Source organism: Streptomyces sp. NPDC047886 (genome assembly GCF_043204435.1).
Lineage (GTDB): Bacteria > Actinomycetota > Actinomycetes > Streptomycetales > Streptomycetaceae > Streptomyces.
In genome coordinates this window covers 33,047-74,905 of record NZ_JBIDCF010000004.1, presented here as the reverse complement: position 1 = coordinate 74,905, position 41,859 = coordinate 33,047, and the positions used below count along the sequence as shown (strand labels likewise).

The 41,859-nt window shown below is 72.7% G+C and carries 35 protein-coding genes; 17 read left to right on the top strand and 18 right to left on the bottom strand.

Annotated elements, in window-relative coordinates:
• Positions 1-253: 253 nt before the first annotated feature.
• Positions 254-1,768, bottom strand: coding sequence for an LVIVD repeat-containing protein (locus ACGF5U_RS15365; RefSeq protein WP_392714516.1), 1,515 nt, complete (start codon positions 1,766-1,768; stop codon positions 254-256).
• A gap of 176 nt (positions 1,769-1,944) precedes the next feature.
• Here ACGF5U_RS15365 and ACGF5U_RS15360 point away from each other — a divergent pair, with 176 nt between their 5' ends.
• The 6 genes from ACGF5U_RS15360 (at position 1,945) to ACGF5U_RS15335 (ending at position 8,598) form a co-directional block, all read left to right on the top strand.
• Complete coding sequence (locus ACGF5U_RS15360; RefSeq protein WP_392714708.1) at positions 1,945-2,622, top strand: DUF305 domain-containing protein; 678 nt, start codon at positions 1,945-1,947, stop codon at positions 2,620-2,622.
• Between the two features lie 449 nt (positions 2,623-3,071).
• On the top strand, positions 3,072-4,433 hold the full coding sequence (locus tag ACGF5U_RS15355; protein WP_392714515.1) for an FAD-dependent oxidoreductase: 1,362 nt from the start codon (positions 3,072-3,074) through the stop codon (positions 4,431-4,433).
• 231 nt (positions 4,434-4,664) lie between these two features.
• The gene (locus ACGF5U_RS15350) at positions 4,665-5,750 is read left to right on the top strand and encodes a WD40/YVTN/BNR-like repeat-containing protein (RefSeq protein WP_392714514.1); all 1,086 of its coding nucleotides are present in this window, start codon (positions 4,665-4,667) and stop codon (positions 5,748-5,750) included.
• A 34-nt stretch (positions 5,751-5,784) separates the two neighbouring features.
• Entirely contained in the window at positions 5,785-6,462 is a 678-nt protein-coding gene (locus ACGF5U_RS15345) for a uracil-DNA glycosylase (protein WP_392714513.1), read from the top strand.
• Positions 6,459-7,589 (top strand): N-acetylglucosamine kinase, encoded by a 1,131-nt coding sequence (locus tag ACGF5U_RS15340; protein WP_392714512.1) that lies wholly within the window; start codon positions 6,459-6,461, stop codon positions 7,587-7,589. Before ACGF5U_RS15345 ends, ACGF5U_RS15340 begins: the two co-directional genes overlap by 4 nt.
• A gap of 88 nt (positions 7,590-7,677) precedes the next feature.
• Entirely contained in the window at positions 7,678-8,598 is a 921-nt protein-coding gene (locus ACGF5U_RS15335) for a sirohydrochlorin chelatase (RefSeq protein WP_392714511.1), read from the top strand.
• Positions 8,599-8,893: 295 nt separating this feature from the next.
• On the opposite strand, the gene ACGF5U_RS15330 is transcribed toward ACGF5U_RS15335, so the two are convergent.
• Both ACGF5U_RS15330 and ACGF5U_RS15325 read right to left on the bottom strand, forming a co-directional pair.
• A complete protein-coding gene (locus ACGF5U_RS15330) occupies positions 8,894-9,907 on the bottom strand; it encodes a lactonase family protein (RefSeq protein WP_392714707.1) in 1,014 nt (337 codons plus the stop codon).
• A 155-nt stretch (positions 9,908-10,062) separates the two neighbouring features.
• On the bottom strand, positions 10,063-11,679 hold the full coding sequence (locus tag ACGF5U_RS15325; protein ID WP_392714510.1) for an FUSC family protein: 1,617 nt from the start codon (positions 11,677-11,679) through the stop codon (positions 10,063-10,065).
• Positions 11,680-12,038: 359 nt separating this feature from the next.
• Here ACGF5U_RS15325 and ACGF5U_RS15320 point away from each other — a divergent pair, with 359 nt between their 5' ends.
• The 9 genes from ACGF5U_RS15320 to ACGF5U_RS15280 all read left to right on the top strand — a co-directional run bounded on the left by ACGF5U_RS15320 (position 12,039) and on the right by ACGF5U_RS15280 (position 18,470).
• Positions 12,039-12,521: an Lrp/AsnC family transcriptional regulator gene (locus ACGF5U_RS15320; RefSeq protein ID WP_392714509.1), complete on the top strand. Its 483-nt coding sequence runs from the start codon at positions 12,039-12,041 to the stop codon at positions 12,519-12,521.
• 159 nt (positions 12,522-12,680) lie between these two features.
• On the top strand, positions 12,681-13,403 hold the full coding sequence (locus ACGF5U_RS15315; protein WP_392714508.1) for an HAD family hydrolase: 723 nt from the start codon (positions 12,681-12,683) through the stop codon (positions 13,401-13,403).
• 113 nt (positions 13,404-13,516) lie between these two features.
• A complete protein-coding gene (locus tag ACGF5U_RS15310; protein ID WP_392714507.1) occupies positions 13,517-14,443 on the top strand; it encodes a hypothetical protein in 927 nt (308 codons plus the stop codon).
• 311 nt (positions 14,444-14,754) lie between these two features.
• On the top strand, positions 14,755-15,204 hold the full coding sequence (locus ACGF5U_RS15305; protein WP_392714506.1) for a hypothetical protein: 450 nt from the start codon (positions 14,755-14,757) through the stop codon (positions 15,202-15,204).
• Between the two features lie 82 nt (positions 15,205-15,286).
• Positions 15,287-15,418 carry a hypothetical protein gene (locus ACGF5U_RS15300; RefSeq protein ID WP_392714505.1) on the top strand — a complete coding sequence of 44 codons (132 nt, stop codon included), beginning with the start codon at positions 15,287-15,289 and terminating at the stop codon, positions 15,416-15,418.
• Positions 15,415-15,909: a DUF2617 family protein gene (locus tag ACGF5U_RS15295; RefSeq protein ID WP_392714504.1), complete on the top strand. Its 495-nt coding sequence runs from the start codon at positions 15,415-15,417 to the stop codon at positions 15,907-15,909. The genes ACGF5U_RS15300 and ACGF5U_RS15295 overlap by 4 nt, the downstream gene beginning before the upstream one ends.
• Positions 15,906-16,322: a DUF4247 domain-containing protein gene (locus ACGF5U_RS15290; RefSeq protein ID WP_392714503.1), complete on the top strand. Its 417-nt coding sequence runs from the start codon at positions 15,906-15,908 to the stop codon at positions 16,320-16,322. Before ACGF5U_RS15295 ends, ACGF5U_RS15290 begins: the two co-directional genes overlap by 4 nt.
• Positions 16,323-16,423: 101 nt before the next feature.
• Complete coding sequence (locus tag ACGF5U_RS15285; protein ID WP_392714502.1) at positions 16,424-16,861, top strand: DUF350 domain-containing protein; 438 nt, start codon at positions 16,424-16,426, stop codon at positions 16,859-16,861.
• Between the two features lie 7 nt (positions 16,862-16,868).
• Entirely contained in the window at positions 16,869-18,470 is a 1,602-nt protein-coding gene (locus tag ACGF5U_RS15280; protein ID WP_392714500.1) for a polyamine aminopropyltransferase, read from the top strand.
• A 218-nt stretch (positions 18,471-18,688) separates the two neighbouring features.
• Here the strand turns inward: ACGF5U_RS15280 and ACGF5U_RS15275 are convergent, their stop codons facing one another.
• The 8 genes from ACGF5U_RS15275 to ACGF5U_RS15240 form a co-directional block, all read right to left on the bottom strand.
• Positions 18,689-18,934 carry a Trm112 family protein gene (locus ACGF5U_RS15275; RefSeq protein ID WP_392714498.1) on the bottom strand — a complete coding sequence of 82 codons (246 nt, stop codon included), beginning with the start codon at positions 18,932-18,934 and terminating at the stop codon, positions 18,689-18,691.
• A complete protein-coding gene (locus ACGF5U_RS15270; RefSeq protein WP_392714496.1) occupies positions 18,924-19,823 on the bottom strand; it encodes a DMT family transporter in 900 nt (299 codons plus the stop codon). Before ACGF5U_RS15270 ends, ACGF5U_RS15275 begins: the two co-directional genes overlap by 11 nt.
• 15 nt (positions 19,824-19,838) lie before the next feature.
• Positions 19,839-20,630, bottom strand: a complete 792-nt coding sequence (locus tag ACGF5U_RS15265; protein ID WP_392714494.1) for a class I SAM-dependent methyltransferase — start codon at positions 20,628-20,630, stop codon at positions 19,839-19,841.
• Entirely contained in the window at positions 20,627-22,147 is a 1,521-nt protein-coding gene (locus ACGF5U_RS15260) for a condensation protein (RefSeq protein ID WP_392714492.1), read from the bottom strand. The genes ACGF5U_RS15265 and ACGF5U_RS15260 overlap by 4 nt, the downstream gene beginning before the upstream one ends.
• Before the next feature lie 77 nt (positions 22,148-22,224).
• Positions 22,225-26,526, bottom strand: coding sequence for an alpha-(1->3)-arabinofuranosyltransferase family protein (locus tag ACGF5U_RS15255; protein WP_392714490.1), 4,302 nt, complete (start codon positions 26,524-26,526; stop codon positions 22,225-22,227).
• Between the two features lie 22 nt (positions 26,527-26,548).
• Positions 26,549-27,298 (bottom strand): class I SAM-dependent methyltransferase, encoded by a 750-nt coding sequence (locus tag ACGF5U_RS15250; RefSeq protein WP_392714488.1) that lies wholly within the window; start codon positions 27,296-27,298, stop codon positions 26,549-26,551.
• On the bottom strand, positions 27,291-28,517 hold the full coding sequence (locus ACGF5U_RS15245; RefSeq protein WP_392714487.1) for a glycosyltransferase family 4 protein: 1,227 nt from the start codon (positions 28,515-28,517) through the stop codon (positions 27,291-27,293). Before ACGF5U_RS15245 ends, ACGF5U_RS15250 begins: the two co-directional genes overlap by 8 nt.
• 316 nt (positions 28,518-28,833) lie before the next feature.
• Positions 28,834-29,787: a DUF3068 domain-containing protein gene (locus tag ACGF5U_RS15240; protein ID WP_392714706.1), complete on the bottom strand. Its 954-nt coding sequence runs from the start codon at positions 29,785-29,787 to the stop codon at positions 28,834-28,836.
• Between the two features lie 237 nt (positions 29,788-30,024).
• Here ACGF5U_RS15240 and ACGF5U_RS15235 point away from each other — a divergent pair, with 237 nt between their 5' ends.
• The gene (locus ACGF5U_RS15235) at positions 30,025-30,207 is read left to right on the top strand and encodes a hypothetical protein (RefSeq protein WP_392714485.1); all 183 of its coding nucleotides are present in this window, start codon (positions 30,025-30,027) and stop codon (positions 30,205-30,207) included.
• An 88-nt stretch (positions 30,208-30,295) separates the two neighbouring features.
• Positions 30,296-31,483 (top strand): helix-turn-helix domain-containing protein, encoded by a 1,188-nt coding sequence (locus ACGF5U_RS15230; protein ID WP_392714483.1) that lies wholly within the window; start codon positions 30,296-30,298, stop codon positions 31,481-31,483.
• A gap of 624 nt (positions 31,484-32,107) precedes the next feature.
• On the opposite strand, the gene ACGF5U_RS15225 is transcribed toward ACGF5U_RS15230, so the two are convergent.
• The 7 genes from ACGF5U_RS15225 to ACGF5U_RS15195 all read right to left on the bottom strand — a co-directional run bounded on the left by ACGF5U_RS15225 (position 32,108) and on the right by ACGF5U_RS15195 (position 41,563).
• Entirely contained in the window at positions 32,108-32,386 is a 279-nt protein-coding gene (locus tag ACGF5U_RS15225; protein WP_392714481.1) for a hypothetical protein, read from the bottom strand.
• Complete coding sequence (locus ACGF5U_RS15220) at positions 32,383-32,727, bottom strand: DUF6247 family protein (RefSeq protein ID WP_392714479.1); 345 nt, start codon at positions 32,725-32,727, stop codon at positions 32,383-32,385. The genes ACGF5U_RS15225 and ACGF5U_RS15220 overlap by 4 nt, the downstream gene beginning before the upstream one ends.
• An 18-nt stretch (positions 32,728-32,745) precedes the next feature.
• Positions 32,746-33,180 carry a hypothetical protein gene (locus tag ACGF5U_RS15215; RefSeq protein ID WP_392714478.1) on the bottom strand — a complete coding sequence of 145 codons (435 nt, stop codon included), beginning with the start codon at positions 33,178-33,180 and terminating at the stop codon, positions 32,746-32,748.
• 160 nt (positions 33,181-33,340) lie between these two features.
• Positions 33,341-34,639: a TIGR02679 family protein gene (locus ACGF5U_RS15210; protein WP_392714476.1), complete on the bottom strand. Its 1,299-nt coding sequence runs from the start codon at positions 34,637-34,639 to the stop codon at positions 33,341-33,343.
• Positions 34,630-38,745, bottom strand: a complete 4,116-nt coding sequence (locus tag ACGF5U_RS15205; protein ID WP_392714474.1) for a TIGR02680 family protein — start codon at positions 38,743-38,745, stop codon at positions 34,630-34,632. The genes ACGF5U_RS15210 and ACGF5U_RS15205 overlap by 10 nt, the downstream gene beginning before the upstream one ends.
• A complete protein-coding gene (locus ACGF5U_RS15200) occupies positions 38,742-39,974 on the bottom strand; it encodes a TIGR02678 family protein (RefSeq protein ID WP_392714472.1) in 1,233 nt (410 codons plus the stop codon). Before ACGF5U_RS15200 ends, ACGF5U_RS15205 begins: the two co-directional genes overlap by 4 nt.
• Positions 39,971-41,563: a TIGR02677 family protein gene (locus tag ACGF5U_RS15195; protein ID WP_392714470.1), complete on the bottom strand. Its 1,593-nt coding sequence runs from the start codon at positions 41,561-41,563 to the stop codon at positions 39,971-39,973. Before ACGF5U_RS15195 ends, ACGF5U_RS15200 begins: the two co-directional genes overlap by 4 nt.
• Positions 41,564-41,859 lie beyond the last annotated feature (296 nt).

Below are 41,859 nucleotides of genomic sequence, written 5' to 3'. Positions count from 1 at the left end.
CGCCCGCCGCCCCGGGGCCCGCGCGGGGGGGGGGGGGGGGGGGTGGGGCGGCGGCGGGGGGGGGGGCGGCGCGGGGGGCGGGGGGGGGGGCCCCCGCCCCCCCCCCCCCCCCCCGGGGGCATGACGGCCGCGAGGTGCGCGGCCGTCATGCCTCCGTGAAGATCCCGTACGGCGCTCCCTGGGGATCCCCGACCACCACCGGGTGGCCCCTGGGAATCCTTGGGAATCCCCGGGAACCCCGGGGAGATGGACGTCAGCGGGCGAAGTCCCTCAGGTAGTCCGGCTGCGTCTGGACGTTCAGCCGGTGCATCCTCACCTTCTTGGCCGCGTCCGTACGACGGTCGTCGAGCCTCAGCACGTCCAGGCCCTTGAGCATGTCGTTGGAGTAGATGTAGCCGTTGTAGTAGTAGGCGGACCAGGAGCCGCCGGTGGTGAGGCGGTCGGTGGTGGCGGGGCCGCGCTCGAAGTAGGCGATCTCCCTGGGCTTGGCGGAGTCCGTGAACTCCCACACCGAGACACCGCCCTGGTACCAGGCCTGGACCATGATGTCCCTGCCCTTGACGGGGATCAGCGAGCCGTTGTGGGCGACACAGTTCTCGGTGTCCGCCTGGTGCCGGTCGATCTTGAAGTAGCTGCGGAACACCAGCTTGCGCTGGTCGCCCTTGCCGACGATGTCGTAGATGCCGTCGGCGCCCCGGTTCGGGCCCGTGGCCTCGTTGCAGGTCGCCCCGCTGCCGCCGCCGAGCTCATCGGTGAAGACGACCTTGTCGGCCTTCTGGTTGAAGGTGGCGGAGTGCCAGAACGCGAAGTTGACGTTGTCCTGGACGGTGTCGATGACCTTGGGGTTCTCGGGGTCCTCGATGGAGAACAGGATCCCGTCGCCCATGCAGGCTCCGGCGGCCAGGTTCTTGGACGGCAGGACGGTGATGTCGTGGCAGCCGGTGGTCTTCGAGACCCCCGGGTTGGTGGGCCCGCCCGGGTTGCCGCCGCCGTCGGGGCCCTCACCGGGGAACAGGACGGGGAAGGAGACGACCGCCGCCCGCTCGGGTGCGGAGAGCGGGACCTTGATGACCGAGATGCCGTCGTGCGGCGGCTGGCAGTCGGGGAAGTCCGCGCGGGGCGAGTAGGAGGAGACGTAGATGTAGACGTTCTTCTTCTTCGGCACCAGGGAGTGGGTGTGCGAGCCGCAGGCGGTCTCGACGGCGGCGACGTACTTCGGGTTGCGGACGTCGCTGATGTCGAAGATCTTCATGCCCTCCCAGGAGGACTTCTCCGTCGCGGGCTGCGACGTGCTCGCGCAGGAGTTGTCGCTGCGCGAGGAGTCGGTGGAGAGGAACAGCAGGTTCCCGTAGACCGAGATGTCGTTCTGCGAGCCCGGGCACAGCACTTCGGCGACGCTCTTGGGGGCCCTCGGGTTGCTGATGTCGAAGATCCGGAAACCGTCGTAGTTGCCGGCGAAGGCGTACCTGCCCTGGAAGGCCAGATCGGAGTTGACGCTCGTGAACGCCGAGCGCGGGATGTTCGCGACATGCGTCATGTTGCCGCTGTGGACCGTCTCGTCCACACCGGGTATCTCGCCGCTTCGGATCGCGGCCGTGGCTTCGGCTTCCTGCTGCGGGGAGATCTGCTCCTGGGTGGCGGGCGAGTCCCCGGGATCGGGCGTGGCGGCCGCCGGCCCGGCCGTCAGCAGGGTGGCGAGCAGTCCGGCGGCGGCGGTGGCCACACCCAGACGTCTGCGCCGTGCACGAGTCGTGCGCAACAAGCTCACTGCGTCCTCCCTTGTATCCGTTCGTAGTTGAACGGGTCACGGACCCCGGCAGTATCTTCCCTTGCATGCACATCTCAACAGATGGCAACAAGGACTTCATGGAATTTCACGATCAAGAAGCCCCCGCAGCGCACCCGGACGGACCCCACCCCATCAAGTCCCCCCTGGAGGTAGCCGTGTTGAACCACAGCAGGGCAGCGCGCGTCCGTGGAGCCGTCACGGTCGTGGTGGCGCTTTCGGCCGTACTGGCCCTGAGCGCCTGCGAGTCGGAACCCGCCGGCTCGCAGGGCGAACCGCGGAGCGGAGCGGCCGCGGCGACCGGAGCGCCCTCCGTCGTAGCACCCGGCAAGCCCGGCGAACCGGCCCGCACCCTGTCGCCGGAGGAGGCCGCCAAGGCCCTCCCGGACAACACGCCCAACGCGGCGGACTTCATGTATACGCAGATGATGATCGTCCATCACGGCCAGGCGCTGACCATGACCGGCCTCGCCGCCGAGCGGGCCTCGTCGGCTCAGGTCAAGCGGCTGGCGGAGCGCATCGCGGTCGCGCAGAAGCCGGAGATCGACGCGATGGACGGATGGCTGAAAACCAACGGCGGCCCGAAGAAGCACGGCGGCCACGACCACGGCACGATGCCCGGAATGGCCACGGAAGCACAGTTGGCGCAGTTGCGCGCGGCGCGGGGCACGGCATTCGACGAGCTGTTCCTGAAGCTGATGATCACCCATCACGAGGGCGCCGTCACCATGGCCACGGACGTGCTGTCCCAGGGCAACAACGTCCAGGTGGAGGAGATGGCGAACGACGTGATCGCCCAGCAGACGGCCGAGATCAACCGTATGCGCTCGATGTGACCACCACCCGGGTGCCCGGGGGCCTGGGTGCCCGGGGCCCGGGGGCCCGCCTCGCCCTTCGCCGCCCGGCGCCACCGGTGTGGCGGGGGCGGCTGGTGTGGCGGGGGGGGCGGCGGTGTGGCGGGGGCGGCCGGTCCGGCGGGGGCTGGGCTGGGCCTGGTCTGGCAGGGCGGCCGGTGCGACGGCGGCTGGTCAGGCAGGGCGCGGCAACAGCGCCGGCGGCTGGTCAGGCAGGGCGCGGCCGGTGCGCCGGCGGCTGGTCAGGCAGGGCGCGGCCGGTGCGGCGGGGGCACGGCCGGTTGCCGTCCGTTGGTCCCGCGACTCGGGGCCGGGTCGGGTGTGTGGTGGGTGCGCCCGCGGGCGGGTGCCGGGGGCCGGGGGACGGTCGGCCCCCTCCCGTGCCGGTCGCTCCGGTGCGATGCTGGGATTCTCCGGGAAGGAGCTCAGACGTGCTTCGAGTCGCCGTCGTCGGATCCGGGCCGAGCGGGGTCTACACCGCCCAGTCGCTGGTCGAGCAGACCGCCGTGCCGGGCGTCCAGGTGCACATCCTGGACCGGCTGCCCTGCCCCTACGGTCTGGTGCGCTACGGCGTCGCACCCGATCACGAGAAGATCAAGTCACTCCAGGGCAATCTGCGCGCGGTCCTGGAGCACGAGGGCGTCGACTTCATCGGCAACGTCACCGTGGGCGGGCCGGGCGGGGTGTCACCCGAACGGCTGCTGGACCTCTACCACGCGGTCGTCTACTGCGTCGGTGCCGCCCGTGACCGGCGGCTCGGCGTGCCGGGCGAGGATCTCGCCGGGAGCTACTCGGCCACCGACTTCGTGTCCTGGTACAGCGCCCACCCCGACGCCGCCGACAACGGTTTCACGCTCGGCGGGCGGTCGGCCGTCGTGATCGGCGTGGGCAACGTGGCCGTCGACGTCACGCGCATCCTGGCGCGGGGCCCTGAGGAGCTGCGCGCCACCGACGTGCCGCAGGACGCGCTGGACGCGCTCGCGGCGAGCGGGGTGCGCGAGGTGCACATGGTCGGCAGGCGCGGCCCTTCGCAGGCCAGGTTCACCACGAAGGAGCTGCGCGAACTGGGCGCCCTGCCCGGGGCCCGGGTGGCGGTCGAGCCCGCCGATCTGGCGCTCGACCCCGCGTACGCCGATCCTTCCGGGCTTCCGGCGGTCAACCGGCGCAATGTCGAGGTGGTGCGCGGCTGGGCCGAGGCGGCGGACGACGGTGCGCGGACGGCGGCCGAGCGGACGATCCGGCTGCGGTTCTTCCTGCGGCCCGTCGAGGTGCTGGGCGAGGCCGGGCGGGTGGCCGGGGTGCGTTTCGAGCGGACCGTGCCGGACGGTACGGGCGGTGTACGGGGCACCGGCGCGTACGAGGAGGTCGCGGCGGAGCTGGTGCTGCGGGCTGTCGGCTACCGCGGCGTGCCGATCCCCGGGCTTCCGTTCGACGAGGCGCGCGGGACCGTGCCGCACGCGGCCGGGCGGGTCCTGCGCGACGGGGAGCCGTCGCCCGGCGAGTACGTGGCGGGCTGGATCAAGCGCGGCCCCACGGGCGTGATCGGCACCAACCGGCCGTGCGCCAAGGAGACGGCCGGCTCCCTGCTCGCGGACGCTCATCTGCTCGTGCGGCGGGAGATCGCCGACGATCCGGCGGCGGCGCTGCGGGCGTCGGGGCTGCAACCCGTGGAGTGGCCCGGTTGGCTGGCCATCGAGCGCGCAGAGGAGGCGCTCGGCCGGTCGCTCGGCCGGGGCTCGGTGAAGATCCCGGACTGGCGGGGACTGCTGGGCGCGGCGCTCGGCGGCCGCTGACGCGCCCGGCCGCCCTGTATTCACGGCCGATCACGCCCTGTACCAGCCCGTCGCCCGAAAGGTCGCCGTCTACGAGGACGACGGCGGCGGCCGGGACGCGTCGGGGCTGGGCGCGCCTGCGCGTCGACACCGGCGCTGAGCTGGGGTGACGCCCGCTTGATGCGCCGTTGTCAGTGGGTGGGTGCAGACTGGCCCGTATCCCAGACAACGGTGTCCTGGAGGTATCGGGCGATGACCGACGTACTACTGACCGTAGGCACACGCAAGGGGCTCTTCATCGGCCGCAGGCGCGGCGGGCGATGGGAGTTCGAGGGCCCGCGGTTCAACGCGCAGGCCGTGTACTCCATCGGGATCGACACGCGCCGGACCGTGCCCCGGCTGCTCGTCGGCGGGGACAGTTCCCACTGGGGGCCGTCGGTGTTCCACTCCGACGACCTCGGTGCGACCTGGACCGAGCCGCCGAAACCGGCCGTCAAGTTCCCGCAGGACACGGGTGCTTCGCTGGAGCGCGTCTGGCAGCTGCAGCCGGCCGGGCCGGCCGCTCCGGGCATCGTGTACGCGGGCACCGAGCCGGCCGCGCTGTTCCGTTCGACGGACGACGGGGAGACGTTCGACCTGGTGCGACCGCTCTGGGAGCACCCGACGCGGGGGCAGTGGGCGCCGGGCGGCGGCGGCGCGGCCCTCCACACGGTGGTCACCGATCCCCGTGACCCTGACGTGGTGACGGTCGCCGTGTCGTCCGCGGGGGTGTTCCGCACCACGGACGGCGGGCACACCTGGTCCCCGTCCAACGACGGGGTGGCGGCGGTGTTCCTCCCGGACCAGCATCCGAAGTTCGGCCAGTGCGTGCACAAGATCGCGCAGGACGCGGGCGATCCCGACCGGCTGTACCTCCAGAACCACTGGGGCGTGTACCGCAGCGACGACGGGGGCGTCCACTGGACCGACATCGGCGCGGGGCTGCCGTCCGACTTCGGGTTCGCGGCCGTCGCGCATCCGCACCGCGCCGATGTGGCGTACGTCTTCCCGATCACGGCCGACACGGACCGGGTGCCGGCGGAGCGGCGGTGCCGTGTCTTCCGTACGAGTGACGCGGGCGGCAGCTGGGAGGCCCTGTCGGCGGGGCTGCCCGAGGACGAGCACTACGGCACGGTGCTGCGGGACGCGATGTGCGTGGACGGCGCGGATCCCACGGGCGTGTACTTCGGCAACCGCAACGGCGAGGTGTACGCGAGCGGCGACGACGGCGACAGCTGGCGGTTGCTCGCCTCGCACCTGCCCGATGTGCTGTGCGTGCGGGCCGCGGTGATGGTGTGAGGGAGGCAGCCGTTGCGCCAGTAGAGTGACGGCCGTGGCAGCGCGACCTTTGAAAGAAATCGTGGAGCCGGGCTGGGCCGACGCCCTGGCTCCCGTGGCCGAACGCATCGCGGCGATGGGCGACTTCCTCCGAACGGAGATCGCCGCGGGGCGGACCTACCTACCGGCGGGGCCGAATGTGCTGCGGGCGTTCCAGCAGCCGTTCGACGACGTGCGGGTCCTGATCGTCGGACAGGACCCGTACCCCACGCCGGGGCACGCGGTGGGGCTGAGCTTCTCCGTCGCCCCCGACGTGCGGCCGCTGCCGGGGAGCCTGGAGAACATCTTCCGGGAACTCCACGCGGACCTGGGGCTGCCCCGGCCGTCCAACGGCGATCTGACGCCCTGGACGCGGCAGGGGGTCCTGCTCCTCAACCGGGCGCTGACAACGGCACCGCGTAAGCCGGCCGCGCATCGGGGCAAGGGGTGGGAGGAGGTGACCGAGCAGGCCATCCGCGCCCTGGCGGCGCGCGGCAAGCCGCTGGTGGCGGTGTTGTGGGGGCGTGACGCCCGCAATCTGCGCCCGCTGCTCGGTGACATCCCGGCGATCGAGTCGGCGCATCCCTCGCCCATGTCGGCGGACCGGGGCTTCTTCGGCTCGCGGCCGTTCAGCCGTACGAACGAGCTGTTGACGCGGCAGGGAGCGCAACCGGTCGACTGGCGCCTGCCGTGACCACCGGCCCGGCGGAGTCGCGGCGGCGCGTACGGGTGTTGGGCGTCGACTCCGGCGGCTCGGGCCTGCGCGTGGCCCTGGCGACCGCCGGGCAGGTCCCGGGCGGCCGGCGACCTGGCGGCGATACCGGGGCGCCGGTCCCGGAGACCCTCGGGAGCGTGGCGTTCGACGGGGCGGTGCCGACCGGGCCGGGCGGAATCGACGCGAAGGCGTTGCTGGACCTGCTGGTTCCGGCCGCCGAACGGCTCTTGGCCGACGCGGGGGCGCAGGACGCGGGGGCGCAGGACTCGGGGGCGCAGGACGCCGGGACGGCGGACGCGGGGGCGGAGCGGTCCGGCGCCGGGCACGGCGGGGCGGCACACCTCGACGCCGTGGCCGTCGGAGCCGCCGGGATGACGTCGCTCGGTGACGACCTGCGCGGCGTGCTGCCCGGAGAGCTCGCGCGGCGGCTGGGCGTGCGGCGCCTCGCGCTCGCCGCGGACGCCGTGACGGCGTACGCCGGGGCGCTCGGGCAGTGTCCGGGTGCCGTGGTCGCGGCGGGCACGGGCCTGATCGCTCTCGGCACCGACCTGTCGCGGTGGCGCCGCGCGGACGGCTGGGGGCACCTGCTCGGCGACTGCGGCAGCGGCGCCTGGATCGGCCGTGCCGGCCTCGACGCGGCGCTGCGCGCCCACGACGGGCGGCGCGGCGGCTCGACGGCGCTGCTCGCCCGCGCGGAGGCGCTGTTCGGTCCCGTGTCGGGGCTTCCGGGGCAGCTCTACCCGCGCACCGACCGGCCCGCCGTTCTCGCCTCGTTCGCGCCCGAGGTCGCCCGGTGCGCCGACCGCGACCCGGTGTCCGCCGAGATCCTCGCGCGGGCCGCGCGGCACATCGCGGAAGCCGCGGTCGCCGTCCACCCGAAGAGCGGCGACGCGGGTCGAGTGGCCCTGACCGGCGGGTTGTTGAAGCTGGGTGAGCCGCTGCTCGTACCGCTGCGGGCCGAGTTCGAACGGCAACTGCCGTACGGGCGGCCGGTGTCGGCGGCTGGTGACCCGCTGTCAGGGGCGCTGGTCGTCGCGGCGGCGCTCGCCACGGACACGCTGCGCCTGCCGATCGAGCCGGGCATGCTCGATGTATACCGAGGTTAACGGACTGAACGGACAAAGCAGGGTATAGGGCGCGTGAATGCCCCCTCCCCGAACAGCGAGGCGGACAAAACCAGTAGCATGCGGCGCCATGAGCTCCCCCACTGGGCCCGCTTCCGGCCTGCCTGTACGAATGCCGCGACCCCGCCAGTCCGGGCGACACCGTCGCCCGGAACCCGTGGCGGCTCCCGAGGGCGCGCCCGCGCTCGTTCTCGCTGTTCCCGGCACCCCTTCCACCGCCGTCCGCAGCCTGGCGGAAGAGCTCGTGAGCATCGCTCGCGCCGAGCTGCCCGGCCTTGAGGCCGCGATCGGCTTCCTCGACGGCGACGACACCGAGTACGCCTCTCTGACGACGGTCCTGAAGCAGGCCGCCGCGCTGCGCGTGGAGCGGTACGAGCTGGCCCTGGCCGCTGGCCGCGAGGCCGCCGAGCCCGAGGGCCCCGCCGCCGTCGTGGTGCCGCTGCTCGCCGGCCCCGACAGCGCCCTGATGGGCCGCATACAGCAGGCCGTCGCGGACAGCGGCGCCGCCGCCGAGCTGACCGATGTCCTCGGCCCCCACCCGCTGCTCGCCGAGGCGCTGCACGTGCGGCTGTCGGAGGCCGGTCTGGCCCGCGCCGACCGCGCCCGGCTGTTCACCGTCGCCACCGCCGCCGACGGCATCGTCCTCGCGACGGTGGGCGGCGACGAGGCCGTGCAGGCGGCCGGCATCACCGGCATGCTGCTGGCCGCGCGGCTCGCCGTGCCCGTGATGGCCGCCGCCCTGGACCAGGAGGGCTCGGTCGCCGCCGTGGCGGAGCAGCTGCGCGGCGCCGGTTCGGCGCAGCTCGCGCTGGCGCCGTACCTGGTCGGCCCCGAGCTGACCGAGGGGCTGCTGGACGCGGCGGCCAAGGAGGCGGACTGCGCGGTCGCCGAGCCGCTCGGCGCGTACCCGGCGGTCGGCAAGCTGGTGCTGTCGCAGTACGCGACGGCGCTCGGCATCCCGCAGCAGCCCCAGGGCGCGCCCGTCCGCTGACGGCGCCCCGTCCCGTCCCGCGTTCGGCGACCGGGGCACCGGGCGTTCCGCGCCCCCGTTCGGCATGCTCCGGCCCTTGGCCGGTCCGGCGCTCAAGCCCCGGTTCGACGCGCGCCGGCCTGGGTGGGACGTACGCCGGCCACGGTTCGGGGTACGCCGCTCCCGGTTGGACGTACGCACGTCTCCCGTTCGGCGTTCGAGCGCCAGTGGGCGACGTCCGGTGTTCCGTGTGGCGCCGAAGGGCCCGCACCGCGCATCGCGGTGCGGGCCCGTTCCGTGCCGACGGCGCGGTCGGTCAGGCGAAGACCACGCAGGAGGCGGCCGGGAACGCCAGCGAGCCGCCCCGGGTGGGCACCCCGGTCTCCGGGTCGACATCGAACCAGGTCACGTCGCCGGAGCGCTCGTTCGCGGCGTACAGCCGCCCGCCTGCGGGGTCGCGGGCGAGGTCCCGGGGCCAACGGCCTCCGCAGGGCACCGCGGCGGCCTGGGCGGCCTTCTCGCCCGTCTCGTCCAGGGTCAGGACGGTGATGGTGTCGTCGCCGCGCACGGCGACCCAGACGAACCGTCCGTCGGGGGCCACGACGACCGCCGACGGGTAACCGCGCCCCGAGGTGCCGGCCGGGGCGAGCGGGACCTCGCCGACGGGCTCCAGGACGCCCGTGTCGCCGTCCCAGCGGCAGACGGTCAGCACCGGCTCCAGCTCGCCGAGCACGTAGACGTGGCCGCCCGACGGGTGGAACGCCAGGTGGCGGGGGCCGGTACCCGGGCGCAGCGCGGTCTCCCCGTGGACGGCGAGCCCGCCGGTCGCGGGGTCGAGCGCGCACACGCGTACGCAGTCGGTGCCGAGGTCCACCCCGAGGATCCAGCGCCCGCCGGGGGCGGGCAGCACCTGGTGGGCGTGCGGGCCGAGCTGACGCTCGGGGTCGGGCCCCGCGCCCCGGTGGCGGAGCAGCCCGGTCGCGGCGGCCGGCGCGCCGTCGGGGCCGAGAGGGAGGGCGCTCACGCTGCCGGAGCCGTAGTTGGCGGTCAGCACGTGCCCGGCGGCCAGCGACAGATGGGTCGGTGCGGCGCCCCGCACCGGTGCCGGGTGGCCCAGGAGACGGGGCACCGGGCCGCTGACGTCGAACGCGGCGACGGTGCCCTCGTCGGTCTCGGAGACCGCGTACAGCAGGGCTCCGTCCGGGCCGGTGGCGAGGAACGACGGGTCGGCGAGCGCGTCGGACCCACCGGTCGGCGTCAGGGCGCCCGTCTCGGGGTCGACGTTCGCGGCGGCGACACCCCGGCCGCCCGCCGATGTGTAGGAGCCGATGAAGGCGCGTACGGGCCGTGCCGCGCCCGCCCTGCCCCGCCTGCCGCCCTGGTCCTCGGGTTGCCGCGCCACCGCGTTGCCCCTCTCCGTCGACACCGACCGTCCTTCGGTGCGGCCGACGGTAGCAGGCGGTCTAGACCAACGGGCGGGAACGGTCAGGAACGGACCAGCGGCGAGCGCGGGGAGGTGTGCAGCGGCGTGGCGAGTTCCATGAGGACCCGCTCCAGTCCGTGCAGGTGGTGCAGCGCCGCGTCCGCGCCCGGGTGGTGCGCTGCGGCCGGTGCGGGGGACGCCGCCGGAACGGAGGGTGTCGCCGAAGCCTCGACCGGGACGGCGGGCTCCGCACCGTACCGGGTGCCGGGCTCCGCGGCGGGCGAGGTGCCCGGCTCCGCGCCGGACCGGGCCCCTGGCTCCGTACCGGGCGAGACCAGCGCCTGTACGGCGGCCTCGACGCGCCAGCACGCGGCCGCGAGGCGTGCGTCGTGCGACGCCTGCGGGTCGGCCGCCACGGACGCGAGGCCGCGCACCTCGCGGGCGCAGGCGTCCAGCAGGGCGAGCACCTGGCGGGCGCGGGCCTTCCGGGCGCGTAGCGGACTGAGGGGGTGCACGAGCGGGGCCAGCGACAGCCGCGCACGGCCGAGCACCGCCTCCAGCTCGGCGGCGAGCGGCGCGGGATCGGCGTCCGGGTCACCGGCGAGGCGGCGGGCGGCGGCCGTGGTGCAGCCGTGCACGCCGCGCAGCGCGCGCTCGATCCAGGCGTTGGTGGCGGCGTGGGTGGTGATCGGCAGCACGAACGCCACCGCCAGGGCCGCGCCCGCCGCGCCGACACCGGTCTCCGCGAGGCGCAGCACCAGGAGACCGGGCTCCAGCACCCCCAGCAGTCCGTACAGGAGGGCGACCATCACGGTCACCGCGAGCATCATCCAGCTGTACGACACGGGGGCGGAGTAGAAGATCCCGAACACGCACACCGCGACGAGGGCGGCGGTGGGCGCCACCGCGCCCTGCAGGGGCACGGCGACGAGCAGCCCGGCACCGATGCCGATGACCGTGCCCAGTACGCGGCGGAAGCCCCTGACGAGGGTCTCGCCGCGCGAGGTGGTGTTGACGAAGATCCACCAGGCGGCGCCGACGGCCCAGTACCAGCGCTCCTGGGACAGGGCCTGGCCCACGGCGAGGGCGAACCCGGCCGCCACGGCCACCTGGACCGCCTGCCGGGTGGTCGCCCGCGCCAGCCCCCTGCCGCCGGGGGCAGGAGCGGCGGCGGGCGCCGGCAGTCGGCGCTCGTAGCACCAGACGCCGAAGCGGACCGCGGACGAGGCCAGCAGGGCCAGGGCGACGGCGGAGTACAGCTCGGGGAGCTGCTCGGGGACCGTACGCAGGAACTGCGTCACGAAGAACGTCATGAACGCGAAGACGCCCAGGGCGTGGCCGCGCGGCCCCCAGCGCCTGGCGTACACCCCAGCGCCCGCCACGGCGACGAACGCCAGGTCACGGGCGAGCGGGACATCGTGCAGCAGGGCGGCGACGGCGAGCACCGGAAGTCCCACGGCGGGCAGCAGCGCGGTGGTGACGGCCTGGCCCCGGACCGTGGGGTCGGTGACCGTGAAGAGGGCGAGGAGCGCGGCGAGGCCACCGGTGATGACCGCGTTCAGATCGTGACCGGTGACGGCGCACACGAGCACGGCCAGGCCGACACCGAGGACGGACCGTACGGCGCTGCGCAGCCGCAGCAGGCCCGGGTCCGGAGCCACGAACACCCTCTTCAGCACTGCTTCCCACCCCTTCGGCGCCCTGTGGACGTTCTTGCGACGGTCCAGCGACGTTCTGGCATGAAAAAGGCGCCGCGGAGGTCCGCAGCGCCATCGACTCCCCCATGAGAGCATCCGGTGCCCCAGTGGCTCAAGCGGCCCTCGAACCACTGGACCAGTGGCCCGGTGAAATCCGTGGATCATGACCATTGCACAGGCCAACGGTCCAGCCCGAAGCGCCCGAGCCGGGTTCGGGCACCGCGGCAGGGTGCGCACCACCGCGAGCGTTCGCCTCCTGCTCCCCGGCGGTCGGCCCTGCCCACGCCTGCGCGGCTGAGCCATTGGTACGGTCGGAGCGACGGGAAGGAGGCGGACGGACCATGCCGGTGGATGAGCTCGACACCCGCATCCTTCGGCTGCTCATCGAGCAGCCCCGCACCAGCGTGCGCGAGTACGCGCGCATCCTGGGCATCGCGCGCGGCACGCTCCAGGCGCGTCTGGACCGCCTGGAACGGGACGGCGTGATCACCGGCACCGGCCCCTACCTCTCCCCCGCCGCGCTCGGGCACCCGGTGCTCGCCTTCGTCCACATCGAGGTGACCCAGGGCCACCTGGACGAGGTGGGCGACGCGCTGGCCGCCGTACCGGAGATCGTGGAGGCGTTCTCGATCACGGGCGGCGGGGATCTGCTGACGCGCGTGGTGGCCAGGGACAACGGCCATCTGGAGGATGTGATCCAGCGGCTGATCCAACTGCCCGGTGTGGTGCGCACCCGGACCGAGATGGCACTGCGCGAGCGGGTGCCGCACCGGCTGCTGCCGCTCGTGGAGGCCGTGGGGCGGGCGTCCAGGGCCCAGCGCTGAACGGGACACAGCGCCCCGCGCTGAACCGGACAGCACCCCGCACGGAACCGGACAGCGCCCCGCGCTGAACCGGACCACCGGGGCGGACCGGCCGTGCCGACGCGACCGCGGGCGGACCGGCCCTGCCGACGACCGGCGGCTCCTTGGCATGCTGGACCCATGCCGGACCCCATGGGCACACCCGGGAACACGACCGCCGACCTGGCCGTGATCTTCGATCTGGACGGCACGCTGGTCGACAGCGAGCCGAACTACTACGAGGCGGGCCGCCGCGTCCTGCGCCGCTACGGCGTGACGGACTTCGGCTGGGAGCGGCACACGGACTTCATCGGCATCGGGACGCGCGAGACGCTGCTCGCGCTGAGGACCGAGTACGGCATCGACGCACCGCTCGACGAGCTGCTGGCCGGCAAGAACGCCCACTACCTGGAGCTGGCGCGCGCCTCCACCACGGCCTTCCCGGAGATGCGGGCGTTCGTGGAGCGGCTGCACGGCGAGGGCGTACCGATGGCCGTGGCGTCCGGTTCGTCGCCCGCCGCGATCGACGCGGTGCTCGCGGGCACGGGACTCGACACCTACTTCTCCGTGCTGGTCTCCGCCGAGGAGGTCGAGCGCGGCAAGCCCGAGCCCGACGTCTTCCTGGAGGCCGCCCGCCGGCTCGGCGCCGACCCGGCGGCCTGTGTCGTGCTGGAGGACGCGCCGCCCGGCGCCGCGGCGGCGCACGCGGCGGGGATGCGCTGCATCGCCGTACCGTACGTGCCGGGCACGGCCGACCACCCGGCGTTCGCGCGGGCGGGCCTGCTGTTCCGGGGCGGGCAGTCGGAGTTCACGGCGGGCGTGGCGTACGAGTTCGCCAGGCGGCGGACGGTTCCGGGGAGGTGACGCGTTTCGGCCGCCTGTTCTAGGATGCGCGAGCATCGATGATCATCCGCTGGCGGTGACCGACTGAGTTCCGCTCGGCCGCCGACCGGCCGACAAACCCTGGGGGGCCTTCCATGGACCGTGAGCGACTGAGCCGCAGAGGGCTGCTGGCCGGCACCGCCGGTGCGGGCGCCGCGCTGATCGCCGGCTCGGCCTCGGGCACCGCCGCCGCCGCCGAGGTGCCGCCGCCGAGCCCGTACCAGCTCAAGCTGCCGCACCAGATCGAGGCCGAGACCCTGATCGACTACCTGCGGACGCGCCCCTGGAGCGACAACGCCAACCGGTACAAGTCGGCCGGGGAGTTCGACGGTGAGAACTCCTTCGTGAACTGGGGCGCGCCCGGCCACCCGGAGCAGTTCTCCGTACTCGCCCAGTGCTCGTCGTTCCTGACTCTGGTCCTGCAGCGCGCGTACGGCACGGGAACGGCCTACGGATGGGCCACCCGCGAGTACTTCAGCCAGTACTTCAACACGGAGCCCGGCAAGCTCTACCCGACGGCCGAGAAGTTCCGGGAGGGCTTCGCGAACGCGGCGAACATCCCGCGCTTCACCGGCGTCACGAAGCCGGTCAACCTCCGCCCCGGGGACCTGGTCGCCTTCGACTACGACCCGACGGCCACCACCACTCCGTACACCGGGCACATCGTCATGATCCGTCAGCGCAAGGGGACATGGGCGTCGGCGGCGGACAGCCAGGTCGGCAGCAACGTCATCCCCTACGTGTTCGAGATCATCGACTGCACCAGCGACCCGCACGGCAACCCGTCCGCCTCCGAGACCGCCGAGGCGACCTACCGGGGCTTCCCCGACACCCGTATCGAGGAGAGGCCCGGCGGGACGCCGGAGTGGACGGAGCACAACGGCGCCGGCTACGGGCACATGGTGTTCTACGCGGACGCCACCACGAAGCTCTTCGCCGGCTACCGCTGGAGCGTCAACTCCTCGACCGCGCGCACGGTGGCCCAGCGCCCGATCGCCGCGGGCCGCGTCTACCTCGGCTGACCCCGTCTCGCCCACGCCGGGTACGACGTGGGGGCCGGCCGCGGTCACGCGGCGCCCCGTGCGGGGCGACAGGCCCGGCTGTGGTGCCGGGTTCCCGCGTTGTCCGGCCTCTTTCGGCGCGGGGCGGGACGGCGGCGGGGGCTGGCTATGATCGGCCGCCGGGACGCCGCACGCCGGGTCGCCCGCGGGACGGACGCCAGGGCGCCGAGGGACGCCGACGGACCACGGGCGGACCGGGCACGGCCCCGGCACGGGCAGGAACACGACACGACAGAGGGTGCAGCCATGCGGAGCCGAAACGGACGGTCGCGATGACGAAGCGCGGGCCGGACGGACGGCCGCTGGGACTGGGCCTCGCCCTGCGGCTGCTGGGAGCCGTGTGGCTCTGCCTCGGAGTGTCGTACTTCGTGCGTCTCTGGGTGGACGACGCGGAGATCCCGGTGGGTCTTCCCGCGGCGATGTTCCTCACGGTGGTGCTCCATGACCACTACCGGGGCCGGTATCCGGCACTTCTGGTCGGCTCGGTGGTGGGCTTCTTCACGATGTTCCACCTGGTCGACCGGTTCAGGGGGCCGCTGGACCGGCTAGAGGCCGAGATCCTGGCCGTCGCCCTGGCGGCCGTCCCCGCGGTCGTCGTGTTCACCGTCGGCGCCCGCATCTGCGACGGTCGCGGTACCGGTACCCGTTCCGCTTCCCGCCCCGATTCCGGTTCAGGTGCGGGTGCGGGTTCCGGTCCCAGTTCCGGGCACGCTGCCGGGTGAACGTCCCTCCGATGTGACGGCTGTTTCCCCTGTGCCATACTCGGCGGCGCTCTCTGCACGTACCGGAGTCCGGGGGATCTCGATGAAGCGTGAGCCTGCCGTGCTCGGCGCCGCACTCGCCGCCGTCGCCACCGTCTCCGCCGACGGGTCCGCCATGGCCTCCGTGGCCTCCGCTCCCGCGCCCGTGAGCCGTCACCCGGGTGGCGTCTCGTGACCGGCATAGCCCTGGCGACCCCCTATCTCGACACCGACGCCGACCAGCTCTCGTTCACGCTCGGGTGCCCCGCGCGCGAGGCGCTCGCCGTGCGGGATCTGACGGTCGGCGGACTCGACGTACGGCTCAGCCTGCTGGGCGCCTCCCACCAGGTCTTCGCCGGTCCGGTACGGGAGACGGTGGCCTGCCTGCCCGGTGTCGACGCCTGCCTGCCCGGCACGGTGACGCGCGAGTTCGACGGCTGGGACTACCACTTCAGCGCCTCCGTCCAGCACTTCGACGCCGCCGGGTTCGGCGCACGCGTGGCTCGGATCCGCGGCCGGGCGGACGAGCACCCCCGGGCGCTGTACGGCGTCTTCCCCGGCTCCCCCGACGCGCTCACCGCGCTGACCGTCGAGCCACAGGGCTCCGGGCTGAGCTGGCGCACCTGGCACACCTATCCGCAGAGCCGCCAGATCGTGGCGACGCACACCCGACTGGAGGCCCGATGAAGACCGCCCGACGCACCAGCGTGACGCTGCTCGCCGCGGTCGCGCTCACCGCGCTCACCGCCTGTTCCGGCGAACCGGACGACGGCAACGACGTCCCGTCCGGCTGGATACGGCAGCAGTACGCCTCCACGAACGAGGCCGGTTACGTCGACGACAGCGACCCCGCGCCCCGGGTGGCGCAGGAGATCGACGGCCACACCGCGGCCCAGGCGCAGTTCAAGGACGGTGACAAGGTGTTCCTCCGGTACCGCGACGACATCGTCGCCATCACTCCGCGCCCGTCGGCCGGCAGCCGGATCGAGATCGCGGACTACCGCACCGGCTATCACCGTTGGAGGTCGCACATCGGCTCCGTCTGGCCGGACCCGGACAGCGACAGCTTCCGTGGCGGCGGCCCCGGCTCCGGCAAGTGACCTCCGCCAGGCCCGCCGTACCCGCCCTGTCCGCACGCCGTCCCCGCCGTACCCGCACGCCGTCCCCGTAGGCACACCCCCAGGCACTGAAAGGCATCCCCGTGGCAGAGATCTTCGAGTCGGCAGGCACCGCCCTGCTCTACGGCCTGGTCGGCTTCGTCGTGATGGTGGTCGGGTTCATCGCGCTCGACCTCGTCACCCCCGGCAAGCTCTTCCATGTGGTGTGGACGCAGCGCAACCGGGGTGCCGCTGTCCTCGTCGCCGGCCAGACGGTCGCCATCGGCCTCGTCATCGAACAGTCCATCCGGGCCAGCGAGTCCGAACTCGGTCTCGGCTACGGGCTGGTCAGCACCCTCCTGTACGGCCTCGCCGGGGTCGTCGTGATGACGCTGATCTCCTTCGTCGTGGGGCTGATGACCCCCGGCCGCCTGGGCGCCACCGTGCTCGACGACAACGGTGACCGTCCGCACCCCGCCGCCTGGGTCCAGGCGGCCATGTACCTCGGCACGGCCTTCATGGTCGGCGCCGCCGTCTCCTGAGGCGGACATGGGCACCACCGTTCTGGACCGCTCCGCTCCGGCGGCCGCACGACCGCCGGAGCCCGCCCCTACGCGGGGGGCCCGCTTCCTGCTGCTCCTCGCGGTGTTCATCTGCGCGGCCTGCGGTCTGGTGTACGAACTGGCGCTGACGGCGCTGGGCAGTTACCTCATCGGCAACTCCGTGATGCAGACCTCCGTGGTCATCTCCGTCATGGTGTTCGCCATGGGCATCGGGTCGCTCGCCGCCAAGCCCCTCCAGCGGCGCGCGGTCGGCGCGTTCGCCCTGGTGGAACTGCTGCTCGCGCTGGTCGGCGGCCTGTCGGTGCTCATCCTGTACGCGGCGTTCGCCTGGCTGCGCGTCTACATGCCGGCCACGGTGGTGATCTCGTTCGTCGTCGGACTGCTCATCGGTGCCGAGATCCCGCTGCTCATGACGCTGCTTCAGCGGATCCGGCGGCAGGAGGCGGGCAGCGCCGTCGCCGACATGTTCGCCGCCGACTACGTCGGGGCCCTCATCGGCGGCCTCTGCTTCCCCCTGCTGCTCCTGCCCGCCTTCGGGCAGCTCAAGGGCGCGCTCGCGGTGGGAGCCGTCAACGCCGTCGCCGGGGTCGTGGTCGTCCTGTGGATCTTCCGCAGGGAGACGCGCAGGGTCGTACGGATCGGCCTGCTGACCGCGATGGCCGCCGTACTCGCCGTGCTCGGCACGGTGTACGTCCTGGCGGACGACATCGAGGTGACCGCGCGCCAGCAGCTCTACCGCGACCCGATCATCCACGCCGAGACCACGCCGTACCAGGACATCGTGGTCACCCGGTCCACCGCGTTCACCGGGCAGCCCGACACACGCCTCTTCCTCAACGGGGACCTCCAGTTCTCCTCCGTGGACGAGTACCGCTACCACGAGGCGCTGGTCCACCCGGCCCTGGCGGGGAAGCGCGAGTCCGTGCTGATCATGGGCGGTGGGGACGCGCTGGCGCTGCGGGAGGTCCTGCGGTACGACGACGTCGAGGAGGTGACCCTGGTGGACCTGGACCCGGCGATGACACGGCTCGCCCGCCGTTTCCCCCCGCTGGTCGCGCTCAACGGCGACGCGCTGGACGACCCCCGTGTGACGGTCGTCAACGCGGACGCCTTCAGCTGGCTGCGGGACGTCGGCCGGCGTTACGACGCGGTCGTCATCGACTTCCCGGACCCTGACACCGCCGCACTGGCCAAGCTGTACAGCGTCGAGTTCTACCACCTGCTGGGCCGGGCCCTGCAGCCGGAGAGCCGGGTCGTGGTGCAGGGCGGCTCCCCGTTCTTCGCGCCCAAGTCGTACTGGTCCATCGCCACGACGATCGACACGGCCGGCTACACGACGACCGCGTACCAGGTCGACGTCCCCAGCTTCGGCAACTGGGGCTTCGTGCTCGCCACCCGTGGCGGCGACGGCCCGCCGCCCCGTCCGCGCCTCGCCGAGGACGCGCCGCCCCTGCGCTTCCTGGACGACGCCGTACTCCGGGCCTCGACCGTCTTCCCCGTGGACCGCCGCCCCGAGAACGTGCGCGCGACCACACTGATGGATCCCGCGGTGCTGGAGTACACCCGCCACGAGTGGCAGAACTACTGATCAGACAGGCCCCTCCGGGCCGCCTCGGCGGACAGCCGTGCCGCCGCCAGGTCGCCGTCACGCTCCGGACACCCCTCAGCCCAGAAACGACAGCCGACCACGCGCCGATGCCGCAGAGGCGGCACGGACGAGGGCGCCGGGTCTGTGCCCGGCCGGCTGCCCTGCCCCGGCAGGGCGCGAGGCCACCGGGCGCCTCCCGGGCGTCCGGTCAACGCGGCTTAAGCGCGGTCCCGACCGGCGGAGCCGGACGGTCCGGCGGACACGTCATGCTCATTTTCGATGGCGGGTTCCTCCTCGGCGGCCTGCACTCCGGAGGAAGGGAGCAGCTGCGGAATGCCGTCGACGATCGGATAGCGGAGGCGCAGGCGCGGATTGTAGAGAGCGTTCCCGATCTCGTCGAGGATCAGCGGCCCCTTGTCGAGCGGGCAGGCGAGGATCTTCAGCAGCGGGTTGTCAGGCTTCATGGCCGGGTTCCTTCGGAAGTGGGGGGTCCGCGTCGTGTCGCGGCAGGGTGAGCAGGACCGTCAGTGCGAGCGCGGTGCCGCCGAGACGCAGTAACAGCCGCAACGAGTCGTCGGGCAGCGGCTCGTCGAACGCGATCGTGCCGCTCACGATGGTGAACACACAGGTCACCGTCGAGCACACCGGGACGATCAGTGAGGCCCGGCAACGCTGTAGCGCGGTCTGTGACAGCACCAGTCCGCCGGCCCCTGTCAGCAGGAGGAGGTACGGGTACGGGGAGGAGAGCAGGGCGGGCACGGAGCCCAGGAGGTCCGAGGTGTCCAGATGCCCGGAGACGCCCTTGATGGCGAGCGAGCTGACGCCGTAGATCAGACCGACCGCGACCGCGTAGGCCACTCCTGTGGTCGGCTGCCGATGGCGCCGACGGGCGCGCCGCTCCGCAGCCGTGTAGAGCGCCAGCCCGGCCGCGAGGGTCGGCACGCACAGTGCCAGCAGGATGCCCGTGGGCGCGCTGCGGCTGATCTCCTCGCTGGACTCGTACAGCGAGGCCACCACCATCACCAGCGCCAGACCGATGACTGCCACCGCACGCCGCTCACGGCCGGAGGGGCGCTCACCGAGCACCACCGACGAGAGCACCAGCAGGAGGACCAGCCCGGACAGGAACAAGCCCTGGGCGGCGGCGATCGGCAGTGTGCGGTAGACAGCCAGCTGCGCGGCGAACCCCAGGGCCAACGCCATGGCCCCGCAGATCCACAAGGGCCTGCGGGCCAGCAGGATCAGGACCCGGCCCGGCTGTGCGGCGCTCAGCGGCGGCATGCCTGCCAGCGCCCGCTTCTCCAGGACGAAGCCGGTGCTGTACAGGACGTTGGCCACCAGTGCGGCGGTCACACCCCACACCACGGGCTACACCTTTCTCGCATGCACGAGGAGGATGGAAGCGAGGGACGGCAGCCCACAGGCCAAGCGGTCCAGCGGGCGGAGCGGGCGCGGCACTCCGTGGAACGGCGCACCGGCGACCGTCACCACCTCGAACCCGGACGCCGCCACGAACTCACGCAGCGCGCGCGCCGTGTACAGCCTCAGATGGCCCACCACCTCCCTGCCCGGTCTGCCGTGGATGCGGCGCAGACTCACCTCGGAGAACACCGGCTGGACTCCGGCGAGCAGCAGGGCGCGGTTGTACCAGGCGCCGAGGTTCGGCGTCGAGAGCATCAGATGCCCACCTCGTCGCAGCACCCTGCGCAGTTCGTCGAGAGCGCTGTCGGGGTCGACAAGATGCTCGACGACCTCGCTGAACAGCACGGCGTCGGCACTGCCGGAGGCGAACGGCAGCCCGCTGCCGGTCAACTCGCCGCGGACGACCTGGCTCAGGCGTGGCGCCGCCCGGCGCAGCGCGTCCTGCGACCAGTCGATCCCCACGATGCGGTGCCCGTCCAGGACGCGGGTGGCGGTCGCGCCCGCCGAGCCGTCCCCGCAGCCCACGTCGAGCACGGTCGCGGCCGGGCGGCCGGGCCCGACGGGGCCGAGCGCATCGGCCAGCATCCGCGCCTGGCGCAGGGTGCGGGCTTCCCCGGAGGCGACGGGAACGGTGGGGTTCTCGTAGAAGTCCCGCAGCCCGGGAACCGGCCGGCTCGGAGTCGCCGCCGCCTCGGGCGACTTCCCGGTTGCTGCGGAGCCGCTGGCGGAGGGAGTCATGACGGCCTCTTGTGGGTGTCCCGGGTGGAGCGGGCTCCACCCGGAGTCGGGTCGGGGTGCTGCGTGTCGCGGTGGTACGGGCCGCCCGGGCCCCGTGCGTGATCCCGGGCCGGAGTCGCCTCGGGGTCCGCGGCGGTGGCGTCCGCCTCCCCGGTCGCGGCTCCCGGCCCCGCCCCCGGAGCATTCGCCCCGGCCGGGGTGAGAGACGTCGCCGACAGCGACTCCGCGAACAAGCCCACCAGGTCCGCACCGGCCGCGTCCCCGAGCAGCGCCCGCGACCAGCGCAGCGTCACATGCAGTCGCCCGCCGGTGGAAGCCGCCGCCACGCTCAGCCCGCGCGGCATCCGCGCCGGTGCGGAGAACCACACGGCCGCCGCCCGGCCGGCGTCGCCGAAGTCCAGCGCGTACGGCACGCGTCCGATGTTGGTGACCAGTGCCGTCGACGTCCAGGGCGCCGTCACCCGCCGTGCGCCACGGGTGAGCACGCCCCGGATGCCGACTGGCAGCAGCGGTGCGGTCAGCAGACTCGCCCCGGCACCCAGGGGGGCGCCCTGAGCCGACTTCAGCGCGTGGGTGCGCCGAGCGGTGGTGCGCAGTAGCCGGGCCACGGCTGCCGGGTCCGGCCGCTCACCGAGCAGCAGGCCCGTGTCGCGCGGGTCCTCGGGGGTCATGGCCACCTCGACGAGCCGGGTTCCGTTGCCCATCGGCATCTCCGTGCCGCGCGGCCGGTCGTCGACGGGCATCGTGATCCGTACCGGACCGGCCGGCCGGCCTTGCAAGACGTTCCAGCGGGTCACCATCAGTGATGCGGCGACCAGCAGTTGGTCGTTGACGGTCCAGGGCGAAGGGTCTCCGTTCCGCGTCACACGCCGAGGAACGGGCAGGTCCGTCTGCAGCATGCCGTTGCCCACGGCGCGGGCGCGGACCGGCTCGGGGCGGGAGTCCGGCGCGACGCGTACGGGGCGCGTCCGTACGACGCGGCCTGTCCCGCCCGGGGCGGGGCCCGGGCGCCCCGGCCGGACCCGCCCGGCGACCGGGACGGGGTCCACGCCTCCGTACTGTTCCGCGGTCGTGGCGAGTAGCCGCAGCCCCGACGGCGCGTCGAGGGCCGTGTGATGCATCGTCAGCAGGAGCACGGTCCCGGTCTGTGAAGCCGCGCCCGCCGCCGACGGACCCGGGGCGCCCGTTCCCCCGTCCATCTCGATGACTTCCAGGCGCATCGGCGGCGACAGGGTGAGCGGCGGGCATGCGCTCAGCGCGCGGGCCCGGGCACTGGCCAACGCGTCGGGGCCCCGCCCCGCGAGGCTCACCGGGTCGCTGTCCGGTTCGCCGGTCAGCTCCCACGCGAAGGACCGCCGGTGCCGGCGGCCGGGCACTTCCCGCATCAGCACCCTGGAGTGCGTCAGCAGCGCCCGCCGGAACGCGACCCGCAGCCGTGCCGGGTCCAGTCGTCCGGGCAGATGTACCTCGATGTGTACGCTCTCCGGTTCGTCGTCACTGAGGCAGTGCCGCGACACCTCGTCGACGGTCGGAAAGGGTATCCGGACCCCGCCGGGAGGGGGCGCGGCCCCCCCGGCGGGGGTCCAGGGCGCGATCACGAGGGGCCACCGCCTTCCGGCCGCCGAAGGGGCGGCTCGGGCCGGTGCCCGTCGCCGGTACCGCGCGGCTCGGCCGTGACCACCGGTCCGGCTTCCGGCGCGTCGGAATCGGCGTCCTCGCACCCGTCGTCACGCCCACGCCCGGCGGTACGCCCACGCCCGGCGGCACCGGACGCCGGCCTTACCGCAGTCACCAGGGCGGCGGACAGGGCCACCAGCGCGAGCACCTGAGCGAAGCCGCTGAACGCGCCTTCCCCGGTGGCGACCGGCTCCCCGGCGCCGACGGCCGCGACAAGGCCCGCTCCGGCCATCGCCGCCGCCGCGATCGGCACCAGAACGGCCGGCCGGAACCGTGCCGCCAGGGCGAGTGCTGGCACGACCAGGGCCAGCGGCCCCGCCGCCAACGCGACGACCGCGGTCAGCGCAAGGGTTCCGAGCAGCATCCCCGGGGGCGGCGGCTCGGGCAGCTCCTCGTCGGTCCCGCCGTCTTCGCGTCGGCGGCCCACGAAGGCCAGGGCGACCAGGGCGAGGAGCGCGAACGCACCGCCGATCAGGGCTGCCCGGTACGACCCTGAGGGCTCGAACTCCATGGTCACCGTGCCGGACGCCCCGGCCGGGATCACCCAGGCCTGCTGCCAGCCGTCGAGGCGCACCGGCTCCAGCTCCGTGCCGTCCAGGGTGGCCTTCCAAGCGTCGTTGGCGTTCTCGTAGGTCCGCAGGTACGTCGCCTCGCCGGAGCCGGCCGACACCGAGACGGTCCGGCTGTCGTCGGTCCACCGGGTGACGGTGGCCTCGCGACCCGCCGCTCCCGCCAGTTCCCGAGGAGTGCCCCGGGTCAGCGTGACGTCGGTGATCGCCAGCGGGCCCGCGTCACCCGCCTCCACCTCGTGGTCGCCGGGCGGAAGTTCCAGGGTGCCGTCCTTCTCCTCGCCCGCGCAGAGGGCGACGGTGACGGGGCGCCGCTCGGTGAGGTCCCGGACGAGCCCGGAGGCCTTCGTCTTGTGCAGGACACCGCCCACAGCGAGGTCCGGGCCCTCACCGCACGGCAGCGAGAAGCGCGCGGACGGCTTCGGCCGCGGCACCCGCAGATCCGCGAGTGCGGGAACGTGCACCTCGCTCAGCCCGACCGGCAGCTGCAACTGCGCGTTCGCCACCGGATTGTGGACGGTGAGCGGGACGACCCTGCTGATGGTGATGTCGAGCCGGTTCGTCTCGATCTCCGGGAAGCGGACCCGTCCGTTCTCGTCGACGTCGGCCACCGCGGCGCCGTGCGGGGAGCTGACCATCACCTGCTCGGGCCGGGTGGACACCCCGCCGGCCGGCGCGAGGATGATCTCGTCGATCTTCCTCTTCCGGGGCCAGCTCAGGTGGACGACGGGCCGGTCACCCGCGATCCAGGCGGTCGTCAGATCACCGTCGACCAGGTTGCGGGCGCTGAGTGACGTGCCGTTGCGGCTGATGGAGTCCACGCTGGCCGTCACCCGGTTCTTCGATCCGGGAGCGGCGCGGTCGAGGAGTTCGTCCAATGCGCCGCCGGGCACGGCGACGGCTCGCGCCGACACCTGGTACTCGCCCGGTTCCCGGGTGCTGAACCGCCGGTGCAGTCCCGCCTCGGCCGAAACGGGCGACAGGCCGCCCGCATCGGTGCCGCGGTGCAGGGAGTACACGCTCGCCGCCGCGTCGGTGTGCTCCGCGTCGGCAGGCAGCACCAGCATGCGCGTCACCTGCACGTCAGGGATCGACACCTCGGCGAACCCGGCCCCGGAGAGGCCCGGGCGCGCCTGCTGCGCGGCAACGATGGTGATCTTCATCCAGGAGGCCTCGCCCGAGGGAGCCTTGACGGTCTGCGGCAGGCCGTTCGTCTGCAGGGGGCTGTCGGCCGAACCGCGGTCGGTCTCGATCCGCACCCGGGTGGGCGCCGCGCGCATCGCGTCGCCCGGCAGGGGCTTCAGCTGGATGGAGGCCGGGATGTCAGTCGGCCGGGAGAATTCCACTCTGAGCCACTGCCCGGCCGGCTCGCCCGGGCTGCCCTCGGCCCACGCGGTGTCCGGGTTGCCGTCGAAGGCGTTCACCGGGTCGTACTGCGGCAGGTGGAACAGCCAGTTGCCACTGCTGGAAGCCGTCACGGCGCGGGCGCCGCGCAGCACCGCCGTCGTCTGGTGGTCGGTGCCCTCCGACGGCAGGATCTGCTTGGGCTTCTCGCCCGGGTTCTGCAGGCTGCCGGAGTGATTGCGCTCGTCCGCGGTGTACGTGTACGAGGTGTTGTTGTTGACCAGGCCGAACCGGGTGTCAGCTCGACGCAACCCGTCCGCGACCGCCTTCACCGGCGCGACGACGCCCTGAGGAAGAGTGTCCCCGGCCAGTACGGCCGGCCGCTCGGCCATCGAGGGGTCGGCGGACAGTTGGAGCAGCGCCTCGGGTCCGCCACTGACCACGGCCGTGTCGGCCACGGCCGAGACACCGACCCGGTCGGGCCTCCCGTTGCGGTCCTGCGGCTGGTAGATCTCCACGGCCTGAAGCCGCGGGTAGAGCCCCTGCACCTGGAGAGGGGTGTCGGCGGCGATGCGTCCGCCGGTCACCAGCGGTCCGAATCCGGTGATCTTGCGGTAGCCGGACGATTCCAGGGTCCGCTTCACCGTCTGCGGCGGGACATAGCCGATCTGGTCGGGGTCGAGGTCGTTGCGGACGACCACCTCGTGCATGCCGGCCCGTGCCAGGTAGGCCTGGAGACCCGGAACCTCGGTTCCTGACAGCAGCGCCTGCTCGACGGCGTCCGTCATACGGCGTGCGCCGGGAGTACCGAAGGGGACGAAGTCACGCTGCGCCCAGGGGGTCTCGGCCAGTACGTCGAACGGCTGGTCGATGGGAGATCCCCAGGTGTAGATGCCGTGCGCCGTCGCCGGTACGACCAGTGCCCGGCTGTTCGGGGCGTTGTCCTTGAGCCAGTCGGCGGCCTTCTCCCAGTGGGCGGGCAGTCTGGTGAACGCTCCGGGCTGCAGGATCGAGCCGTTGACGTACGGAAGTGCCAGACCGGGCAGTACCAGCACCGCCGTGGCCGCGGGCACCCAGCGGCGACCGCGAAGTGCGCGAGACCCCCTGCTCCCGGACAGCGCGGCTGTCAGATGGGCCAGTCCGAGGGCGAGCGCGAGGGCCAGTCCCGGCTGGAACTTGTAGATGTTGCGGAACGGCTTCAGCGGCCCGTCCAACCAGTCCTGGACGACACCGTGGAACGGACCGCCGAAGGCTCCGCCGTACCCGGCGAGCGAGATCAGGACGACGGCCAGGACGGTCAGCATCAGCCAGCGGCGCTCCGGCAGGTCCCGCCGGGCCAGGCCCGCCAGCCCCAGCGCCGCGGCGAACGCCGAACCGAGAACGGTGACGACGGAGGTCGCGACGGTCCAGCCGGCCGGCAGCCATGCCTCACCGAAGTTCAGATAGGCCACCCAGTTGCCGGCGCCGCGCAGCAACTCGGTCGCGGACATGGTGGCGGTGGTGGTGTCGGCCTGCTCCACGTACGGCATGAAGTTCTCGCCGTGCATGCCGAGCAGGAGCAGCGGGACCACCCACCACACGGTGGCCAGCACGACGCCTGGTATCCACCAGCCCAGCAGCGCCCGCCGACGCCGGCCGGGAGGGCGGCTGAGCAGGTACAGGCCCACGGGCAGCAGCGCTGCCAGTGTCGAGGCCGCGTTCACGCCGCCCATGAAGGGGATCAGCAGGGCCGAACGTGCGGCGGCCGTCCGGGGGCTCGCCTTCGCGGATGTCAGCGGCAGCAGCACCCAGGGCAGCAGGGCACCGGGCAGCGCGGCGGCGGAGGTCGACCCGATGACGATCGTGAAGGTGGGCCACAGCGCGTAGACGACCGCACCGACGACCCGGGACCGGGGCGTCCCCACGCCCAGCCGTTCGGCGAGCCTGAGCACGCCCCAGAAGGCAGCGGTCACGATGATCGACAGCCAGAGCCGTTCGGCCACCCACACCGGCACCTGCAGCATGTCCATGAGCGCGTAGTAGGGCAGTGCCGGAAAGGCGTAGCCGATGTACTGGTTGGCTATGCCGCCGAGGCCCACGTTGCCGTTCCACAGCGAACCGAGGTCGCCGATGAAGCGCCAGGGGTCGAGGGCGACGCCGAGTTTGGTCTCGAACGTCATCTTCCCCGGTGACACCGCGAGGAACGACACCAGCACGACGGCCCAGAAGCCGAACAGCAGGCGTCGTCCGCGCGGCTCGCCGAACGCCTCCGACGGCGTCGGGCCGGGCTGCGGCACCCGCGTGGGCGCCTGGACCGTAGTGGTCATGACCGTTCCTCGCTTCGCATGCTCATGGGCTTCGCCTGAGAATCAGCAGCAGATTCCAGGTGGCGATCTCGCGGAGTCCCGGCACCCGGGTGATCGTGCTCGCGAGGAACGGCCAGTAACGGGAGCGGGCCGAGACGACCTTCACATCGCCGCGGCCGCGGACGTGCCGAAGGGTGGGCCCGATGTGGACGGGGAAGAGGTTCTCGCCGAGCGTGTGCTTGGCTTCCCGGCCGGTGCGCCGTTCGTAGCGTTCGCGGGCCCGGTCGGCCCCGAGGTAGTGCCACGGCGCGGTCTCGTGGCCTCCCCAGGGGGAGAGCCAGTTGGTGAACGACAGATAGATCAGTCCGCCGGGGCGGGTGACCCGCACCATCTCGCTGATGAACGTCTGCGGGTCCGACACGTGCTCCAGCACGTTGGACGAGAAGCACACGTCCGCCGCCCCGTCGGCGAGCGGCAGCAGATATCCGTCGGCGAGCACCGCGTCCTCGGTGACCGGGCCGCGGGCGCACAGCTCCCGCAGGTCGGGCTCGAAGAGATAGCTCTGTGCACCACGGCGGCGGAACTCCTTGGTGAACTGGCCGCTACCGCCGCCGATGTCGACAACGATTTTGCCGGACAGGTCGATATGACGTGCCACCTGTGCGACCGAGTCGCGGGCCAACAGGGTGTAGCACCGTTCGGGATCGCTGGGTTCACGCATGAACGCCCGGAAGAGAGCGGCCGATCGCCTCAGCGACGGATCCTTGAATCCGCGTTCGGTGATCTCAGTCATGGCCGCTCCCGCCGCGTTCCCGGATGGCGGCGCGGGCCGCCGCCTCGGCGGCGACCACCTGGAACTGACGGACCGTCGCGCTCCAGCGGAAGCGCTTGGCGCGCTGTGCGGCGGCACGTCCCATGGACGCGCGCCGTTCGGTGCTGAGGGACAGGGCGCACCACGCGGCGGCGAACGAACTCTCGCCCCGGGCGAGCACCCCGGTCTCCCCGTCCTCGATGGAGTCGCACAGGCCGGGTATGTCGAAACCGATCGCGGGGGTGCCCCGGGCGGCCGCCTCGGTGACGACCAGCCCCCAGCCCTCGACGAGGGAGGGGTGCAGCAGGAGCCACGCCTCGCACATCAGCCGGTGCTTCTCGGCGTCCGACACCCGGCCGGCGAACGTCACGGCGGGGCCGGCCATGGCTTCAAGGCGTGACCGTTCGGGGCCGTCGCCCACGATGACGAGTCGGCCACCGGTGACGGGACGGACCCGCTCCCACAACCTGAGGAGCAGGTCGATGCGCTTGTACTCCACCAGTCGACCGACGGCCAGGAACAGCGGTTCCTTCGCCTCGGGCAGGAGGGGGCCGGGGTCTTCGACGCCGTTGTTGACGATCCGGATGCGATCCGCGGCCACGCCGATGCCGCGCAGCTCGGAGGCGGTCGACTCCGAGACGGCCACCATCAGGTTGTCTCGGTGCGTGCCTGCCAGTGCCCAGTGCTCCAGCCTGCGCCCGAGCCGTGCCGCCGGGCCCGGGTAACGCATCTGCCAAAGATCCGTATGCACGTGGTTGACCAGGCACAACGTCGGTCCTCGGTGCCACAGCGGCACCAGGTACGGCATGCCGTTGCACACCTCGACCAACAGGTCGCAGCCGCCGACCTCCCGGGCGAAGGTCGCCCTGGCGCGCAGGAAGTGACCTGCGTCACCTCCGGCGGAGACCACCCGGTAGTCGCGGGCGGCGGCCGGACCGCCGCACACGAGCGTGACCTCGTGGCCGCCGGCGGTCAGACCGTCGGCTATCCGGTCGATGAGCAGTTCCGAGCCACCGGCGGCCCGGTTGGCCAAGTCACGGCGGGCGAGAAAGGTGATCCGGCGCGGCAGAGGTGCGTCGGGGGATGCGGCGTGCGGGTCAGCGGCAGGCGAGTCGGCGACGTGATGGCCGGTGCGGGCTTGAGCGGGGACGGAAAGGGAGTCCTTCTGGCCGAGGGCCAGGGCGGACGCGCGCTGGGGCATAGAGGTGCTCCAACTCGGGGGCTGCGAGTGGCAGGCGGGTGGGGATGCCGGGCTTCCGGGGATGAAGCGCTGGGCTGGCTCGGTGTGCGGGTACTGCGGGTACTGCGGGTACAGCGGGTGCTGCGGGTGCTGCGGTGCCGGACCTGGACATGCGGGCGTCCTGTCCGCACCGGGACGGTGGTAGACCCTTGGGTGAGAGCCGGTTCCACCGGGAAACACTGGTCTTACTGGAAGGTAACGTCAGTGTTCGTTCAGCGATTCGATCCGGCTACTCACGGCGGTGACAAATTCGGACCCTGGGCAGAGCCCTGTTTCATCACTCTTCTGAGTGTTGCGGCCGTCGGCCCCGAACCAGCAGGACCGTGCCGGCAGCGACCAGCAGACCGCCCGCGATCCCGCCCGCCAGTGGCGCGGTCTCGCCGAGCAGCTCCAGCCGGCCGCTGTCCTCGGAGGCCAGCTTCACCTGCTCGCGCCGGGTCGCGTCGGTGAATTCCAGCCGCTCGCTGGACAGCAGGGTGACCGCGTCCTTCTGTGAACCCGGGGCCCGTAGCGTCTTCGTCGGAGCGATCAGCGCGTTCATGATCCGTCCCGTTCGCGGATCCACGGTCAGCTCGATCCTCGCGTTGGAGTACCACTCCTCGGCCAGCACCTGGCCCGGCTCCGAACTGCCTACCAGCACGCCGGGCACCAGACGGGTGCCCGTCGCGGTGGCCTTGACGGCACCGACGAAGCGGTAGCCCTCGTGCCCGTCGATCCTCGTGACCTCGTCGAACTCCAGCGGCACGGTGGCACCCAGACTGCTGTCCCACCAGGCGTAGGTGCGCTTCTCGACGTCGAACGGGAACTTCAGGTAGGCCTCGCCCTCGAACCCGGGCTTCTCCTCGCAGCAGTGCACCGGAAGGTTCGTCCGGCGGTCGGTCACCCAGCGTTCGGTGGTCCACTGCAGGGACTTCCGCGGGTCGGCGAGCGGCAGCGTCTTCGGCGTATCGATCTGGGTCGACACGTCCCAGATCGCGTTTCCGCTGCGCTCACTGCCGGCGACATCCCCCAGCACCCGGCGGGTGATCGTTATCGTCTGGTCGTCCACCGTGGAAACGGAGCCGGTGTCGAAGTAGCTGCCCTGACCCTCGAAGACCGTCATGGAGACCGTATCGGTCGGCGTGCGTTTGGCGCGCGGCTCCACGTACCAGGCAAGCAGTTGGGTGAGCACCAGCAGAAAGACACCGGCACCCAGCAGAATCAGGGACAAAGGTGATATTGAACGACGCATGCGGGTACTCCGATACGGACGCGAGATGCGGAAGTTCACGGCGGTGCGGGACGGGCCGCGCGCACGGATCACAGCCCGTCCGGAGCGATGGGCGACTTACCCGGAAGTAACACTGCTGTGAACGGCGAAGCTAGGTGGAGCTTGACCACCTGTCAATGCGCCTCGCATACTGACCGCGCCGGACCGGGCCGGCGCGCTGGGTGACAGACCTCATCGACTGAGAGGCCGATCATCCTCATGTCCAGACTGCTCGCCGCCCTCCTGACCTGCGTCGCCGCTGCCGTTCTGGCCACAGGCACCGCCTTCGGAATCGTCGCCGCTCTCGACGCCACACCCGAGCAGCAGAACGTGCCGCTCGTCACATTCCCCGACCCGCCCGCCGACAGGCCCTCCAGCACACCTGGCCCCGGCGCGGGCTAGTTTGTGCCTGTGCAGGCCGGCTGACCGAGCTCATGAAGACCGGACATCCAGGAGCGGTGGTTTGGAAGCCTCGTCAGCGTGGCGCGACGTGCCACGAGAACGGATTCAGCAGTTCGCCGACCGTGCCCTGGAGCAGATCCCCGAGCTGGCACAGGACATCCTCGCCGAGATTCGGCGGGAGTACCCGAGCCTGGTGTTCATCGCCGACGAGTCCGGGGAGCCGAAGGCCCTGGTGGCGATCCGGCACGCGCTGGAGCTCTTCGTGGAGCAGATGACCACCGGCTCGGACCGGCCGAGCGCCCTTCCCGAGATGTTCCGGGACTTCGGGCGCGGCGAGGTCGCACACGGGCGCAGCCTGGACTCCCTACAGGGGATCTACCGGCTGGGCGTGCGCCTTTCCTGGCGGCGCATGGCGGAGATCGGCCAGCAGGCCGAGATTCCGTCCTCGGCCATGTACGAGCTCGCCGAGTCCGCGTTCGAGTACCTCGACGTGATAGTGGCCCAGTCGGTACGCGGCTACGCCGAAGCCGTCGCCCGCCAGGCCGGGGAGCGGCTGCGCCTGCAACGTCTTCTCGTCGATCTCCTGCTCGCCGAGCACCGCTCGGATCCGTCCACCGTCCTTGCCGACCGCGCGGCCGACGTGGGCTGGCAACTGCCCGAGAAGGTGGCGGTGGCCGTGCTGCTTCGCCCTGCCGTGGAGGCTGTCGCCCCTGCCGTGGGCGACGAGATGCTGTTCGACATGGAGGGCGAGCGGCCGCGCCTCGTCGTACCGGACCCGGATGCCCCCGGACGCGCGGAGTTGCTGCACCGGGCAATCACCGGCTGGTCCGGCGCGATCGGCCCGTCGGTTCCCGTGACTGAGGCCGCCACGTCGTTGCGGTGGGCCGATGCCGCCGTCGGGATGATCGAGCGGGGCCTGCTGCCGCGAGGGCGGCTCCTGCACTGCGGCGAGCACGTCGAAACCCTGGTACTGCTGCCCGCAGGCGAGTTGATCGACGATCTGGCGCGGCGGAGGCTGGCGCGGCTGGACGAGTCCGGCGGCCCGGCGCACGCCCACCGTCTCGCCGAGACACTGCTGGCTTGGCTGGAAACGCGGGGAGGCGCCCCGGAGGTGGCCGCCCGGCTCGGAGTCCACCCGCAGACCGTGCGCTACCGGTTGAGACAGCTCCGCGAGTTGTGGGGCGACGACCTGGACGACCCGGACCGCCGCTTCGAACTAGAGCTGGTGCTCCGCACCCGACGGCTCCGCGGAGATCTCGCCCCGCCGCCTGACTGACCCCGGGGAGACACCGGCGGACTGCCCGACACCTCGTGCTTGACGGCGTCCGTTGCCGCGACAGCCGACGTACTCCGAGCGGGCGGTTTCCGCAGCCGTCGTACGGCCGCTCGATCTCGTCCGCGGTGGTACCGCGCATCCTTCGCCCGTTTCGCCGGAGCGCAAGGAGGATTGGCGGCCACCCTCAGCGCGATCCTGTTCGGCTCGGTCAGCCCAGGAAGCTCAGCCGCACCTGGCGGTCCGGGTTGTCCTTGTCGGTGTCCGCCGACCTCCGCTGGGACAACCCGCAGCGTACGCCGTCGTGTCTCGCCTCACCGGTCTCGCCACCTACACGGCGGCGCTGGGATCCAGGGCATCCTGGACATGATCCGAACGCCGTGCCGTCCGACGGCGACGCGGAACCGTGGCCGGCGAGCGGCTTGCGCTCGGGGAGGCCGCACGAGATCGGCTCGACGCCGTCCGGACCGGCCGTGTGCGGTCCACGGCCAGGACGGTGGGGCGTCGGCTCGGTGGGCCAGGTGCCCTGCTCAGGTGGTTCGACGGCTCTTCCGCTCACTCACCACCGGCACAGACCGGCGGGAAGGCCCCGCGATCGCCCGCCCTGCGGCGTCGCTCTGTGCGAGGTCAGGTGTCGAGATGCTGCGCTCCGAAGTGCTGTGCGCGGAGGACCAGGACGACGTCGTCGCGGTAGTCCTCCTGGTACCAGAGCATCACGGTGCCCTCAGCGAACGTCCTGACGCCGGATGCCGACTCGGTGATGTCAAACGGCTTGCCGATGCGGCGGACTCCCACGGCATCGGTGATCCGCTGGGCGATCGCCTCGACCTCCAACCGCTGGGCCATGTCCAGGCCGCCGACGACGTTCTCGGCGTCTGGTTCGTATTCCCAGGTCCAGTCACTCACGCGGCGGCAGCCTCGGCGAGGATGGACGCCAGCTCCGTCGCGGCGGCGCGGCGCTCGGCGCGGTCGTCCGACTCGCTGACGATGCGCTCGCACTCGCGGAAGCGAGCCAGGCGCTGCGGATAACGGGCCACCCCGGCCCATGACCACCAGTGCTCGACGAAAGCGCGGGGCGGCGTGAGGGTGTACTCGTCGCGGGCCTGGCGCATCGCCTCGTCCCACTGCTGATCGAACGCGGCCAGGGCTCCCGGGTCCAGGCGTCCGACGGCGACGCGGAGCGCAGCCGGGGTCTTCTCAGGCATGGGGATGAGGGGGCCGGTGGGCTCTGCGGCACGCTCGGTCATGGCGGACTCCGTAGGGTCTCAGGCGGCGGAGTGGAACAGGGGCGGGGCGCCAGCGGCCAAGGCTTCCTCTCGAGGCTCGTTCGGCCGCTGGGCGCGGGGCGCGGCGTGCAGTCCCGCCGAGACGCGCCCGGCGACGGTCTCACGCAGCAGCAGTTCACAAAGGACGCTCATCGACTGGATGCCCTCCCGCTCTCGGCGCTCGTCGGCGTGGGCCCAGGCGGCGTCTCCGATGGCGGCGAGGTGACCACTGCGTCCACCCGCGCGAACGTCCTCCTCCGGAAGGGGAACATCGACGACGCCGGCGGCATACCGGTCCAGGAGGACGGTGAGCAGGTGGCCGACGGTCAGGGCCTCGCCGGCGGCAATGTCGTCGGCGCTGTCCCACGTGGCGTCATCCACGTAGGGGCGGCGAGTAGTGCGGGCGAGTGTGGCCCGCTTCTTGCGGGGTGGCATGGCCCGGCCTCCGTAGGTGCCGTTCAGCGGGTCGTGGGCCACTCTAGCGCGACCATGGCTGTTTCTCCGACCCAGTCTAGAATGACGACCATGTCTGAACTTCAGATCTAGACGTCCGCAGTCACGACGCCCCGAACCGTCGCCTGCCGTGGACACCCGGTCAGGGCCGCCCGCTCAGGTCGGACAGCAGGAGGTCCAGCTCTCGCTCCTCCTCGACCCGGATGCCGGCGTCTGCGAGGGCCTCGGCGAGATCGGGATCCCAGTGGGTCTGGATCGGAGAGCCCGTGAGGGGTCTGGGCGCGAGTTTCGAGTCGCTTCCGGTCAGGGCCGCGCGATAGTCGCGGGCGGTGTATCTCCAGGGACGCCACGGGACGCGGCGCAGCAGGGCATCAGCGATCCGAAGCCCGCCCCAGTCGAAGTCGCCGTGATAGTGGAGGGCCGAGCCGTTGCCGTGCAGGTGGCGCAACAGAGTGAGCGCGGCGGCCGAAGGCTGGCCCTGGAGACAGATCAAGGGCGAGCAGGCAGGGCCGAGGGTGTCCGCCGCCGCGGCGAGGACGGCCGGGTTCTCGCAGATCCGCACCACGGGGGAGGCGACGGAGAGTGGCCGTCGGGTGAGCTGTCGAAGTGTCAGGACAGCTGGTTCCCCCTCGTCGGCCATCCAGTCGAGGGCCGGGGTCCCTCGCAGGTTCAGGGTGAGGACCGTCGAGGACAGTTCGTCCTTCAGCAGGCCTGCCGATGCCCAGGCGTCCCGCCGCCACTCGGCGCCACTGCCGTCGGCGAACCCGGTCAGGGCGCGGATCCCGGACAGCGTGAGAGTGGCCTGCGGGGTGCCGTCGTCCAGAGCGTGGGCCGAGCCGAGGACTTGGGCGGCGAAGGCGGCCAGCGAGACGGCCGGATCGACCGGAAGCGCGCGAAGTGCGGTGCATACTCCCGTGAGCAGAGTGTGCACGGCGTCGGAGGTGCGGCTCAGTCGCCGGGCAAGGCCATCGGCCCGCACCCTCGCGGCCCAGGCGGCGAGCTCGGGCCGATCCCGGATGAGCGCGCCAAGGGGTGCGTACGCCCGATCCCAGGCAGCGTCCGCTTCCGCTCTGATGTGGGCGAGCGGGGTGACGGGTCCGGTGAGCGCCGTGACGGCGGCGGCAAGGCCGTCGGGGCTGATTCCCGACCGGCGTAGCACGGCGTCGACCGCTTCCAGCCGTACGGTGAGGGAACGGCCCCCACCGGGGGCTCTGGCCAGCAGCCGTTCGACCGCGGACCGCTGGCCCGGAGTGTGAGTGGCCAGGGAGACGGCACCGGTCAGGGGTCGCCCGGCCACGAGCCGGCCGCGTACCCGCTCGACGAGCCACTCGAGTTCCGGCACGCCCAGGAGGCGGCGCAGTCGGGGCATGTCGACCATGGCGTGCGTGATCAGCTCTGGCACGGCGTCGGGTGCTGCGTGCCCGTTGTGCGTCAATTCCACTGTGGCTCTCGTTCCGGCCGGCCCGCCGCGTCCGGTGCCGGTCGCCGCTCGGGGTCGTCGCGGCGCTGTCGTCTCGTACCGTCCCACTCCCAGCGGGTGACGAGGACCGCTGCCACGTCGTCGATCCGGGACAGCTGGGCGATGGCGATGCCGGGAACCTGTGGGTAGCAGGCCCACTCCCGTTCGCTGGTCATCACCACGTCGAGGTCGAAGGCGCTCAGCAGGCCGAGGCACTTGGCGCGCGAGTCGTCGTCCACGCCCGCGAACGCCTCGTCCAGCGTGACCAGGCGGGGCGCGTGCGGGCTGCCCGCGCTGGCGTAGTGCGAGGAAGCGGCGGCGAACAGCGGCACGGACACGGCGAGGACGCGTTCGCCGCCGGAGGCGGGGCCGGTGGCCGGGACCCAGCGCCCGTGCTGGTGGCGTTCGACGCCGAACTCGTGCCAGGAACGGTAGTCGAGCGCGGCCGTGAGGTGTTCGAGCCAGCTGCCCGAGCCGTCGTCGGACTGCTGGCGGGCGATCTGGGCCTGGAGGAACTCGCCGACCGCCGTGCGGTCCTCGGCGGTCCACGCGTCGGCGGACTGGCGCAGCCGCTCCCGGGCCTGGGCCAGCCCGGGCGGGGATTTCCGCGAGGAGCGCCACACCAGCCGGAGTCGCATGCCGGTGGAGGTGGGGCGGTCCTCCAGCTCGGTGTTCATGGCCCGCACCTGGCGCTCGGCCGCACCGATGAGTTCCTGGAGAGTGCCTGCGACCTCGGTGATCAGGTGGGTTTCGAGGATCTCCCGTTCGTGTGCGGACAGGATGCGGGTCAGCTCGCCCACCTCCGTGGCAAGCGCTTCGGCGAGTTCGGGTACGGCCCGCTCGCGGCCCTGGTAGACGATGTCGACGACCATGCCGTCCTCGATCATGCGGGCGGAGGCGCTGTGCCCGTGCCGGGACAAGGTGTCCTGCAGGGTTTTGAGTTCTTCGCTGAGCCGACGCTGGACGCGCTCCCAGGCGGCGTCCGTGTCATCGACCGAGGAGAGACCGGTCTCGATGGCGCGGGCGAACGCGATGGCGGGGGTGGCGGCCCAGGGGCCGTCGTCCTCGGCGGGGACATGGAGTTCGGGCAGCGCGACCGCGACCAGGCAGGTAGCCGTGAAGCGCTGGAGTGCGGCTATGGCCTCCGCGCGTGCGCCGACGGCTTCCGTGAGGTCGTTCTCCAACTGCTCGATCCGCCCCTCGGCCCGGCCGGCCTCCCGGTCCGCCTCCGCATAACGTCGTCGGGCGGTCTTCTGGCCGGCCTCGCAGATCCGCTGTGCCTGGGCAGTCTCGCCGAGTCGTCTTTCGAGTTCGGCGACGGCCGCACCGACGGTGCAGCGCAAGGTCAGGTGGCGCTCGTCGGCCGCTGCCGCCTCACGCACCGCGTCATCGGCCCGCTGGGCGAGTTCGGCGGCCCGCCGCTCCGCGTCGGTCGCCTCGGCGCGCTCGTCGTCCACCTGACATGCGGCCTCGCCTTGTTCGCGCCTCGCGGGCCACAAGGCGGCCAGCGCGGCGACGAGGAAGCCGAGGGCGTGACGTACGGCGGTCAGTCCGGCCCGCTCGGCGGGCAGCCCCAGATCGGTGGCGGTCTCGGTGAGTTCGGTGGCGGCCCGCCCGGATCGCGCCGCGGCCTCGGTCACCTCGGCAGCGCGCTCCTCACACCGAATGCGCGCCTTGCGTACGGTGTCGGCGGCGGCGCTGACGAGCGCGTGGGCCCGGGTGAGCGGCGACTCGTCGGGTACGGAGGCGAGTTCGGTGTCGACCGTGCGACGACGGCCTGCGATCGCCTCGGATCGGCCCGCGACGGCCTTCGATTCCTCGCGCAGGGAGGCGAGTTCGATGCCGAGCGCGGCGACGCGGGCCCTCCGCGCCGCCTCGCGCGCGCCTTCGCCGATGTACGCGGCGACTGGCTTGGCCCACGTGCCGGTGAGCGCGCCGACACGGAAGCGTCCGTCGGCTGCCACCCATGTCCCGGCTCCTCCCTCGCTGTCCAGGCCGATGGAGGCAAGTAGTCCGGTCACCGTCGCTTCGTCCAGGGCAGCAGCCTGTCCGTCGGCGTGGTCCATGGCCGGGCGCAGCACGTCGGCCAGGGAGGGACCACTCACCGGTCCGTTCGACGGGGAGAGCAGGAGGTCGTGCCCGTTCACGGCGAGGGCGGAGCCGTCGGGAAACACCCAGGCGTCAAGGAGGCCCGAGGCTTCGAGCGCCGCTTCGAGCCCCGCGCGCTCGGGTTCGGGCAGGTCGTCACGGAAGTCGACCAGACGCCAGAGCGGGGCACCCGGCAGCTGTTCGCGAAGGCTGGGGGTTCGGGTGGCGGGGGGCTGGGGCTCGCGTCCGCCGCCGGCTTCCAGCGCGGCGAGCTCCCGCTGCGCCTCGTCGATGCGCTCCGCCAGCTCCGAGGCCCGGCGGGCGGCTTCGGCCGCCTGGTCGGCGAGGTCCGCCGAGCGGACCGTGTGCGCCCTGGCCGCGTGGACACGTGCCGGGTACGGCCCGTCGAGGTGACGGGTCCATTCCTGGAGTTCGTCGAGAAGGCCGGTCTCGTCGGGGAAGGCCAGCTCCGTCCAGGCCAGGGCGCGTTCGCGTACGTCGTCCAGGAGCCTCTGTCCGGCCCGCGCGGCGCACTCCTCCGCCTCACCGTGCGATTCGGCGGCCAAGGCAAGATCTGTCTCCGCCTCGTCGAGACGACCAGACGCCCTGCGGTGCGCGGTGGCGGCGCGCTCGGCCGCTTCAAGGAGGCCCTCGACGTGAACGAGGGAGCGCTGGGCGCGGCCCTCGGCGTCCTCGGCGGCGCGCCGCAGTTCGGGCTCGGGCAACCGGTCGTCCATGGGTAGGGCGATGTGCGCGGCGGTGGCGTGCTCCCGCGCCTGGGCGAAGGCTTGCTGGACCCTGAGCCGCGCGGCACGGAGCCGGTTCTCGGCGGCACCGAGCCGCCCGAGCGCCTTGGTGTGGAGGGCGGTCGCCTGCTCCCTGTCCCCCCGCGCCCGGTCCGCCGCCTGCGCCGTTCGCGTCACGGCCAGCGCGGCGTGCTCCAATTCCCGCGCGTCGCGCATCTCGGGCGCCTCGCGCAGGACCTTCTCCTGGGCCCGCAGGCGCTCCGCGGTCTCCGCCAGGGAACTGATCTCCTCCTCGGCCGCCGCCCGCTGTTCCTCGGCGCGCGTCCGCCGCTCCTGCGCCTCGGCCAGATCTCGTTGCACACGCTCGTAGCGGGAGTGTTCGGCACGCGGAAGCCGTGCCCGACGGCGGGTGGCAATGCGGGCATAGCGCCGGTAGTGCTCCAAGAAGGCGGAGGCGGCTCGTTCGGCGGCGGAGGCGGCGGCCAGCTCGTCCTTCTCCTCGTCCAGGGAGCGGAACGCCTCCGCCACGTCGGCGATGACAGCCTGGTCCATGGGCGGCAGGGCCTCGGTGAGGGCGCGGGAGAGGGCAGCTTCGTTCGGCCGCTTGGAGAGCTGGGGCTGACGCAGCTGGATGAGCAGGTCGACCAGGGCGACGTACCGCTGCTCTCCGAAGCCGAAGAGTGCTTCGTCGACGGCTCGGCGGTACGTCCTGGCCTGGTCGTACACCATGCCGTGCCCGGCGACCGCTTCGGCGAGCCGGTCCCGGGACAGGGCGGTGCCGGTGGCGTCGAGCAGCCGGAAGGTGTCCTCTGTGCGTTCGGTCGAGCCGTGGTCGACACGTTGGCGGGTGACGGCGTACCAGTGGCGGGCGATGCCCCTCCCGCTGACGGCCTTGAGCCCGCACAGCAGCGTACGGAAGTGCTGCTCGCCGGTCGTGTCGTCGAGCCTGCCGAACTCGATCCACGTATAGCCGAGCCGTTCGGAGTGCGGGTGCTCGCCGCCGAGGAGCAGGTTCCACTCCATCCGCTTGCCGGGGTCGCCGTCGGGTTCGACACGGCGCGGGCTGAGGTCGCCGTCGAGCAGGAACGGCAGGGTCAGGGCGAGCACCTTGGACTTGCCGGTGCCGTTGTTGCCGCGTAGCAGCAGGCGCCCGTCCCGGAAGTGGAACTCCTCCACGTCGTAGTGGAACAGGTCGACGAGCCCGACGCGCAGCGGCTGCCAGCGGGAACGCCGAGGGGTGGGGAGGCGGCTCACGAGGTGGCCTTTCGCTGCGGGGGTACGGAGGCGGAGCCGGGCTCGTGGATGACGGTCTCGCCGACCGCGTACCGGGCGAGGGCGGGGCGGGCCAGGACCGTGTGCGAGGTACGGGAGACCAGGCCGAGCGCGGTAAGCCGGGCGACGGCCTGTTCGACGAGCTCGGTCTCCATGCCCGGCTCCCTGGCGGCCTTCGCCCAGAAGCCGCCGTGCTCGGCCGCGAGTTCGCGGACGCGGAGAGCCAGGGCGCCGAGGGTGACCGGGCCGTCGGCGCCGGCGAGATGCTCGGCGAGCAGTAGGGTGATGTGGCCGTGGGTGCCCTGTTCGGGCATGCGGAGATCGGTCAGGTCGTCGTCGGGGTCGACCATGGCGATCCCCTCGGCCCGCACCTCGGCGACGAGTCCCGTCACCTCGGTGATCCGGGCGGTGAGGAAGCCGCGCTGCCGAGTGAGGTAGCCGAGTTCGGCGTCGGTCAGGTCGTCGTAGTAGAGCACCGGGTCGTCGAGCAGACGGCGGGTGAGCGAGCGGCGCATGGCGCGGAAGCGCAGCTCGTCGCTGTCCAGGGCGGTTTCCGCGACGAGCTCGGCGAGCCGGTCCTCGAGGTTGTCCGCCCGCACGGTGGAGGGGCCCCGCCGGGTGGCCAGGAGGCCGGCCAGGACCCGGCGTTCCACGTCGTACAGGACGTCGCCCACCCCGCTGACGTACGCCTCCTCCTCGCCCGCGACGCGCCGCAGCACGCCGAGGTCCAGCAGGAGCCGTACGACGGCGGCGAGGTCGAGGCGTTCGTCACGGCGTTCCAGCGCGAACTCGACACCGGCGGCGGCGAGTCGGGGGTCGGCGGCGTCGAGGACGATCTGGTCGGCGAGGCGCCCGAGGGCGATCTGGGCCTCGCCGCGTTCGAGGGCTGCGAGTGCGAGGCAGAACAGGACGTAGCGGCGACGGGTGAACGGGGCGGCGCCCCGGCTGGCTTCTCGGGCCGGGTGCGTGGGGTCGGTGAGGACGCCTGGGATCTTGCGCAGCCGCGCCGTCTCGGCGTCCGTCTGGAGGGACCAGCCCGTGTTGCGGTCGAACCACTCCCGGAGCTCGGGCGCGTGCCGGCGGACGAGTCGGAACTCATCGGCGTGTCGGCCGCGTGCGAGGAGGAGGGGGTGTTTCAGCAGGGCGCGCGCTGCTTTGCGCAGGTCGGCGGCGTGCTGGCCTTCGAGTACCTCGGCGAGCGGTGCGGTCATCGGTCGGGGTCTCCGTCCGTCAGCTCATCTCCGTCCGTCAGGTCGACGATCTGGACGAGGTGGTCCGGGCCGCTGAATACTCCGCCGGGCGTGCGGATCTCGGCGGTGGTGCCGTCGGTGAGCGCCGTGAGCCTGATCTCCATGGAGCCGTCGTTGCTGGTGGCAACGGTGTGCCTCATGCCGGGCCGCCAGGAGGCCAGCGCGTCTCCGAGCAGTTGGAGGAACAGCCCGAAGGAGGCCGGGTCGAGCTCGCCGAGACCGGACAGGCGTGTGACGCCGTCGGTGACGAGCCGGGCTCGGGCGGCCGCGGTCTCCGCGGCCTGCTTGACGGCTGTCTCGGCGAGCGCGCGTCGCCGCTCCTCCCGGTCCTCGACTTTGCGGGGCTTGCCGCGCCGCTCGTAACTCCCGGTGCGGCGCAGCTGGGGGCTGATCCGCAGCGGCCCGGCCTCGGCCCAGGGGGTGGCAGCCGGGACGGGCCGCGCCGCGCGGGCGGTGAGTGTGTCGGCGTCGACGGTGAGGTGCCGGGCCGGATAGAGGCCGAAGACGGCCCGCCACAGCCGGTGCCGGGCGTCGTCGTCGGGTGCCTCGGCGAACCAGCGGGCCAGGGTCCGGAAGTCGGCGGACCGGTCCGAGCGCCCCGATCGGCGCTCGTGCAGTGCCCGTACGACGGCCAGAAGCTGCGGGATCGCACCGAGCGCCCGGCCACGCAGTAGCCGGGCCTGTGACTCGCGTCCTTCCCTGCTGATGAACCAGGCGCCAAGCCCCGCCCAGCGCGCGGCCCACCGCTCGAACACCTCGCGCTCCGCGCTCTGGTACTCCTCCGGCGAGGCGTCGACGGCCTCCCGCCCGGCGGCGGCCCTCAGCAGGGGCTCCACCCTTCCGCTGTCCTCCAGCTCCAGGATCAGCCGGGCGATCCGCCCACCCAGCGTGATCAGGTCCTGGATGAACCGCTCCAGGTACTGGATGAGCCGGTCCTTGTACGCGAGGAAGACCTCCTCCTCGACATCGTGCAGGTCGATAGTCCGCTGGAGAGATCCCATGAAAGCGCGGGCGTTGTCGGCGAGCGCCGCGAAGCGGCTGGCCAGCGCGTCGAGCGCCAGGTGTGCCTTGGCCGGGTCGGGCTCGTCCTCGGCAGCCAGGACGAGCAGAGCGCGCAGATGGGTGACGATGTCGTGCAGGGCGACGGCCTGGAGCGCGCCACGGCGGCCGAGAGCCTCGTCGTAGGCGGACAGCGCGGCCTCGGCGGCCTCCCCCTCGCGCGTGAGCTGGTAGATGAACCGCTTCCGGTAGAAGTCCTCGACGGCGGTGACTCGGGAGGTGTCCGGATCGGCCCGAAGATTGCCCCAGACGACGAGTTTGTCGAGCGCGGCAACGACGGCCTCGGGTTCGGCGGGGCGGATATCCGCCGACAGTGCCGCATGCACCTCCTCGGGACGCAGATGAACTGCGAACCGCTCCTTGGCCACGAGGAACACCCGCATCACCTGACGGTAGAGCGGGGTGTTCGGCACGGTGAGGTGGGCGAAGGGGCCGAATCCGTCCGGCTCGGGATCCGGGCGGGTCGGAGCAGCGGAGGTGGTGACGGTCATCGTCGACCATTGTGTCTCACGTGCCGCCCCACCGGCGCGGGCGGCGGTACCTGGCTGATTCACGCCGTCGTGATCCATGAGGAAGGACTGGCCGCGCCCACCGTATGCCGACGGATACACAACCCACGCTGTCCGCCGACCTCCGCAAGGGCGACCCCGGCGGCAGGGCCCGCGGGCCGTGGGGGGGGGGGGCCGGTGGCGGGGCCCCCCCCCCCGCCCCCCCCCCCCGCCCGGGCCGGGGGGGGGGGGGGGGCCCCCCCCCGCCGCATTACAGGGCGGGGGGGCCCCAGGCCGGG

Bases quoted from the DNA above. Each gene is read 5' to 3' on its own strand.
- ACGF5U_RS15350 (WP_392714514.1), top strand. From the start codon at position 4,665: ATGACCGACGTACTACTGACCGTAGGCACACGCAAGGGGCTCTTCATC.
- ACGF5U_RS15335 (WP_392714511.1), top strand. From the start codon at position 7,678: ATGAGCTCCCCCACTGGGCCCGCTTCCGGCCTGCCTGTACGAATGCCG.
- ACGF5U_RS15320 (WP_392714509.1), top strand. From the start codon at position 12,039: ATGCCGGTGGATGAGCTCGACACCCGCATCCTTCGGCTGCTCATCGAG.
- ACGF5U_RS15315 (WP_392714508.1), top strand. From the start codon at position 12,681: ATGCCGGACCCCATGGGCACACCCGGGAACACGACCGCCGACCTGGCC.
- ACGF5U_RS15310 (WP_392714507.1), top strand. From the start codon at position 13,517: ATGGACCGTGAGCGACTGAGCCGCAGAGGGCTGCTGGCCGGCACCGCC.
- ACGF5U_RS15305 (WP_392714506.1), top strand. From the start codon at position 14,755: ATGACGAAGCGCGGGCCGGACGGACGGCCGCTGGGACTGGGCCTCGCC.
- ACGF5U_RS15300 (WP_392714505.1), top strand. From the start codon at position 15,287: ATGAAGCGTGAGCCTGCCGTGCTCGGCGCCGCACTCGCCGCCGTCGCC.
- ACGF5U_RS15290 (WP_392714503.1), top strand. From the start codon at position 15,906: ATGAAGACCGCCCGACGCACCAGCGTGACGCTGCTCGCCGCGGTCGCG.
- ACGF5U_RS15280 (WP_392714500.1), top strand. From the start codon at position 16,869: ATGGGCACCACCGTTCTGGACCGCTCCGCTCCGGCGGCCGCACGACCG.
- ACGF5U_RS15275 (WP_392714498.1), bottom strand. From the start codon at position 18,934: ATGAAGCCTGACAACCCGCTGCTGAAGATCCTCGCCTGCCCGCTCGAC.
- ACGF5U_RS15265 (WP_392714494.1), bottom strand. From the start codon at position 20,630: ATGACTCCCTCCGCCAGCGGCTCCGCAGCAACCGGGAAGTCGCCCGAG.
- ACGF5U_RS15255 (WP_392714490.1), bottom strand. From the start codon at position 26,526: ATGACCACTACGGTCCAGGCGCCCACGCGGGTGCCGCAGCCCGGCCCG.
- ACGF5U_RS15250 (WP_392714488.1), bottom strand. From the start codon at position 27,298: ATGACTGAGATCACCGAACGCGGATTCAAGGATCCGTCGCTGAGGCGA.
- ACGF5U_RS15245 (WP_392714487.1), bottom strand. From the start codon at position 28,517: ATGCCCCAGCGCGCGTCCGCCCTGGCCCTCGGCCAGAAGGACTCCCTT.
- ACGF5U_RS15240 (WP_392714706.1), bottom strand. From the start codon at position 29,787: ATGCGTCGTTCAATATCACCTTTGTCCCTGATTCTGCTGGGTGCCGGT.
- ACGF5U_RS15235 (WP_392714485.1), top strand. From the start codon at position 30,025: ATGTCCAGACTGCTCGCCGCCCTCCTGACCTGCGTCGCCGCTGCCGTT.
- ACGF5U_RS15220 (WP_392714479.1), bottom strand. From the start codon at position 32,727: ATGACCGAGCGTGCCGCAGAGCCCACCGGCCCCCTCATCCCCATGCCT.
- ACGF5U_RS15215 (WP_392714478.1), bottom strand. From the start codon at position 33,180: ATGCCACCCCGCAAGAAGCGGGCCACACTCGCCCGCACTACTCGCCGC.
- ACGF5U_RS15200 (WP_392714472.1), bottom strand. From the start codon at position 39,974: ATGACCGCACCGCTCGCCGAGGTACTCGAAGGCCAGCACGCCGCCGAC.
- ACGF5U_RS15195 (WP_392714470.1), bottom strand. From the start codon at position 41,563: ATGACCGTCACCACCTCCGCTGCTCCGACCCGCCCGGATCCCGAGCCG.